The sequence below is a fragment of the Devosia enhydra genome (assembly GCF_900119845.1).
Classification (GTDB): domain Bacteria; phylum Pseudomonadota; class Alphaproteobacteria; order Rhizobiales; family Devosiaceae; genus FPKU01.
In genome coordinates this window covers 57,092-110,803 of sequence record NZ_FPKU01000003.1, presented here as the reverse complement: position 1 = coordinate 110,803, position 53,712 = coordinate 57,092, and the positions used below count along the sequence as shown (strand labels likewise).

Sequence of the window (53,712 nt, the reverse complement as noted above, 5' to 3'; positions counted from 1 at the left end):
CGGCCGCTATATCGTGGTCCGGGGCCGGCTCTGGCGCGCCTCCAATCCAGACCTTGGTGATGCCGAGCGGCAAGCGCTCGTGAACGATCTGATGGATGCGCGACGGCGCGTGGGCTCGACCTCCGGTGCGCTGCGGGCAGAGGCGCGGGCGGATGTCGATCGCGCCAAGCGCGCACTCGGCGAGCGGGGCCCGGTGTGGTGGACCGATGGCGCCCCCGATCTCAATCGGCACCTCGTGCGAAACACACTTTATGCCGACTGGTTCGCAGGGCTGAGCGCGAACGCGCTTTGACATGCGCGCGGTGATCGCAGCATGAGCGCGGCTCTATGAAATGAAACACCCGGCGCCGTGTGGCGTCGGGTGCTTCTTTGTCGAGATGTCGTCGCGAGATCAGTTCACGCAGGCCGGGAAGATGGGCGAACCGGGCCGGCAGGGAAGATCCGGGCGGCCGGGACCATCACCGGGGCGGCCGGGACCATCACCGGGGCGGCCGGGGCCATCGCCGGGGCGACCGGGACCATCGCCGGGGCGACCGGGACCATCGCCGGGGCGACCGGGACCATCGCCGGGACGACCGGGACCATCACCGGGGCGGCCGGGGCCATCGCCGGGACGGCCGGGACCGTCACCGGGACCATCACCGGGCCGACCGGGACCATCACCGGGACGGCCGGGGCCATCGCCGGGGCGACCGGGGCCGTCACCGGGACGGCCGGGGCCATCCCAGCCTGGACCACCCGGACGACCGGGACCATCCCAACCGGGGCGACCCGGGCCATCCCAGCCCGGACCGCCGGGACGACCGGGGCCACCCCAACCGGGACCCGGACGATCCGGACCATCCCAGCCGGGACGACCCGGACGCGGCGGGGGCGGCATGGGCGGGCGGCCGAAATTGAAGTTGAAATAGACGCGCGGACGTCCGCGCACCGCCGGCTCGGCCAGATAGCGGCCCGAGACCCAGCCATCGGGGCCCGGCTTGCTGATATAGCACCAGCCGGCGCGGCAGCCTTCGACATCGACCCGCTGGCCGGAGCGCAGGGAATCGACCACCGAGAATTGCGTGCCGGGGCCGGACCGCACATTGACCGTGCTGGTGGCAATCGCCGGCGCGGCCAGCGCCGCGACCGTCGTGCCCAGCATCGCCACGGCGAAGCCGCCGAGCGCAAGAGCGTGTTTGAATGACATTATCTTCTCCTTGCGGGAGACCGGCCGGGCTGTCAGCCTGGAGGTCGTCAGACCTCAAACCCGCGCCGCTCCCTTCGGTTCCTCAGATGGCGGAACATGCCCGCCGGGCGATGATCGCACTGGATCATCGGAGTTCGACGCTGCGCACACCCTGATCCTCACGGCATGAACCCGGCATGAATGGAATGCGGCGCCAACGTGGCGAGGGGGCCGGGCCCGAGGCCTACCCCACTGTCCCGCGACCATCCACAGGGCGGGCCGGCTTGTTCGATGCCCCGATCCGGCTATAAGGGCAGGGCCCCCGTGACCATGGAGCCCCTGATGCTGCTCGACGACGCGATTTTTCTGGGCGCGAGCACGCGGCCCGAATATCTGCTGCTGCGCTACGGCAACCGCCACGGGCTGGTGACCGGGGCGACCGGCACCGGCAAGACGGTGACCCTGCAGGTGCTCGCCGAGAGCTTTTCGCGCGCCGGGGTGCCGGTGTTCTGCGCCGATATCAAGGGCGACCTCTCGGGCATCGCCGCCACGGGCGAGATGAAGGATTTTCTCGCCAAGCGCGCCGAGGCGATCGGGTTCGACGATTACGGCTTTGCGGCGGCCCCGACGATCTTCTGGGACCTGTTCGGCCGGCAGGGCCACCCGGTGCGCACCACCATCTCGGAGATGGGGCCGCTGCTGCTTTCGCGCATGCTGGGGCTCAACGACACCCAGGAGGGCGTGCTCAACATCGCCTTCCGCGTCGCCGACGACGATGGGCTCTTGCTGCTCGATCTCAAGGATTTGCGGGCGCTGCTGGCCGAGATCAGCGGCCGGGCCCGCGAGCTTTCGGCGCGCTACGGCAATATCGCGCCGGCTTCGGTGGGCGCCATCCAGCGGGCGCTGCTGGTGCTCGAAGAGCAGGGCGGCAACCAGTTCTTCGGGGAACGGGCGCTGGCGCTGGCCGACCTGATGCGCACCACCACCGACGGGCGGGGCTATGTCTCGGTGCTGGCGGCGGACGAATTGATGCGCTCGCCCCGGCTCTACGCCATCTTCCTGCTCTGGCTGTTGTCGGAATTGTTCGAGGAGTTGCCCGAAGTCGGCGATCCGCCCAAGCCGCGGCTCGTGTTCTTTTTCGACGAGGCGCATCTCTTGTTCGACGATGCGCCCAAGGCGCTGATCGACAAGATCGAGCAGGTGGTGAAACTCGTGCGTTCGAAGGGCGTCGGGGTCTATTTCGTCACCCAGAACCCGATGGACGTGCCCGAGGCCGTGCTGGCGCAGCTTGGCAACCGCATCCAGCACGCGCTGCGCGCCTATACCCCGCGCGAACAGAAGGCGGTGCGGGTTGCGGCCGAAAGCTTCCGGCCCAACCCCGACTTTTCGACCGAGGCCGTGATCACCCAGATGGGGACGGGCGAGGCGCTGGTTTCGGTGCTCGAGGAGAAGGGCATTCCCTCGATGGTGGGGCGCACGCTCATTCGCCCGCCCTCTTCGCGCATCGGCCCGCTGAGCCCCGAGGAGCGCCGCGCGGTGATGGCATCGTCTCCCGTCGCCGGGCTTTATGACGAGGTCATCGACCGTGAGTCGGCCTATGAGGTGCTGAAGGCGGCGGCCGAGAGACGGGCGCGCGACGAGGACCTCGCCCGCGAGCGGGCGGAATGGGAAAAGCAGGAGACGGCGCGGCGCAAGGCCGAGGCGCCGCGCAAGACAGCGAGCCGCCCATCGAGCCGCCAGACCCCGATGGAAGCGGCGGTCAATTCCATGGCCCGCACCGTGGCCAACCGGCTGGGAGCGGCGCTCGTGCGCGGCATCCTGGGCAGCCTGTCGCGGAGGCGCTGAGCATGGCCCCTCCCGCCGGCACCCCCGCCATCGCCGTCTTCGCCTCGGACCGGGGGCCCGGCGATGCCGAGCGCGCCGCCCTGATGACGCAGGTGGGCAAGCACCTCGCCGATCATCGCGCCCACACGGTGTGCCTCGTGGAGGGCGTGGGTGCGCCGGTGCCGCTGATCACCAGCGCAAGACGGGCCGGGGGGCGGGTGTCGCTGGTGGCCGACGAGACGTTCCGCGCCCCCTCGGCCTTCGACGGCATGTCGGTGGAGCGCATCGCCGACCCCGAGGCGCGACTGGCGCGGCTGATCGAGCTGGCCGATGTGCTGGTGGCTTTGCCCGGCTCGCTCGCCTCGGCCTCGCAGCTCTACCTGGCCTGGGCGCGGGCGCGACGTACGCAGGCCGGCAAGCCGATCATCTTCTTTAATCGCCACGGGGCGTTCGAGGTGGTGCGCGGCTTTCTCGCCGATGTCGCATCCCACAGCATGCCTCATCTGGACCGGGCGGTGCAGTTCACCGATTCGCCCGAGGACATGTGGAACAAGATCAACTGGCTCCTGGCCGAGCGGGCCGCGCATCCGCCGGTGGCGAGCCCGCCACGGTCAGCCGAATAGCGGCACCACATTGTCGCCAAAGCGCGACCAGTCGACCGGCGCGAGGGCTGCCGGCTCGATCTCGGCGATGGCCGCGTCGCGCGCGAGGCGCGAGAGCCGCGCCCGCACCCGCTCCAGCAGGTAGCGCGGCGACATGGGCTTGAGCAGCACTTCATCGATGCCCGCAGCGCGCAGGGCGCGGATGCGCGCCGAGGTCATGCCCGAGCAGAGCCCCATCACCGCGCAGCCGGCCGCGATGCCGGCCTTGAGATCGACGAGGTCGGCCTCCGTCCAGTCGTCGAGATCGATGACGAGGATGTCGATGGGCGCGAGGCGCGCATAGGCGGCAAGCCCCACCGCCGCCTCGAAGCTGCGCACCTTGAGCATCGGGGCCGAAGCCAGCGTTGCCGAAAGGATCGAGCCCAGAGCGGGATTGTCGAGCAGCACTGCCACCGTGCTTTGCCGCATGCACCGGTCTCCGACATGGTTAACGGTGCCTTAGCATGTTCGTTCGGGCCTGCGAAGATGCTCGCGGGCCCGGCAGGGGCGGAAAAAGCAAAGGGCCCGCGACAGGCGTCGCGAGCCCTTCTAAAATCATCAGGCGCAGAGATTACTTGGCGGCGGCTTCGTAGAGCTCGGCCACATAGTCCCAGTTCACGAGGTTGTCGACGAACGCCTCGAGATATTTCGGGCGGGCATTGCGGTAGTCGATGTAGTAGGAGTGCTCCCACACATCGACGCCCAGCAGCGGGGTGCCGCCATGAACGAGCGGGTTCTCGCCATTGGGGGTCTTGGTGACCTCGAGCTTGCCGTTCTTGAGCGTGAGCCAGGCCCAGCCCGAGCCGAACTGGCCGGCGCCGGCGGCGAGGAACGCCTCGCGGAACTTGTCGTAGCCGCCGAGGTCGGCATCGATGGCCTTCTGCAGGGCGCCCGGCAGGGACTTGCCGCCGCCATTGGGCTTCATCCACTTCCAGAAATGGATGTGGTTGTAATGCTGGCCGGCATTGTTGAAGAGGCCGGCATTCTTGCCGTAGCTCTCCTTGACGATCTCTTCGAGGCTCTTGCCCTCGAGGCCCGAGCCTTCGAGCAGCTTGTTGCCATTGGTCACGTAAGCCTGGTGATGCTTGTCGTGATGGTATTCCAGAGTCTCCTTGGACATGTAGGGTCCAAGCGCATCATAGGCATAGGGCAGGGGGGGCAGTTCAAAAGCCATTCTCGTAGCCTCCGTGTTGAGTTCGTCGGGCATGCCGGCGGCCCCTTGGGGCTGCCGAAGGAAGGGTTGGCCTCCATATAGGCGCTTTGTGCGACAGCGCCAATGACCCAAGGGGCTGTTTGGTTACGCCTTTCCGGCACAGACGACCGCGAAGGCGTAGGACAGCGCCGTCTCCTTGATGCGATCGAACCGCCCCGAGGCGCCGCCATGGCCGGCCCCCATATGGGTCTTGAGATACAAGGGATTATCGTTAGTGCGGGTTGCACGCAGCCGGGCCACCCATTTGGCCGGCTCCCAATAGGTAACGCGCGGATCGGTGAGGCCCGCCAGCACCAGCATGGGGGGATAGGCCTTGGCCTCGACATTTTCGTAAGGGGCATAGGCGGCGATGCGGCGATAATCCTCGACCGAGGCGATGGGGTTGCCCCATTCGGGCCATTCGGGCGGGGTCAGCGGCAGGGTATCGTCGAGCATGGTGTTAAGCACATCCACGAACGGCACCTCGGCGATGAGCCCGCCCCAGAGATCGGGCCGCATGTTGGCGACGGCCCCGATGAGCAGCCCGCCGGCCGAGCCGCCCTGCGCCACGATGCTGCCCTTGCCGGTATAGCCCGACGCGATCAGGGTTTCGGCCGCCGCGATGAAATCGGTGAAGGTGTTGGTCTTGTGGGCCTGCCGGCCCATCCGGTACCAGCGATAGCCCTTGTCCATGCCGCCGCGCACATGGGCCACGGCATGCACGAAGCCCCGATCGATGAGCGAGAGGTTCGAGACCGAGAAGGCGGCCGGCATCGCCATGCCATAGGCGCCATAGCCATAGAGCAGGCAGGGGGCGCTGCCATCGAGGGTAAGGCCCTTGCGGAAGGTCAGCGTCACCGGCACGGTCTCGCCATCGGCCGCCGTCGCCAAGATGCGGCGGGTCTCGTAGGCGGAGGGATCGTGGCCGGAGGGAACCTCCTGCTCCTTGAGGAGCGTGCGCGCCCCGGTCTCGAGATCGAGATCGTAGATGCGCGAGGGCGTGGTGGGGGAGGCGTAGGTGAAGCGGATGGTTGCGGTGTCGAACTCGTAGCCCGAGGCCATGCCGAGCGCATACGCCTCCTCGGCAAAGCCGATGGTCTCCTCCTTGCCGGTGCGCAGGTCTCGGGACACGATGCGCGGCAGCCCCTCATGCCGCTCGAGCCGCAGCATGTGGTTGGCGATGACGAAGACGTCGAGCACCAGCACGCCCTCGCGATGGGGCACGAGATCGACCCAGTTCTCGGCCGCCGGCGTGTCGGCTGAAACCGTCACGATCTTGAAATCCTCGGCGCCCCCGGCATTGGTGCGGATAAAGAGCGTGCCGCGGCGCTCATCGATATCGTATTCGCGGTTCTCGACCCGCTCGGCGACGCAGCGCGGCGGCCCGCCCTCAAGGGCGTCGATCAGCCAGACTTCGGAGGTCTGGTGGTCATGGGCATCGATGACGATGAAGCGGCCCGAGAGCGTCTTGTCGACCGAGACGAAAAAGCCCGGGTCGTTTTCCTCATAGACGATGGCGTCGGCCGATTGCGGGGTGCCCAGATCGTGCCGGCGCACGCGGAAGGGGCGGTGGTTGTCATCGAGTTCGGTGTAGTAGATGGCCCTGCCATCGGCCGACCAGGTGCTGTCGCCCGCCGTGCGCTCGATGGTTTCGCCGGTATCCCGGCCGGTGGCGATATCGCGGATAATGATGGAATAGTATTCCGAGCCCTGCCGATCGACCGACCAGGCGAGGAGCCGGTGGGTGGGGTCGTGATCGGCCCCCGCAAATCCGAAATAGCCCTCGCCGGCCTCGGCATTGCAATCGAGCAGGATGGTTTCGGGGCCGCCCTCGCGCGGGGTGCGCACGATGAGGGGATATTGCTGGCCTTCGAGCATGCGCGAATTATAGGCGAAGGGACCATCGGGGGAGGGGACCCCGGAATCGTCTTCCTTGATGCGGCCGCGGATCTCGCGATAGATCGCATCGACCAGCGCCGCCTGCGGCTCCTCAAGCCCGGCCTTGGTGTAGGCATTTTCGGCCTCGAGATAGGCGCGGATATCGGCGGGCAGGGTTTCGGGCTCTTCCATCACCTCCTGCCAGTTTTCGGCCCGCAGCCAGTCGTAGGGATCGCTGCGCGTCACCCCGTGATGGGTGCTGGTGTGATCGCGTCTGTCGGCGACTGGCGGCGTGAGGGGCATGGGCTTGGCATCCGGGTCTGTGGCGAGGCGGGCTTTGAGGCGGCGGCGGGTTCAGGGCGAGAATCGCCCCGGAGACCGGCTGTCGCGGGGAAGGCGGGCGGCGCGAAGACCGCTCATCGCTATGTAATTGCTCGCAACCGCCGCTTCCACCCCCACTAAACTGTGGCAAACCCGCCTGCGACCATCGGTTGCGCCGATAAGTCTTGCTCAGGGGGTAACCCTTGTTAATGTGCCGCTGCAACTGCCGGGTGCCGGGGACGAACGACCACAGGGCCGGTGCCAGAAACTAGCGAGGACCCTTGGACCTGTCGCTCGACATTGCCATTGCCATGGTCGCCATCGTGCCGTTTCTCGCGGCCGCCGTGGCGCCATTCATCCACAGAGTGGCGGGTGCAGCGACCGGCTGGGTCCTCGCCATCGTGCCGGCGACGATCTTCGTGTTCCTCTGGGGCTTTGTCGGGCCGGTTTCCGAAGGCCGGTTCGTGTCGGCCGGCATCGACTGGGTGCCCAGCTACGGGCTGACGCTGAGCTTTTTCGTGGATGGGCTGGCGCTGATGTTCGCGCTCGCCATTTCGGGCATCGGCACCTTCATCCTCATCTATTCAGGAAGCTATCTCAAAGGGCACCCCCATCAGGGGCGGTTCCTCGCCTTCATCACCGCCTTCATGGGCGCGATGCTCGGTCTCGTGCTGTCCGACAACGTGCTCGGGCTCTTCCTCTTCTGGGAGCTGACCTCGGTCACCTCGTTCCTCTTGATCGGCTTCGACCACGGGCGGGAAAAGGCGCGGCGCGCCGCCATCCAGGCCATCGTGGTGACAGGGGCGGGCGGGCTGGCGCTGCTGCTGGCAGCGCTGCTGCTCAACCGGCTCTTCGGGGTGTGGGACATTTCGGCCATGATCGGCTCGGGTCTCGACCTGCGCGGACATGGGGCCTATGGGCTGGTGCTGGGGCTGGTGCTGCTTGCCGCCTTCACCAAATCGGCCCAGTTTCCCTTCCATTTCTGGCTGCCCAACGCCATGGAGGCGCCGACCCCGGTCTCGGCCTTCCTCCATTCGGCCACCATGGTGCAGGGCGGGGTGTATCTGCTCGCGCGCACCACCCCGCTGCTCGGGGGCACCGATGCGTGGTTCGTCATTCTCGTCACCTTCGGCGGCTTCACGCTGATCTGGGGGGCGCTCGCCGCCATCCGCCAGACCGACATGAAGCAGATGCTGGCCCAGACGACGCTGGCCTCCCTCGGGCTTTTGGTGCTGCTCATCGGGCTCGGCACCGAGGCTGCGTTCCTCGCCATGGCGCTCTATTTCATCGCCCATGCGCTCTACAAGGCCGGGCTGTTCCTCACCGTCGGCATCATCGACCACGGCACCGGCACCAAGGACATTACCCGGCTCGGCGGCCTGCGCGACCCGATGACGGCGACCTTCATGGCCGCCATCCTCGGAGGGCTGGGGATGATCGGGCTGCCGCCGCTCGTGAGCTATATCGCCAAGGAAGAGATGTATCTGGCGCTCGCCAGCGGCGACCCGCTGAGCCTTGCCATTCTCCTTGTGCTGGTGGTGGGCAATGGATTGCTGGCTGCGGTCGGCCTTGCCATCATGATCCGCCCCTTCATGGGCCCGTTGCGGGAAACCCCGCATCCGCCCCATGAGGGCGATGTCGCCAGCCTCTCCGGCCCGCTCGTTTTCGGCACCATCGGCGTTCTGGGCGGCATCGCGGCGGTGTGGCTGGGCGAAAGCCTCGTCGCGCCGGCTGCTTCGTCCATCGCCAATGTCGCCTATGAAAGCCACATCAAGCTCATCGTCGACCCCCGCTCGGTGCTGTTCTGGCTCTCGATCCTGACCTGGGCGGTGGCGGGGCTGGCCTATTGGCGCCTCGATGCCCTGCGCGCGGGCCTGCAACGGCTTGCCGCCGCGCCGCGCTGGAGCTTCGACCAGGGCTTCGATGCGGTGATGTTCGGCCTCGTGCGCGGCGCGGCAGCGCTGACGCGGCTGCTGCATCATGGCCGGCTCGAGCTCTATCTCGTCGTCTTCTTCATCGCGCTGGCGGTGGCGCTGCTCGCCCCGCTCTACCTGCTCGACGGCCTGCCGGCGCTGCCGCCCATGCCCGATCTCACCTTCTACGAATGGGGTGTGATGGCCGTGGCCGTGGCGGGCGTGGTGACCGTGGTGGTGGCGCGCCGGCGGCTCTTTGCCATCCTCGCGCTCGGCATCCAGGGACTGGCGATCGCGCTGCTCTTCATGCTGTTCGGCGCGCCCGATCTCGCCTTCACCCAGTTCATGGTCGAAATCCTGTCGGTGGTGATCCTCACCCTGGTGATGACGCGGCTGCGGCTCGACCATGAGGATCCGCGCCCGCTCGAGGATTTCGCGCGCGACGGCATGATCGCACTGCTCTGCGGGGTGGGTGTGACGCTGCTGATGCTGCGGGTGGTGAGCCTGCCGTTCGAGGATCGGCTCAGCGCCTTTTTCGCCACCTACAGCGCCGAGATCGCGCATGGGCGCAATATCGTGAATGTCATCCTCGTGGACTTCCGCGGGCTCGATACTCTGGGCGAGATCTCGGTGGTGATGGCCGCCGGCATCGCCATTCTGGCGCTGATCCGCAGCCAGAAGCGGCCGGCGCCGCCGGAGCAACCCCTCGTCGCGCCCTCGGGCGATGCCAGCCGGAGCGCGCCATGAACACGCTCATCTTCCGCACGATCGGGCCGTTCCTCGTCGCCATCATGCTGGTATTCTCGGTGTTCGTGACGCTGCGCGGGCACAACGAGCCGGGCGGCGGGTTCATCGGCGGTCTGATCGCGGCCTCCGCCATCGCGATCTACGGCATGTCATCCGGCGTTGCGACGGTGCGGCGGGCCCTGCGCGTCAACCCCATCGCCATCGCGGGAGCCGGTGCAGCGCTGTCTGGGATCGCGGGCTTTGCCTCGCTGGCCTTCGAGGCGCCGTTCATGACCGGGCTCTGGGCCATCGCCGAGATCGGCGGCTATGAGATCAATGTCTCGAGCCCGATGGTTTTCGACATCGGCGTCTATCTCGTCGTGCTGGGCACGATTTCGGCGGTGGCGCTGGCGCTCGAGGATGATGGGGGAGAAGACTGATGGAAGTTGCTGTTGTTCTCCTCATCGGGCTTTTCACGACGGTTGCGGTCTATCTGCTGCTGTCGCGCTCGGTGATCCGCATGCTGCTGGGCCTCACGCTTCTGGGCAATGCGGTGAACCTTCTGATCTTCGTGGGTGGACGGCTGACGCGCGCCGTGCCGCCGCTGGTGCCCGCCAACGTCTATGTGCCCGAGCCGCCCTTCGCCAATCCGCTGCCGCAGGCGCTGATCCTCACGGCCATCGTCATCGGCTTTTCGATGTTCGCCTTCCTGCTGGTCCTGGGCTATCGCGCCTATCAGTCGCTCGATGCCGACGATACCGACAGGATGCGGCTGGCCGAACCCGAAGGCGGCCCCAACCCGCCTTTGAGCTATTGAAATGGGCCAGCCGATGATCACCACACCCACGCCCTGGAGCGACTGGGTCGTCATACTGCCGGTTGTGCTGCCGCTGCTGGCCGCGGCGGTGCTGTTGGCGCTGCGCGGCATGCGCGCCCTGCAGGCGCCCGTGGCGGGGCTCGTGACCTTCGCGGTGCTGCTGTGCGGCCTCGAACTGCTGACGCGCACCAGCGATACCGGCCCCGTCTCGATGACCATGGGCAAGTGGCTGCCGCCCTTCGGCATCAGCTTCACCGCCGATGTGATGAGCGCGATCTTCGTGCTGGTTTCGGCGCTGGTGACGCTGGTGGTGATCGCCTATCTGCAGATGGAGCGATCAGAAAGCGATGGCCGCTCGGGGCTTTATCCGCTGGTGCTGCTGCTTTTGGCGGGCGTCTGCGGGTCGTTCCTTACGGGGGACCTATTCAACCTCTATGTCTGGTTCGAGGTGATGCTGATCGCCTCCTTCGGGCTTTTCGTTCTGGGCGGGCGCAATATCCAGCTCGATGCGACGCTGAAATACGGCTTCCTCAACTTTCTGGCGACGACCATCTTCCTTGCCTCGCTCGGCGTGATCTACGGGACGCTCGGCACGCTCAACATGGCCGACATCACGCTGGTCGCGCCCGATGCCGACCCGGCGGTGATGACCACCATTGCCGCCCTGCTGCTGCTTGCCTTCGGCATGAAGGCGGCGGCCTTTCCGCTCAACCAGTGGCTGCCGGCCTCCTATCACGCACCATCGGCGGCGCTTTCGGCGCTGATGGCGGGGCTTTTGACCAAGGTTGGCGTCTATGCGCTGCTGCGCTCGCTCGTGGTGCTGATGCCGGCGGGAAGGGACCTGCTCGAGCCGGTGATCGCGACGGTGGCCATCTTGACCCTCGTCGTCGCGCCGCTCGGGGCCATCGCCGAGACCAATCTGCGCCGGGCCATCGGCTTTCTCGTCATCGGCGGCATCGGCTCGGTGATGGTGGGGCTGGCGCTGCCCGACATGCATGGGCTGGCGGGATCGACGCTCTATATCGTGCATTCCATGCTGACGATGACGGCGCTCTATTGCGTCGCGGGGCTGGTGGAAAAGCTGACCGGGCGCACTGACACGCGCGAGATGGGCGGGCTCTACGCGGCCTCGTCTCCGGTCTCCATCCTCTTCATCCTGCTGGTGTTTTCGGCTGCCGGCCTGCCGCCTTTCCTTGGCTTCTGGCCCAAGCTGCTGCTGCTTGAGGCCGGGATCAGCGGCGCCGAGATCGCCAACTGGCAGATCGACTGGCTGGCGATGGCGATGATCGGCGCGCTGCTGGTCAATGCCTGGCTGACGCTGATCGCCGGGACGCGGCTCTGGGCGCATGTGTTCTGGCGCAACGGTCCGGCCGGCGCGCCCGACGGTGCAGCAGGGCCGGTGGCTCATCCGCTGACCGCAGCGCAGCAGCGCTTTGGAACGGGCGCCAGCATCGTCCTGGTCGGGCTGATCCTTGCGGCCGGGCTCTGGCCCAACCTGCTGATCGAGACGGCGCGGCTGGCGGCCGTGGAGATGATCGACCCGCAGCGCTATATCGCCGCCTTCGGACTGGGGACGATCGCGCCATGATGCTCAGAGCCCTGAAGATTTTCGTCATCCGCCTGCCTGCCATACTGGCGCTGGCCTGGCTGTTCGTGCGCGAACTGGTGATCAGCGCCGCCAAGGTGGCCTGGTTGGTGATGCAGCCGGACCTGATGAACAGGATCAGGCCGGCCTTCGTCGCCATTCCGCTGTCGCCGCAATCGGATGCCTCGATCACCATGCTGGCCAATCTGATCACGCTGACCCCCGGCACGCTGTCGGTGGATGTCTCGGAGGATCGCAGCCTGCTGTTCATCCATGTGATGACCATGGGCAACAAGGAGGATCTCGTCGCCGAAATCGCATCCGGCTTCGAGGCGCGGGTCAAGGCGGTGTTCCAATGAGCGCCATGGAGCTGCTGTATCACGCCACCACCTTCGGGATGGTGATGCTGCTGCTGGCGCTGTTTTTCGGGCTCGTACGGCTGTGGCGCGGCCCCAGCCTCGCCGACCGGATCCTCGCGCTCGATACGCTCAGCCTCGTGGGGCTGGCACTGATCGCGGTGTTTGCCCTGCGCACCTTGCAGATGGCCTATCTCGATATCGCCATCTCGCTCGGGCTCGTGGGCTTTCTCGCCACCGTGGCGCTGTCGCGCTACCTGATGCATCGCGAGACCCCCGCCCAGCAACCGGAGCAGGAACGATGAGTATCGCCGAACTCTTCGCGCTCATCGCGGCACTGTTCGTGGTCATCGGCTCGGTCTTCGTGCTGCTCGCGACGATCGGGCTCTTGCGCTTGCCCGATCTCTATACCCGCATGCATGCGGCATCCAAGGCCGGGGCCATCGGCTCGGGCCTGCTGCTCATCGCCATCGCGCTGGTCGCCCAGGATGGCGCCGTGACGATCCGGGCGCTGTTCGGGCTCGTATTCATCGTCCTGACCACGCCCGTCTCGGCCCACCTTCTGGCGCGGGCCGCCTATCGCGTGGGCCTGCGGCCACACTCTACTACCCGCCTCGACGAGTTGGCAGACTATACGCCGCCCCGATCATAGTATTGCCACGTTGGTAACTTTTTCTGGCCGGGCTCTTGCACGTTGCATTTGCTCTGGAACAGCATTAAAGAGGCAGCGGCCAGGCTGAATGCCCCCGCCCCCCGACCCGAAAAGAGAAGGACCACCAATGAGCGAAATGAACGGCGCGATGCCTGAAAGTGATAACGATCTCATCGACCTGAGCGCCGATATCGTTTGTGCCTATGTCAGTCACAATGCCCTGAGCGTTACCGATCTGCCGCGGCTGATTGCCGATGTGCATGGCGCCCTCAAGGGGTTGCGCGGCGCCGTTGCGCCCGAGCCCGTCGAGGAGCTGAAGCCGGCCGTGCCGGTGCGCAAGTCTGTCGCGCCCGACTACATCATCTGTCTCGAAGACGGCAAGAAGTTCAAGTCGCTGAAGCGCCACCTGCGCACGCACTATAACCTGTCGCCCGAAGAATACCGCGAGAAGTGGGGCCTGCCGGCCGATTACCCGATGGTTGCGCCCAACTATTCCGCGACCCGGTCTCGCCTTGCCAAGGACAACGGCCTCGGCCGCAAGGCCGGCTGATCACTATCGATGTCGGGGGCGAATAGAGCTGCATCCCCGTCCCGGGGGTGCAGTTTTTCATTGAAGCCTGCGCTGCTGCTGACCGCGCTCGTGCTGGTCGTTACCATCGCCGCAGGCCTGCCGGCGCGTGCGGCAACCCTGTGCACGCTCGTCGCCGATGCGCGCAGCGGCGTTATCCGGCATCAAAGCGGCACGTGCGACGAACCGGTGACGCCGGCTTCGACATTCAAGATCGCCCTGGCCGTTCTGGGGTTCGAAGCCGGAATCCTCACCGCCGACGATGCTCCGGTGATGACGATCAGGCCCGGCGAGCCCGATTGGGGCGGGCCGGCCTGGCACCGCCCGGTGGACCCGCGGGCCTGGATGACCCATTCGGTCGTCTGGTATTCCCAGCGCATCGCCGCCAGCCTCGGTGCGCAGAGGCTCGAGGCCGGAGCGCGTCGGCTGGGTTATGGCAATGCCGATTTTGCCGGCGACCCCGGCAAGGATAATGGCCTACAACGGGCGTGGATTTCATCGTCGCTGCTGATTTCGCCGCGCGAGCAGGTGGCGTTTCTCGCCGCGCTTGCCACCGATGCGCTGCCCGTCGATCGCGCCAGCATGGCCCTTGCCCGCAGCATCGTCGAAACCAACGCAGCGGGCGGCTGGACCCTCCATGGCAAGACCGGCAGCGCCTATCCCCGCCGCGCCGATGGCAGCCTCGACCGCGCGCGCGGCTGGGGCTGGTATGTGGGCTGGGCCGAACGCGACGGGCAGCTGCTGACGTTCGCGCGGCTCGCCCAGGACGAACGGCGCGAAAGCGTGTCGGGTGGGCTCAGGGCGCGAGAGAGCCTGATCGTGGATTGGGTCGGGCTGGTGCGGTAAGGGCATCTTTCCGCGACGCGTGATTTTGCCGCCACCACTATACCGCTGTTGAAGTCTTGATGCCGGCGCCATAACTGGCGCCGACAACTTATCCCCGCCACCTCTTGCCCAACGTATAGGAATAATGTCCTATAACGGAGGTAAAGATGGCTGAGGGGTGGGCCGGCGGCGTGGATGGGCCAAGTGTGTGCGGCAGGCAGGGGGTGCGGCGCCTGCGCAGCCTGGATGCGGCGTGGCGCAGCGACAGCCTTGCCGGGCGGCTGGTTGGGATTGTCGCTTCCGAACGGGACATGAGCCTCACCGTGCTGTTGCAGGGCTCGCGCGGAACCGCCCCGGTGGCGGAGGCGCGGCAGCTGGCGATGTATCTTGTGCATGTGATCCTGGGCCGCAGCTACACCGAAATCGGTCGGCTTTTCGGTCGCGATCGCACCACGGTGGCCCATGCCTGCGCCATCATCGAGGACCGCCGCGACGAGCCCGAATTCGAGCGCCGGATCGCGGCCCTGGAGGCGCGGCTCGAAGCGGCGGTGGAGGCCGCCGATGACGAGGGTGAGGCTAGCCCGATGCTGCGGAGTGGCACACATGGCTGAGCGCAAGGCATCATCTGTCCGCGACGACCGCCCGACCCGCATCCGCTTCGTGCGGATGATGGTGGCGGGGGCCACGACACATGAGGATGGCGGGGCGGTGACGGCGGCGCTGGCAGCCCGGCGCGTGCACCTGCCGGTTTCGGCGGTCCGCGATCTCGCGGGCCAGGGGGTGCTGATGCGGGAGGCTGGGGCGTGGCGCGCCGGAGAGGGGGCACGGAGCTGGCTGCGCCGGGCGCTTTCGGAAAGCGACACGCCCCATGCCGACCAGCATCGAACCATCGCGATGGCGGCGGGTGTTGCCACCAATCTCGCTGAAAGCCCGTTGGCGCGTCTGGCGACGGGGGCGGAGGCGTTCCTCATGCCGCATCAGGTGGAAGCGGGGGAAAGGCTGCGCCGGCTGGTGGAGCGGGCGCATCTGCAACCCCGGCTCACCATGCGCTATTCGGCGACCCATACGGCGAGCGGCGGTGGCAATGGGGCAGCCGACATCTCGGACATGGCGGCGGAGGCACGCCGGCAACTCGGGCGGCTTCACGGGGCCTTGCCGGCCGATTGCGCCGGTGTGGTGATGGATGTCTGCGGGTTCTCCAAGGGCCTGCAACAGGTGGAGACCGAACGCGGCTGGCCCCGGCGCAGCGCCAAGCTCGTGCTGCGCATCGGGCTCGAGCAACTGGCCCAGCAGTTCGGACTGTCGCCCCGGGCGCAGGGGCGCGAGCGGGTGGCGAGCCGGGGCTGGATGGCTGAGGGCGGGCGGCCGGGAATCTGGGAGTGATGACGGCGCAGAAGAGCGTGTTTTCCCTTCTCCTGAGGGGAGAAGCGACTGTCTTGGATTTCAAGTGTGTTGCCACGGTCTTTGATCCCTGATGATTGCGTTGAGGATGGTGAGGAGTTTTCGCGCGACTGCGATACTGGCGACCAGTTTTGGTTTGCCATTGGCAATGAGGCGGTCTCGGAACGTCTTGAGTGTTGGGTTGTGACGCGCTGCAACCAGAGCGCCCATGAACAGGGCAGCGCGCACGGCAGGTCTGCCACCCCCGATCATGCTGCGCCCGCGCCATGAGCCCGATTGCCTTGTATAAGGGGCGAGCCCGGCCAGCGCCGCGATCTGACGGGGACTGAGCGTTCCCAGTTCAGGCAGCTGGGCCGTCAAGTTGCGCGCTATGGTTTTGCCAATGCCGGGAACGGAGGACAGAAGATCTTCCTTGTCCCGCCATACCGGCGTTCCGCGCACCGCCTTGTCGATATGGGCATCCAGTTCGCGCAGATTGTCCTCAAGCATGGTGAGGCTGCGCGCAATGGAGGTTCTGACCCGTCCTGGCGCGGCCTGCTGGCGGCGCATGCGCTCTGGAACCAGCATGATGACGATCTGCCTGCGGCGCGTCATCAACGCCTCGAGCTCGCGTGTGGCGTCATCGGGGATTGGCCTTGGCTCGGGATGCACCGCCGCGATGAACAGGGCAATCAACCTGGCATCGATGGGATCGGTCTTTGCCCGCAACCCGATGGCCTGCCCATAATGGCGAACCTGCGCGGGGTTCAGAACCACAACCGGCAGCCCTGCGGCGGCCAGTTCTGCCACAGCCAGACGCTCGTAGCGTCCTGAGGCCTCAAGGCCGATGCAGTCGATGCCTTCAAGGCGGTGCAGTCGCTCCACCAGGGACGCGACCCCGACCTCGTCATTGTCGACTGCAAGGCACTCACCCTTTGGATGCACATACACATCCAACCGGCTCTTGCTCACATCGATACCTACGGTGATATCCATCTCTTCCCCTCCTTGCCTAAACGGGCTCGCGCGTTTGCGGCCCTGGCGACTGTTCGGGATCAATGGATCGATGCGGAGCGCTCCGGACTTCTCCCCGGGCTCTATTGACCGTGGTGGCATCGAGCTGCCCCGCATCACCGCACCTGATGATCGGTCAGATAACGGCAACGTCAAGTTACAAGGCGGCCCGCAGGGCCGGATGAGGGGTTCAGATCATGGGCGTAGCCGAGAGGCTGAACCCCTCACCCCGACCCTCTCCCCTCAGGGGAGAGGGGGACGAGAGATCCGCGAATAGGGCTATAGATGAGATGGCGCGAAGGCCGCGTCCTTTTCCTTCTCCCCTTGAGGGGAGAAGGGGCAAGAGATCGGCGCGAGACTGCTTCTTCCTATCTTCTCTGAGGGGAAGACGGGAGGTTTCAGGCGATGGCGCGGGCTTCGGAGCGGATGCGGTTGACCATGGCGACGAGACCGTTGGAGCGCTGGGTGGTCAGGTGTTCGCGCAGGCCCAGTTCGTCGAAGATGGCGATGGCGTCGGTTTCGGCGATGTCGGGGGCGGTGCGGCCCGAATAGAGCGCGATGAGCACGGCCACGAGGCCCTTGACGATCAGCGCATCGGAATCGCCGCGAAAGCGCAGGAGATCGCCGTCGCGCTCGCTGACCAGCCAGACCTGCGAGACGCAGCCATGCACCTTGTAGTGCGGCGCATGCTCTTCGACCGAGAGCGACGGCAGCGCCTTGCCCAGCTCGATGAGGTAGCTGTAGCGATCCTCCCAGTCATCGAGGAAGGAGAGGTTCTCGGCGATTTCGGTGAAGGGCTGCGGATGGGTCATGGCCCTTAGATACGCCAAGAGCATGCCGGAACCTAGGGCGGGAACGCTGCCCGCACGAGGAAAATGGCAAGGAATAATGCCGCAGGCACGGGGCAGCGTGCCTGCGGCGGTCGACCCGGGACGGGCCTCGGGGAAGTGAGGCCGGCCGGGATGGGGTCGTGGTCGCGTCTCCGGACGGCGAACCGGTATCGACTGCGCCTTAAGCGGTTCTAGCTGCGCCAGCGGGGGCGCGGCTGGGGGAAGGGCGCGAAGGGATCGGGCGGCGGATCGCTGGCCGCAGCCAGAACCGGCACGGCCTGCGGAGGATCGGGCAGCACCGCAAGTGCGGAGGCGGGCGGCGGAGGCAGGGCGGGGCGGGCCTGCGTGCCGGTCATCGCCAGGGCGTTGGCCGTAATGGCATTGGTAACAAGGTCGGGCAGGGCGCAGGCAGAACCGCCGCAGGCCCTGTCGATGGCCGCCTCGACCACGATGCGCGTGCCGGCCTCGATGGCGTCGCCGGCGGCAGCGCCGGCGCGCGCCTCGATCTCGGCGACCCCGCCATGGGGCACCATCACGAGATAAGCGAGCGACAGCCAGAAGGCGGAACGCAGGATAAACATGGCTCTTTTCTCCCTTGCGGGAATGGTCGGCTGCGGCCGGAACGACATGCCCCGGGCCATCAGGGAAGCATCGCGCGGCTTAAGGCATCGCGGCCCGAATGGGTTGCATTTGAACAAAATGCAGGGTTTCCGAAGCCTTTCGCCCGGCAAGGAACTGTTTACGCTAGCGACAGAAACCACCGCCGAATCAGGCCTATAGACGGCGCCTGCGGGCTCCGGAGGGGCCGGCTTAAGGCCCTCTTAGCTCTTGGCGTGGAGGGTGGCGGCACCAAGAGACCCAACCAGATCCGGGACCCGTCCGCCTCCATGCCCAGCATCGTCACACGCCTGTTCGGGCGCGCCGGGCAGGATCCGGCACCGGCACGGCAGGCCCCCATGGGCCTTGTCGGATCCGGGCTGCTCGCCGGGCTGTCGATGCCGATGCGGCTGGTGCTGCTGGCCGGGGTGGCGGGGCTGCCCTTTGGCGCCTATGGGCTGAGCCAGGGCACGCCGGCGGGCCTGCTCGCGGCCGCATTCTCGCTGGCACTGGGGCTGGCCGTGCCCGTGGCGCTGCATGTGGCCCGCCGTCGTGAGGGCGCGACGGCGACGCGCCCGGCCGCGGGGCTGGGCCAGGCCGACATGCGCGACCTGCTCGAAAAGCTGCGCGACGGAGTGATGCGGCTTGGCGAGGATGGCGGGGTGCGCTTTGCCTCGGGCTCGGCCGCAACGCTGCTGGGCTGCCCGCGCTATGGCCTTTTGGGGCAGGGGTTGTTCGAGCGCGTGCATGTGCTCGACCGGCCGGCCTGGCTGACGGCGCTCGACACGGTGCGGCGCACCGGCGCCGGGCGCATCGTGGAACTGCGGCTGCGCCAGGACGATGCCGAGGGCCTGACGCGGGCGCCGCGCTTCATTCTGGCTTCGGCCGAACTCAGCCGCTCGGCCGATGGCCGCGAGGTGCTGGTGATTCTCGAGGAGATCGGCATCGGCATGCCCGCCGAAGGCGCCGCACGGCAGGCGACAGAGGGTGGGGATGCGCTGCCCCATGGCGCGCAGCTGTTGGCCACCATCGGCCACGAACTCAAGACCCCGCTCAACGCCATCGTGGGCTTTGCCGACATGCTGGGCGACGGGCTGGCCGGCCAGCTCAACGCCACCCAGAAGGATTATGCCGGGCTGATCGGCAAGAGCGGACGGCACCTGGTGGGGGTCGTCGATGCGCTGCTCGATTATTCGCGCATCGAGGCGGGGCGATTCGCGCTCGAGCCGCAGCTCTTCGACCCCGCAGCGATCGTGGCCCCGAGCCTCGCCATGGTGGGAGCGATGGCGCAGAGCCATGGCGTGACGTTGAAAACCGAGCTGCCCGCCGCCCTGCCGGCCGTGATGGCGGACGAGCGCGCCTGCCGGCAGATTCTCATCAACCTGCTGACCAACGCCATCAAATTCAGCCAGAAGGGCGCGACGGTCAGCGTATCGCTGCGCCGGCAGGGGCGGCATCTCTGCCTGCAGGTAAGCGATTCGGGCATCGGCATGGACACCGATTCGCTGGCCCGGCTCGGCGAGCCCTTCTTCCAGGCCCAGCAGGGCCTTGACCGCCGCTATGAGGGCACCGGGCTCGGGCTTTCGATCGTCAAGGGGCTCGTGGGCCTGCATGGCGGGCGCATGGTGGCCCAGTCGAGCCCGGGCGAGGGCACGGTGATGAGCGTTCTTCTGCCCATAAACGGTCCGGCAACCAAGTTGGAGGACACTGGCCAGGTCGTATCCCTCGACAGGGACCCGTCCAACCAGCCCATGCCCCAACCCATGACCACATGGCCCGACGCAAGAAGAAGAGCAAGATGACAGCGACCACGCTCACCCACCTGCCGCTGGCGGCGGGTGGTGCCATCGCCCATTCCGCCAAGCGCGCCGCCCTCTGGGGCATTGCCAGTTACATGCGGGCGCCGCTCGCCAATACGGCGATCACGGCGCTTGTGAGCTTTTCCGTGCTCGCCGGAAGCAACGCGCTCTATCTGCAAAAGGGCGAGCATCCCGCCCCGCTTTTCGGGGTGAACCGGGAGGCGCCCGCCCCTGTCGCGCCCCCGGCCGAGACCGCCCCTGCCGTGCCGGTGCTGCGCGAGACGGCGCGCGTGCCGGCCATGGCCACGCCGCAGCGCGAGACGACGGGCAGCGTCGCCGCGCCGCGCACCGCGCCCGAGGGCGCCATCGGCAACAAGGACGTGTTCGAGGTGCAGCGCAAGCTCCAGGCGATGGGGCTGTTCACCGACCGTGTCGACGGGTTCTACGGACCCAAGACGGCCAGTGCCATCCGCGCCTTCGAGCAGCGCCAGGGGCTGACCCCGCGCGGTGAATTGAGCCGCGAGATCGTGCAGAAGATCCTCGCCACATCGATCGCGAGCCCGGCTCCGGCCGCGGTGCAGCGGGCGACCCCCGAGCCGGTGGCTGCCCCGCAACAGGCGAGCGTGCCGCGCGCCGAGCCCCTGCCGCTGGTGGCGCCGGCGGTTGCGCCGGTTTCGGGTCCGGTCAATGCGGTGAACGCGCTGATCGCGCCGCCCCCCGCGCCATCGGCCCAGATTCCGGCCGCGACCACTCCGGCAGCGGTGCCGCTTGCCGCAACCGTCACGCCCCTGACGCTGGGCGGCGCGGCAGCGATGGCCGCGCAGCAGCCGCGCGACGGCCTGCGCCGCGAACTGCCGGCCACCCCGCAGCAGGCGATGGACATCGCGGTCGAAACGGCCGGCGATGCCATCGAGACGATCATCCAGGGCGTGCAATCGGTGGCGATGACCAGCCCACCGGCCCAGGCGCAGCCCGCTCCGGCGCCGGCCCAGATCGCCGCGATCCAGCCCATGCCGGCCCTGCCGCAGCCGATGCCGACAGCACCGACGCCGACACCTCCGGCCCCAGTAACCGCGGCGGCGCTGCCGCAGGCGGTGCAGGCGAGCACGGCTGCGACGACCACCGCCTCGATCGGCGCGGCGGCGTTCTCGCCGCATGACCGCGAGGTGGTGGCGCGCATCCAGCGCGGGCTGGCGAGCCTGGGGTTCCTCCACGGCCCGGCCGATGGCGTGGCCGGGGAAGCGACGGCGCGGGCGATCCGCAATTTCGAGGTCTATTACAACTACGACGTGACCGGCCGCGTGGCGCCCGAGCTTGTCGACCTGCTGCTCGACAAGGGCGCGGTGCTCTAGCAGCCATGCTGCGCAGCGATATCTGGGTCGGCGCCTTCGTGCGTCGCCACAATGACAAGGGCCATCTCTGCGTGCTCTCGCGCCGGGGCGATCCGATCGCGGGGCAGGTGTTCATCGAGATCGATCATCTCGACGGCACGATGAGCCTTTTCGCTCCCGCCCCGATGGCGCTGCGCAAGGACGACGGCACCGACCGCGTGTTCCAGCGCCGCTTTACCCGCGCGCCCGCGCTTGATGTGCGCGAAAGGCTGCGGCGCGAGGCCGATTTCGACCCCGATTTCTGGCTCGTGAGCCTCGATATGCGGGGGGATGATATCGGGGTGAGCGTGGTTTAGGGGGGGAGGGTCCCGAACCTCGTGCTTCGAGACGCGCCTTCGGCGCTCCTCAGCATGAGGTTCTCAGGGATTTTAGGGAAGGTATCTATTGCAACTGGCCCCTCGGGCCCTCATCCTGAGGTGCTTTGCGCAAGCAAAGCCTCGAAGGACGAGGGCGGTGCTGTGGACATAGTGGTCTATATCCTGCGCTGCGCTGACGGCTCCTATTATGTGGGTAACACCCGCAAGCCGATCGAGCAACGCGTTGCAGAGCATAATGGCGGTCTGATCGCTGGGTATACACAAAGTCGGCCGCCGGTGGAGCTGGCTTACTCAGAGGTCACCAATGTCCTCATTGTCGCCTTCGAGCGGGAGCGACAGCTCAAAGGCTGGAGCCGCGCCAAGAAGGAGGCGTTGATCGCGGGACAGTCGGAGGATTTGCCGCGATTGGCCAGCCGGAGAAAGCGGTAAGCGAAGAGCCCGAACCTCGTGCTTCGAGACGCCCCTGCGGCGAGCCATTCGCGCATAGCGCTCATGGCCTTCCTGCGCTTCGGTCGCTCCACAGGAGCGCCCGGACCCTGCGGGTCGCTTGGAAGCCTCAGCATGAGGTTCTGAGGGGTTTCAGAGAAAGTATCTACTGCACCTGCCTTTCGGCCCTCATCCTGAGGTGCTTTGCGTAAAGCAAAGCCTCGAAGGACGAGGGCGGCGCCTAGCTGGCGCGGCGGGTGCTGAGTTTGCCGAGGGCTTCGATGGCGGCTTCTACCCCCACAGTGCGGGTGGCGAGGCCGGTGCGGGTGCGGCGGACCGGTTCGGCGCGGAAGGGGGCGAATTCGGGTTTGCCGAGATCGAGCAGGTTCACCTCGCCGCGCCACGAGCTCATGAGATAGGCGCAGGCATCGGCGCTGACGCTGTCGAAAAGCTCCGAGAAGGTGGCGAGCGCGGCCGACCTATCGGTGTCGTGGGCGGTGGCGTGGATGAGCACCTTGAGCCCGTCGGCCGCCCGGCAGCCAAAGCCGCGCAGGATGACGAACAGTGCCGCGCCGCTCGAATCATGGGCGATCTGGCCGCAGCGCACCTCGTCGAGCCCGGTGATCTGGTGCAGGAGGCGTGTGACCTCGGGACGGCGGTTTTCGGAGAAGAGTTTCATCAGCGCGCGGGTCAGCTCGTCGATGGCGACGGTGAGCTGTTCGAGCGTGCGCCTGATCGGCGCCTCGGGCGTCGGGCGGCGGGCAAAGGCGGAAATGACCTTGAGCCGGTCGGCTTCGTTGAGGTCAAAGAAGGCCGGCGCGAGCAGCGCGGCATCGAAATCATCGCGCGCCGCCAGCGACCAGGCGACCTGATGATCCATCTGCGCGGCGCGGGCCAATGCCCCGAGATAGGCGCCCGAGGGCCGGATGGCGGTGTTGGTGGCGAGCGCGCGATAGACCTTGCGGCTGTTCATCTGGAAAAGCCGCGCAAGCACCGGATTGGTGAGATCGCTCCGCCGGGCGAGGGCGGCGCCGGCCAGCACGTCGCCGGTGGAGACCACGCCAAGCATGGTGGCTTCGCTGAGCCGGGTGGCGGCGACGAGGAAATCGGGCAGGTCGCTGCCGATATTGGCCACCACCAGCGCTTCGAGCTCGGGGGAAAGACTGTCGGATCGCCCGAGCGTCGCGGCGGCCTTGGAGCGGGCGGCGGGGCTGCCGGCGGCAAAGAGCCTGTCCACAAGCGCGAGGAACTGCTCGGTTTCGGCCGCGGTGGGCTTGCTGCGGCGCGCAAAGGCATCGCAGGCCGCCACGAGCAGCGTGTTGGTGCGATCAAGACCCCCGGTCTCGATCATCTGCTGGAAGGTATCGTAGGGCTGGAAGCCGGCCATCTTGTGTCCAGGAAGCCACGCGCGGCGGCGCGAATCGCGTTGACCTCCAATCTTCCAGTCAATCGTTAGCGAACTGTTAACCTTACCGAACCCCTAATGGCAGGCATCGGGGCGAATTCGAAGCCGGCTTGGGGAAGCCGGCCCGGGCGGCGAACCGGCCATTCCGGCCGGGCGATCCGTCGTCGATGGAGGCCGGATTGGGAAAGCTGTTGTCGTTTACTGCAAAGCCGGAAACGGACCGAAAACCGCCGCCGCCGGGGGCGATGCCGGGCAAGCTGCTGCTGTTCACCGGCATCCGCTACGAGCGGAGCGAAGCACCGCAGCCCGACAAACCCGACCAGCGCAGCGGCTCGCGGCGCCGGCGCGGATGAGGGCTTTGGCGCGTGTCGGCCTGGGGCTCGTGCTCGCGCTTGCGACGGCCAGCGGAGCGCTGGCGCAACCGCGTCCGCTGGGCGATTTCGGCCGCCCCAAGCCATCGGTGTGGCATGACGAGGTGCTGCCGGCGCTGGGCAGCGGGCGGGCACGGCTCTTCGGGGAGGGCGGCTCGGACCTCATCGTGACCGATGCCGAGCGCGAGATGGCCGACCGGCTCTGGCGCTACGAGATTTCGCCCCATGCCGCCGACTGGGTGTTCGATGCCTCGGCCGAATTGCGGCGGGTGCGCATCGCCTCATCGGCGCGGGCAAAGCTCGATCTGTCGCGCTATTTCAACTGGCTCAAGAGCACGGGCTATGCCTCCTCGGGCACGCGGTTTCGCACCGTGGCCGACCATGTGCGGGCCGATATCGATCTTTTGCCTCAGGCCTTCGCGGCGATCTGCGCGGTGATGGAGCTCGATGCGCAACGGGCTTATGCGGCGAGCCAGCTGGCGGTGGCCGATGCGCGGCTCACCCGGCAGGTGGCGCTGCGGGCGCAGGACAACGCCATCGCCATCACCCGCTTCGTGGCGCTGCTCGAATTCCGCCACGCCAGCTATCTCTACGCGCTCGACCGGCTTCTGGTGGAAAGCCCCGACCCTTCGGCGCGCGAGGCCGATGGGCGGATCGCCGATCTCGAGATCTGGGTGGGGGAGGCGCTGGCCGGCCGCTTCTGCCATGCGCCGGGTTTTCTGGCGGGCCGGGCCGGGCAGGAGGCGCTGCCGGGCCGCGTGCTGATGGGGCGGGGGGATGAGGACGCGGGGTTGCCGCGGAAGTAAGGGGCTTGGGGGCGCCTGCAAGCGAACGGAGATTCCCGCTTTCGCGGGAATGACCCGGTGCGTGGGGGTGGGTCGGGGGCTGCTAAGGATAGAGAGGACCTCACCCTGAGGAGCCCCGCAGGGGCGTCTCGAAGGGCGAGGTTCGCCCGCACCGTGCTGCCCGCCCTCGTGCTTCGAGACGCGCCTTTGGCGAGCCATTCGCGCATAGCGCTCATGGCCTTCCTGCGCTCCGGTCGCTCCACAGGAGCGCCCGGACCCTGCGGGTCGCTTGGAAGCCTCAGCATGAGGGCTCAAAGGCATGAGGGCTCGGGGGAGGCAGGGGAGAGGCCACAAACTCATTGCCCGCCACAAACTTATCCCCGCGTCACGGTGATGGGGTAGAGTTCTGCCATGGTCGCAGAACTGGGCGCTGAGCCCGGCGGCCTTCATAGTTTCAGGACAGCGATGACGGATGTGACCGAAGGCGAGGCGCCGGCGCCGGCGGCGGCGGTCGACTGGGCGGCGGTGCGGGCCGAATACGAGGCCGGTGAAGAGCTGGTGCGCGAGATCATCGTCCGCCACGGCATCACCCGGAGCCAGCTCGACTGGCGCTCGCGCCGCGAGGCCTGGGCGACACGCCAGCGCGGAGTTCGGGTCGATCGCGGTGCAATGGTCGGCCGGCTCTTTCGCCTGCTCGACCGCCAGACCCTGGCCATGGAGAAGATGATGTCCGATGAACCCGATCGCGAGATGGCGGCGCTGGGCAAGCTCGTCACCACGCTCGAAAAGCTGATCGAGATCGACGAGCGCACTGCCCGCAAGGCGCCGCGCCGCCAGAGCGTGGATGCCGAGGGGCTGCGGCGCAAGCTGGCCGAGCGCATCGACCGGCTGGTCAAGGACTGAGGCGTGGAGCGCTCGATCGGTGCCCGCGCCGTCGCGGGGCTGAGCGAAGCCGAGATCACGCAGCTCTGGTACGATTTTGCCCTGACAGCGCGGCCCCAGCAATTGCCGCCCCCCGGCGACTGGACGACCTGGCTGCTGATCGGCGGGCGGGGGTCGGGCAAGACCCGCGCCGGGGCCGAATGGATCCGCAGCCTTGCCACCGCGCCGGTGCCGGTCTCGCCCATCGCGCTGGTGGGGGAAACCATGGCCGAGGCGATCGCGGTGATGATCCGGGGCGAAAGCGGGCTTCTGGCGGTACATCCGCCGGCCGAGCGGCCGGTGCTCAAGGGCACGACGCTGACCTGGCCTTCGGGCGCTGTGGCGAGCGTGCTTTCGGCCTCGGACCCGGATCGGTTTCGCGGTCCGCAATTTGCCGCCGCCTGGTGCGACGAGGTGGCCAAATGGCCGGACCCCGAAGCGGCGTGGGACATGCTGCAATTCGGGCTGAGGCTGGGGCCCCGGCCCCGCCAGCTGGCGACCACGACGCCACGGCCCACCCCGCTGATCAAGCGGCTGCTGCACGACGGGCAGACGGTGGTGACGCGGATGAAGACCGCCGACAATCGCAGCCATCTGGCGCCGGCTTTTCTCGAGGTGGTGGTGGCGCGCTATCGCGATACGGTGCTGGGGCGACAGGAGCTCGATGGCGAGCTGATCGAGGACCGGCCCGATGCGTTGTGGCGGCGCGACCAGTTCCTGCGGCCCGAACCGGGCACCGAGGCGGGGCGCACCGTGGTGGCGGTGGACCCGCCGGTGACGGGCAAAAAGACATCGGATGCCTGCGGCATCGTCGTCGCCACCCGCAGCGAAGCGGGGGCGGTGGTGCTGGAGGATGCGACGCTGCATCCGGCGCCCCCGGTGATCTGGGCCGAGCGCGTGGTGCGCGCCTTTCATGCCCATGAGGCCAATCTGGTGGTGGCCGAAGTCAACCAGGGCGGCGAGCTGGTGCGCCAGATGATCGCCCAGATCGACCCCTCCGTACCGGTCAAATCCGTGCATGCGAGCCGGGGCAAGTGGCTGCGCGCCGAACCGGTGGCGGCGCTTTATGCCCGCGGGCTCATCCGCCACGCGGCCGGGCTGGGCGCGCTCGAAGACGAAATGTGCGCCTTCGGGGCCGACGGGCTGAGCGAGGGGCGCTCGCCCAACCGGGTCGATGCGCTGGTCTGGGCCCTGACCGAACTGATGCTGGGCGACCAGGGGCCGCGCGTGCGCAGGCTCTGAGCCGACCCATTTGATTGCAACAAGGAATGCGTTCATGCCGAACTGGCTCAGCCGCCTCACGGGCGGGCAGGGCGCGCGGCCGGCCGAGACCAAGGCCGCCCCCGTGCATCACCTCGTGCGGATCGACAGCCTCAGCCCCGCCGAATGGACCGCGGCCGGGCTAGGCGGGCTTGGGCAGGCCGGCTTTGCCCGCAACCCCGTGGTCTATCGCTGCGTGCGGATGGTGGCGGAGGCGGCCAATCGCGTGCCCTTCCGCATCGAGGAGGGTGGGCGGCGACTGGCCGAACACCCGGCGCTCGCGCTGCTGCGCCGGCCCAATGCGCGGCAATCGGGCAGCGAGATGCTCGAAATGGTCTATGCCCACCTGATGGTGGCGGGGAACGCCTATCTCGATGCCGCGATCATCGACGGTGCGGTCAAGGGCCTGCATGTGCTGCGACCCGACCGGGTGAAGGTGATTGCCGGCCCCGATGGCTGGATCACGGGATACGAACACACGGCTGGCGGGCGCACGACACGGCTGCGGCAGGACAGCCTGCCCATCGCGCGGGTTCTGCATATGAGCCTGATGAACCCGCTTGACGATCACTACGGGCTCTCCCCGCTCGATGCGGCGCGCCAGGCGATCGACCTGCACAATGCCTCGGCCAACTGGAACAAGGCGCTGCTCGACAATTCGGCCCGGCCTTCGGGCGCGCTGGTCTACACCACCGGCGGGCACCTGACGCAGGAGCAGTTCGAGCGGCTCAAGAGCGAGCTGGAGGACGGATTTTCCGGCTCCCGCAACGCCGGCCGACCGATGGTGCTCGAAGGCGGGCTCGAATGGCGGGCCATGGCGCTCAGCCCCCGCGACATGGATTTCATCGAGGCGCGCAACGGGGCGGCGCGCGACATCGCGCTCGCCTTCGGCGTGCCCCCGATGCTGCTCGGCATTCCGGGCGACAATACCTATGCCAACCTCGTGGAAGCGAGCCGGGGGCTCTGGCGGCAGACCATCATTCCCTTGGTGCGGCGGGTGGCCGACGATTTGTCATTCTGGCTCGCCCCCGCCTTTGGCGAGGGGATCGAGATCATCCCCGATTTCGACGCGGTCGAGGCGCTCGCCGAAGATCGCGCCCAGCTCTGGCGACGCGTGAGTGAGGCAGGCTTCCTCACCGATGCGGAAAAGCGCGCGATGCTTGGGGTCGGCGAATAGGGCTCAAGCAGCGCGGTTGCGGGCACCGCGGCCGGCGAGCAGCCCCTTGATCGATATGTCCTCATCGATCTGCGGCCAGTGAATTCCGACACCGCCGCCCAAAAGCCGCCAATCGGCGCGAGCTGTGGCTGTGGCGTCCCTGAGGCGCGGAAACCACTCGATCGGCACGGAAATCTGGCGGCCATCGCCTAGGACGACACGCAGAACATCGGCTTCGACAGTGACGTCGATTGCGACCGGCTCGGTATCAAGCACTAAAGAATTCATTCCACGCCTCAAGAAACTTTTGGCGGTTGCTCTGGATCACAAGCCTCAGGGTCGACAGCTCATGGGCCTTAAACCGCTGCGATGATGCCAGTTCCACGGGCTCAAGCCAATACTTGGCAAGCCCGTCGCCCGCCTCGACGTGAATATGGGGCGGCTCATCGCCTTCATTGGCGAAAAAGAAGAACCGGTAGCCGGCAAGACGCAACACCGTCGGCATGGCTCCCTCCATCCTTCACCACCACACGATACGGCAGATGGACACACTCACCAAGACCGTCGCCGAGCGCGGCGACCTGGCGCATCTGGCGCTGTTTCTCTGGGCTTCGGGAGCATCGACGCTTCTGGCCTGGAGCCTGCGCGAGCTCAGCACCGCCAACCGGCGCTTCAACGATTTCGTCAAGGAAATCGCGGCGCTCAACCAGCTTTTCCAGCGGAGAGACAAGTGACGAGATCCAACCGATCCCCCCGCGAAGCCGGCGCGGAACACGCCCAGGTGTTCCGCCAATTCGCCTGGAACATCGCCGGCGCCATCGCGCCCAATGGCGGACGGCAGGCCGGCACCCGCAACCCGGCACCGCCCCCGGCGCAGCCGGAGCGCAGCTGATGGCGCTCGCCTCCCGCCATATCGCCATCGACGAGGAGGGGCAGTTCGCCGGCTATGCCAGCGTATTCGGCCGCCCCGACGACACCGGCGACATCGTGATGAAGGGTGCCTTCGCCAAAAGCCTCGCAGCGCGCGGGCATGAGCAGGTGCGCCTGCTCTTCCAGCATGACCCGAAAGAGCCCGTCGGCATCTGGGAAAAGCTCGTCGAGGACGGCTTCGGCCTCTGGGCCGAGGGCCGGCTGGTGCCCGGCGTGCCGCGCGCCGATGCGCTGCGGCGGCTGATCGAAAAGGGCGCGCTCGACGGGCTGTCCATCGGCTTTCGCACACGGCGCGCCACGCGCGAGCCGGTGAGCGGGGGCCGCAGGCTCTGGCAGGTCGACCTGTGGGAAATCTCCATCGTCACCTTTCCCATGCTCGACGCCGCCCGCATCGCGCGCCACCGGCGCTTTTCCGCAATCCGCAACGAGGGATGAACCCGATGACCGATTTTTCAACCGATGCCTTCGAGACCAAGGCCGGCGCCGGGGCCCAGCCCGTGGCCGGCGGCGCCGAGGCGCTTCTGGGCGAGCTGATGCACGCCTTCGAGACCTTCAAGCAGACCAATGACGAGCGGCTCGACCGCATCGAGCGGCGCGGATCCTCCGATACGCTGATCGATGACAAGCTCGACCGCCTCAACCGCGCCATCGACGGGGCCAAGGCGGCGCTCGACCGGCAGGCGGTGGACCGGGCCCGGCCGCAGCTCGATGGCGGGAGCCCGGCCGCCGCCGACGAGTACAAGCAGGCCTTTGCCGCCTATGTGAAGCGCGGCGAGGAAAAGGCGCTCTCGATCGGCTCGAACCCCGATGGCGGCTATGTGGTGCCCCAAGAGACCGAGGCAGCCATCACCCGGCTGATGACGGCGCTGTCGCCCATCCGCGCCATAGCCGGGGTGCGGGTGATCTCCTCGGGCACCTATCGCAAGCCGGTCACCCTGACCGGGCCGGCGGCCGGCTGGGCCGGGGAGACGGCGGCGCGGCCGGAGACGGCATCGCCCACCCTCGATTCCCTCGCCTTTCCGGCCGCGGAACTCTACGCCATGCCGGCGGCGACCTCGGCCTTTCTCGATGATGCGGCGGTGGATGTGGGGGCCTGGCTGGCCGACGAGGTGAACGCGGCGTTCGCGGCGCAGGAGACCACGGCCTTCGTTTCGGGCAACGGCACCAACCGCCCGCGCGGCTTTCTCAACTACACCCAGGCGGCCGAGGACGATTGGGAGTGGGGCAAGATCGGGTATCTGCCGACCGGCGTTTCGGGCGACTGGCCGGCCGAGGACGAGAGCGACGTGCTGGTCGCCCTCGTCTACACCCTCAAGGCCGGCTATCGCCAGAATGCCAGCTGGGTGATGAACCGCAGGACGCAAGGGGCGATCCGCAAGTTCAAGGATGCCGATGGCAATTATCTCTGGCAGCCGGCGGCGGGCGCGGGCGGCCGCTCGACCCTGCTCGGCTTCCCGCTGGTTGAGGCCGAGGACATGCCCGATATCGGGGCTGCGGCCACCCCGATCGCCTTCGGCGACTTCCGGCGCGGCTATCTCGTGGTCGACCGGCAGGGGGTGAATGTGCTGCGCGATCCCTATTCGGCCAAGCCGCATGTGCTGTTCTACACCACCAAGCGTGTCGGCGGCGGCGTGCAGGATTTCGACGCCATCAAGCTGCTGAAGTTCGCCGCGAGCTGAGGCGACCGAACCTCATCCTGAGGCGCCCCGCATCAGCGGGGCCTCGAAGGACGAGGTTCGGGCTAATCGTTTCTCCCCCTCTACCGGGTCGTTCCTGCGGAAGCAGGAACCTCTGTTGGCCCGTCCGCATCGCAAACGGAGGTCCCTGCTTTCGCAGGGACGACCCAGGGGTGGGGGCGGGATGGGGTGCCCGGCTCTCGTCCTTCGAGACGCCTCTGTCGAGGCTCCTCAGGATGAGGGCCTCCGAGGTCTCCGGTGGCGATGGAGCCTCCGGGGGGACTGAGTGCCAGGCTGCCACGGTCCGTCCGGGCGCAGGCCCTCTCGCCATTCATAACCAAGGACATTGCCATGACTTCCTATCTCCTGGCGGGGCCCGCTGTGGAGCCTGTGAGCCTTGCCGAGGCGCGGGCGCATCTGCGGCTCGATGGCGAGGGCGAGGATGGGCTGGTTGCAACGCTCGTCACCGCCGCGCGCATCCATGTCGAGGCGGTGACGGGGCGGGCGCTGATCGCCCAGAGCTGGCGGCTGGTGCGCGATGCGTTTCCCGCCAACCGGATCGTGCCGCTGCCGATCGGCCCGCTGATTAGCCTCGAGGCCATTACCGCCTATGACGGCGACGGGGTGGCGCAGGCGGTGCCGCTGGCCGGCATTATGCCCGAAAGCGGATCGCATCCGCCCCGCTTGTTTCTGCCGCGCCTGCTGGCGCAGCCGCCCCTGCGGGAGCGGCAGGGGCTCGAGATCGACTTCATCGCCGGCTTCGGCGAGGCGCCGGAGGATGTGCCCGAGGGGCTGCGGCTGGCGCTGCTGCGGCTCGTTGCGCACTGGTTCGAGAACCGCGACGCGGTGATCCTCGCCGGATCGGGCAGCATCGTGCCCATGGGCATCGATACGCTGCTGACCCCCTGGCGGAGGGTGCGGCTGTGAGCGAGACGCTGCCCGCGATCGGCCTCTTGCGTGACCGGATCGGTTTTGCCCGCAAGGAGATGACGGCGGAACCCGAGGGTGGGCATGGCGTGGTCTACATGCCCGTTGCGACCCTCTGGGGGCGGGTGCGGGCGCTCTCGAGCCGCAGGCAGGCCGAGGCCGACGGGCGCGGCGTGACCATCACCCATATGGTGACGCTGCGCTACCGGGGCGACGTGAAGCCGGGGGATCGGCTGACGGCGCGGGGCCGGCATCTCTTTGTCGAGCGAGCCGAGGATATCGATGGGCGACGCGCCTTCATCGCCTGCGCCTGCAGCGAAACCCTGACGACGGGATAGCGCCATGACCCACCCCATTCTGGCGCTGCAGGGAGCACTGCGCGCAGCTTTTGCCGATGACGCTGTACTGGTGGCGCTGATCGGGGCCGATGGCGTGTTCGATGCGCCGCCGCGCGGACGCGAGCCGCCCTATGTCACCATTTTTCGCCACGACATCGCCCCGCGCGATGGTGACCTCGCGCCCGGACACACGCACCGGCTGGTTTTGCAGGCCTGGGCGGCGGGGCCGAGCCGCAAGGAGGCGCTGGCGATCGTCGACCGGCTGGTCGCGGTGGCGCTCGATGCGCCGCTTGCTCCCGATGGGCTGGCAGTGACGCTGAGGCGCCACGAGCGCACCGAAACGGCGATCGATGCCCGCACCGGCCGGGCCCGCGCCACGCTGACGCTGGGACTTTTCACCGAACCCTCGGCCTGACCCGCCTTTCACCCCAACAAGGATCATCAGCCATGGCAGCCCAGAGCGGCAAGGACATGCTCGTGAAGCTCGACCGCACCGGATCGGGCGATTATCTGACCGTCGCCGGCTTGCGCACGCGCAGCCTCGCCTTCAACGCCGCGCCGGTGGACGTGACCGACGCCGAAAGCGCCGGGCGCTGGCGCGAACTGCTCGAAGGCGGCGGCGTGCGGCGCGCCGCGATCTCGGGTTCGGGTGTATTCAAGGACCAGGCGTCGGACGAAGAGGTGCGGGCGCTGTTCTTTGCCGGCACCATCCGCACCTGGCAGCTGCTGCTGCCCGGCTTCGGCACGGTTTCCGGCCCGTTCCAGATCGTGGCGCTGGAATTTTCCGCCGACCATGCCGGTGAGGTGACCTTCGAGCTGGCGCTCGAAAGTGCCGGGGCGGTGGGGTTCGCGGCGCTTTAGCGCGCTGCGTCGGTGTGTGGGGCGCACCCCCTCCCGGCCTCCCCCGTGAAGGGGGAGGAGGGGGCTCCGTGGGTGGGGCGACTGCCGCCCCGTCCGCTGTCGTCCCTGCGAAGCAGGGACCTCCGTTGCTGCGCTTGCCTCTCAAACAGAGGTCCCTGCTTTCGCAGGGACGACCGGGTGAGGGGCAAGCTGCAGAGCAAGAGCCTCGCGATGATCGCGTTCGGCGGCGGCTGGCGAACGAATGATTTCAACCATCAAGAGACAGGCAATGGCCAATTCTCATCGCGGCGAGATTGCCGCATCGATCGGGGGCGAGGTGCGGACGCTGTGCCTGACGCTGGGGGCGCTGGCCGAGCTCGAAGAGCGGCTGGGGGCGGGGGACCTCGCGGGGCTGGCCGAGCGCTTCGGAGCGGGGAAGGTGAGCGCACGGGACCTGACGGCCATCATCGGGGCCGGGCTGCGCGGCGGTGGCAATAATGTGACCGATGACGAGTTGGCGCAGATGAGCGTCGAGGGCGGCTTGCGCGGGGCCGCCGAGATCGCGGCGCGGCTGCTGCGCGCCACCTTCGGGGAGGTGGGGTGATGGCGCCGTTTCCCTGGGCCGAGGCGATGCGCTTTGGGCTCGGCGTGCTGAAGCTTTCGCCCAAAGCCTTCTGGGCCATGACGCCCTTGGAACTGGCGCGCGCCCATGAGGGGGTGTTCGGCCAGCGCGGGGCAGCGCTGGGGCGCGCCGGACTCGAGGCGCTGATGGCGCAATTTCCAGACAGGGAGGCAAGGGATGGCTGACGGCTTTTCATCGACCCGGCTGGGCGAGGAACTGGGCGATGTGTCGCTCGAACTCGACCGCATCGACGATCTCGCCGAAGGGGTGTCGCGGACGCTCTCGCGCGCCTTTCGCGGCGCGGTTCTGGATGGGCGCTCGCTCAACGGCGTGCTGGGCGAGATCGCCCGCAGCTTTTCCGACATCGCGCTCAAGGCGGCGTTCAAGCCCTTGGGCACGCTGGTGGAAGGGGCGATCACGACGCTGTTTGCCGGCACCAACCCGGCGCTATCGGGTGTGACCCCCTTCGCCAAGGGCGGGGTGATCGCGACGCCAACCTATTTTCCGCTCGGGCGTGGTACGGGGCTTGCGGGCGAAGCGGGACCCGAGGCGATCCTTCCGCTGCGACGCGGCAGCGACGGCCGGCTGGGGGTGGCGATGCCGGGCGGCGGGGGCGGGGTGTCGCTCTCGGTCACCATCAATGCCAGCGACGCGCGCTCGGTGATCGCGAGCGAGGCCGAAATCGGCGCGATGCTTTTGCGCGCCGTGCGGCGCGGATCGCGGGGGAGCTGAGCCATGGCATTCCATGCGATCCGCTTTCCGCTCGACATTGCGCTGGGCGCGCGCGGCGGGCCGGAGCGGGCGACCGATATCGTGACGCTCGCCAGCGGTCGCGAGGCGCGCAACAGCCGCTGGGCGCAGTCGCGCCGCCGCTATAATGCCGGCTATGGCATCAAGAGCCGCGCCGACATGCAGGCGGTACTGGGGTTTTTCGAGGAGCGGCGCGGGCGGTTCCACGCGTTCCTGTGGCGTGACGGGCTCGACCATTCCTCGGCGCCTTCGGGCGGGGCGCCGACGCCGCTCGACCAGCCGCTGGGGCTGGGGGATGGGGAGACCGCGACGTTCCAGCTGGTCAAGCGCTATGGCGCGAGCTTCGATCCCTATCTGCGGCCGATCACCAAGCCCGTCGCCGGCACGGTGCGGGTGGCGGTGGATGGGGTGGAGCTTTCGGAGGGGGTCTCGGTCGATGCGCTGACCGGGCTCGTGGCGTTTGCGTCCCCGCCCGCCGAGGGCACGGCGCTGACGGCTGGCTTTGTCTTCGACGTGCCGGTGCGCTTCGATACCGACCGGCTCGATATCGAGCTTTCGGGCTTCGATGCCGCCGACGCACCCGTGATTCCGCTGATCGAGGTGCTCGAATGAGAGTGTTCGCCGACACGTTTGCGGACCATATCGCCTCCGGCGCGACGACGCTGGCGACGTGCTGGCGCATCGCGCGCAGCGATGGGGTGGTGCTGGGGTTTACCGATCATGACCGGCCGCTGGCGTTCGAGGGTACCGATTTTCTGCCCACAAGCGGGCTCGAGGGCGGGGAGGTGGCGCGCAAGCTCGGGGCGCAGATCGATACCGGCGAGGTGGCGGGCGTCATCGCTTCCGACGCGATCGCGGAAGCCGACATCCTGCTCGGGCGCTATGACGGGGCGCGGGTCGAGACCTATCGCGTCAACTGGCGGGCGCCTGAGACCCGGGCGCTGATGGCGGTGGCGACCATCGGCGAGATCGTGCGCGAGGATGGCGCCTTTCGCGCCGAACTGCGCTCTGGCCAGGCGGCGCTGGGGCGGGTTTCGGGGCGCATCTGCCAGCCGCTCTGCGATGCCGAGCTGGGCGATGCCCGTTGTGGAGTGGATGTTTCGGCCCCGGCGCTGCGGGCCGAGCTCGAAGTGCTGGCGGTGCTCGACCGGTATCGGTTGCAGGTGGCGGGGCTTTCAGGCTTTGCGCCCGGCTGGTTCACGCTGGGACGGGCCCAATGGACGAGCGGCGGGCGGAGCGGGATTGTCGACCGGATCATCAGCCAGTCGCGGCAGGGTGAGGCCGACGTGCTAGGCTTTGCCGAGCCGGTGGGCGAGCGCGTCGTCGCGGGCGACCTGCTGGTGGTCATTGCCGGCTGCGACCGGCGTTTTGCCACCTGCCGCGAGAAATTCGCCAATGCCGTGAACTTCCGCGGCTTCCCCCATGTGCCCGGCAGCGATCTGCTGCTGCGCTATCCTAGGAGCGGGGACGTGCTCGACGGGCGGCCGTTGGTGTCATGAACGCGGACACGGACGCAATCATCACCACCGCGCGGAGCTGGCTCGGCACGCCCTATCGGCATCGCGCCGCAACGCTCGGGGCCGGGTGCGATTGCCTCGGGCTTTTGCGCGGGGTGTGGCGGAGCCTTTATGGCACAGAGCCGATGGCGGTGCCCGCCTATGGCGCGAGCCTGCGCGACCCGCGCCACAAGGGGGCGCTGATGGCGGCGGCTGAAAAGCTGCTGCAGCCGGCCGGGCCGATGCCCGAGGCGGGGCAGGTGGTGCTGTTCCGGCTGTCGGGCCAGCCCGAGCCGCGCCACTGCGCCATTCTCGTAACGCCCAATCGTTTCATCCACGCGCAGGAGCGGCTGGGGGTGGTGGAGGCCGACCTCACCGACCCCTGGGCCCGGCGCATTGCCGGGCTCTATCGCTTTCCACCCCTCACCGACACCTGCAAGGGCTGACCAGCAATGGCAACACTCGCATTATCGCTCGCCGGGCAGTTTGCCGGCGGGCTCGTGGGCGGCCCCGTCGGGGCGACCATCGGCCGGGCGCTCGGCGCGCTGGCCGGCTCGGCCATCGATGGTGCGCTCTTTGGCGAGCGCCCGCGCGAACCAGCGCGCGCCGATATCCGCCTCACCGGTTCGACCGAGGGCGCCGCGATTCCGAGGCTTTATGGCTGGGGGCGGCTCGAGGGCAACATCATCTGGGCGACCGAGCTCGAACGGCTCGCCGAGGAGGGGGCCGGCGCCAAGGGTGGCGGGCGGGAGGAGGAGTCCGAAACCATCGCCGCGAGCTTTGCTGTGGCGTTTTGCGAGGGCGCGGTGCAGCGGCTGGGCAGGGTGTGGGCCGATGGCCAGCTGCTCGACCCCGAAACCGTGACGATGCGGTTTTATGGCGGCACCGAGACACAGGGCGTCGACAGCCTGATCGCGGCGCGGCAGGGAGACGGGCAGGCGCCGGCCTATCGCGGGCTCTGCTACATCGTCTTCGAGCGCCTGCCGCTCACCGGTTTCGGCAATCGCATTCCCAATATTTCGGCCGAGCTCTGCCGGGTGGTCGGCGACCTCGAGCCGCAGATCCGGGCGGTGACGGTGATCCCCGGGGCGACCGAGTTTGGATACGACCCGAGCCCGCGCGTGCGGCTTTTGGGGCCGGGCGCGACGGGCAACGAGAATACGCACCAGAGCGCCTCGCTCTCGGACTGGACGCTATCTCTCGACGAATTGCAGGCGCTCTGCCCCAATCTCGAACGGGTGGCGCTGGTGGTGGCCTGGTTCGGCAGCGACCTCCGGGCAGGGCACTGCACGATCAGCCCGAAGGTGGAAGCATCGGACCGGACCGTGACCGGGCTGGGCTGGTCGGTGGCCGGGCTGACGCGGGGGACGGCGCCGGTGGTCTCGCAGTTCGCGGGCGGGCCGGCCTATGGCGGCACGCCATCGGACCAGAGCGTGCGGGCGGCGATCGCCGATTTGAGGGCGCGCGGGCTTTCGGTGACGCTCTACCCCATCGTGCTGATGGATATTGCCGCCGGCAACACGCTGCCCAACCCCTATACGGGGGAGGCGGGGCAGCCGGCGCATCCCTGGCGCGGCCGCATCACCTGCGATCCGGCACCGGGGCGGGCGGGATCGCCGGAGGGTTCGGGGGCGGTCGAGACGCAGATCGCGCAACTGGTGGGCGGGACCGGGGACTGGGGCCTGCGGCGCATAGTGCGCCATTATGCAAGCCTCGCCGGAGAGGCGGGCGCCGATGCGCTGGTGATCGGCTCGGAGCTTGTGGGGCTGACGACCCTGCGCGGGGACGGCGGGAGCTATCCTTTCGTCGCGGAGCTGATGGGGCTTGCCGAAGAGGCACGGGCGCTGGCGGGGCCGGGTGTGAAGCTGACCTATGCGGCCGACTGGAGCGAGTACTTCGGGCACCAGCCGCAGGATGGATCGGGGGATCGGCGCTTTCATCTCGATCCGCTCTGGGCCTCCGACGCCATCGATGCGGTGGGGATCGACGCCTATATGCCCATCGCCGACTGGCGCGATGGAGATCGGCATGCGGATGCCGAGGCCTGGGAGAGCCCGTATGATCTCGGTTACCTGCGTTCCGGTATTGCCGGTGGCGAGGGGTTCGACTGGTATTATGCCGACCCTGCCGACCGCATCGCCGGGCTCAGGACGCCGATCACCGATGCGGTGCATGGCGAGCCGTGGGTGTGGCGGTTCAAGGATATTGTGAGCTGGTGGCGCGAGCCCCATCACGAGCGCATCGGCGGGGTACGGAGCCCCGAGCCGACCGCCTGGGTGCCTCAGAGCAAGCCCATCTGGTTCACCGAGCTGGGTTGCGCTGCGGTGGATCGGGGTGCCAACCAGCCTAATGTGTTCGGCGACGCCAAGAGCGCCGAGGACGGGCGGCCGTATTTTTCGGCCGGTACGCCCGACCCGCTGATGCAGCGGCAGGTGCTGCGTGCCCATCTCGGGCATTGGGCGGATGGCACGGCCAACCCGGTCTCGAGTGTCTATGGCGGGCCGATGGTCGATCTGGGCCATATCCATCTCTGGACCTGGGATGCGCGGCCTTTTCCGGCTTTTCCGCGCGACCGTGAGAACTGGGCGGACGGGGTAAATCACGTTACGGGCCACTGGCTGACCGGACGGCTCGGCGGGCTGGCGGCCGATGAACTGGTGGCGGCGATTGCCGCCGATTTCGGGGTGACGGTCAACGCGGAGGCGGCGCGACCGCCCTTCATTCATGGCTATCGGGTGACCGGGCCGACCAATTGCCGCGCCGCGCTCGAACCGGTGCTGGAGGCCACGAGCCTCTTGCTGCGCGATGGGCCGGCGGGGCTGGCCAGCGTGGCTCCGTCGCGGCGGGTGGTCGCGACGATCGAGCGCGAGGATCTCGTCGCCGGCGAGGGCGCGATCCTGTCGCGGCGGCGGCCCGACCCCGGTGAGGCGGTCCGCCAGTTCGCGCTGGGCTATGGCGACCGGGAACGGGATTATCTGGCCGGCACGGTGACGGCGAGCCGGTTCGGCGGCGGGGCTCTGGCGGGCGAGGATTTCGCCCTGGTGCTCGATGCGTCGGGTGCGCGCTTCGCCGCCGAACGGCTGCTGCTGGCGCGGGCGATGAGCGGGGAAACGCTGCGCTTTGCGCTGCCCGAGGCCGAGACGCGACTCGAACCGGGCGACGTGGTTGCACTGTCTGGCGAAGGCGAGGGGCCCTTCGAGATCACCGAGTTGCGCGATGCTGGCACGCGGCAGGTGGTGGCGCGGGCGCGCGTGCCGCTCGTCGATGTGGCGGTGACGGCCGAGCGGGCCTTGCCCGTCGCGCCGGGACCGGCGCCACGGGCATTGCCGCAGGTGGTAGCGGCGCATCTGCCGGCAAGCCCGGCCAATCCCGGCCAGTCGCGGCTGTTGCTGGCGGCTAGCGCGCGGCCCTGGCCGGGGGCGGTGACGGTGGTCGATGTCGCAACGGGCGAGCGGCTGTCGCGGCTGACGCGATCGGCGAGCATCGGGACGCTGCTGGAGCCGGCACCCGCCGGCCCGCTGGCGGTTTGGGACGCCTTCGGCAGCCTGCTGATTCGGTTTGGCAGCGGGCATCCGACATCGGCCGAGGATGGTCCGGTGCTGGCGGGCGCCAACCGGCTGCTGCTACAGACTGAATTGGGCTGGGAGGTGGTCGGCTATGCCGGGGCCGAGCTCGTGGCGCCGGCGACCTATCGGCTGACGCGGCTGTTGCGCGGGCTCGACGGCACCGATGCCGGAATGGCGCCGGCTGCCAGCGGCGCGCTGGCGCTGGTGCTCGACGACAAGGTGGCGCTGCTGCCGATGCCCATTGGGTGGCTGGGTGGCAGTGCCGATCTCCTCGCTTTCGCGGGACCGGGCGATCTCGATGGCACGGCGCTGGACCTCAATGCCGGGCTGGGGCCGGCCTTGCCGCTGGCGCCGGTGCATCTCTCAGCCATCCGCGATCCAGCAAGCGGGGACGTAACGCTGGGCTGGATCGGCCGCAGCCGCGCCGATCCGGGCAACTGGGCACTTGCGGAGGTGCCGGCCGATGGGGTTCCGGACGACTGGCGCATCACCATCAGTGCCGAGGGCGAGACGGCGCGGGTTCTCGGCGTGACGGGTCGCTCGGCGCTCTATTCGGCGGCCGACCAGATCGCCGATTTCGGGGCGCTGCCGGCGGCATTCGACTTCGCTGTGCAGCAGGTGAGCCCGGTGCTGGGACCGGGGCATGCGGGACAGGGGGTGTTTCATGACTGACGACGGTGACGCACGCGCGCGCTTTGCCCATTGCCTCACCCATGTGCTCGCCCATGAAGGCGGCTATGCCGACCATCCGGCCGACCCGGGCGGGGCGACCAATATGGGGATCACCCGCAAGACGCTGGCCCGCTGGCGGGGGATTTCGCCCTATTGGAGCCTGCCCAAGGCCGAGGTGCGCGGGCTCGATCGCGCCGAAGCCGCGACGATCTACGAGGCGCTCTTCTGGCGCAGGAGCGGGGGCGCCGATCTGCCGGCCGGGCTCGACCTGGCGCTCTTCGATTTTGCCGTCAATTCGGGACCGGACCGTGCCATCAGGACCCTGCAGGGGATCGTGGGAGCGAAGGCCGATGGATTTGTCGGCCCGATCACGCTGGCCGCCATCAGGCGCAGCATCGGGCTAGTGGGACTGGCGGGTCTTATCAAGGCGCTGTGCGACCGGCGCCTGAGCTTTCTCGACCGGCTTGCGACCTACGCAACCTTCGGACGCGGCTGGAACCGGCGGGTGGCCGCCATCCGCGCTGCAGCGCTCGCCATGGCGGGCGACCGAACTTCAGCCGGGGGATTAGCCCCGGCGCAACCCTGGAGCGAAATGATGACTTTTCTTTCCGGCTACAAGACCTACATTGTCGCCCTGGCCATGGCGATCGCCGGGCTGGCACAAGTGATGGGCGTCGACCTGCCGAGCTTCGAGGGGCAGTCGGCGGGCCATCTGATGATGGAGGCTCTCGCCATCGTGTTCCTGCGGCAGGGCATCAAGACAGCGGTGGAAAACGCCTGAGCGTGTATCATTCATACCCTGTTCAGCCGCTCGCCCTTAAAGACTGAGGCATGAAAAAGGCACTTCTTCCAGTTCTGGGCATTGCGGCCATGCTGGCCATCGGCGGGACGATATCTCCCGCCATGGCGCAGGGCGGGGCCTGCCTCTCGCCCAATGCCATCCAGCAGGCCATTCAGTCCGGCGAAATCCAGAGCTGGGCGGCGGTCAAGCGCATGGCCGGCATCCCGCCCAATTTCTCGGAGGTCTCGGCAGTCGAGGTCTGCCAGCGGGGCGGGCAGCTTTATTATTCGGTCAGCCTCGTCAGTCCCTCGGGGGAAGTGCAAAGGGTTGCCTTGAACGCAGTCGACGGCTCGCGGTAAGCTGAGGCGCGAGCGGCAGAGGGGGGCCACCCATGCGCATTCTCGTTGTTGAAGACGATACCAATCTCAATCGCCAGATCAAGGACGCCCTGAGCGAAGCCGGCTATGCCGTCGACGTCGCCTTCGATGGCGAGGAGGGGCATTTTCTCGGCGATACCGAACCCTATGACGCGGTGGTGCTCGATATCGGCCTGCCGCAGATGGATGGGCTGTCGGTGCTCGAGGAATGGCGCCGCGCCGGCCGTACGATGCCGGTGCTTCTGCTGACGGCACGCGATCGCTGGAGTGACAAAGTCCAGGGCATCGATGCCGGGGCGGACGACTACGTCGCCAAGCCCTTCCATATGGAAGAGGTGCTGGCTCGCCTGCGGGCGCTGGTGCGCCGGGCGGCGGGGCATGCCTCAAACGAGATCGTCGCCGGGTCGGTGCGACTCGACGTCAAGGCCGGGCGCGTCACGGTCGATGGCCAGGCGATCAAGCTCACAAGCCATGAATTGCGGCTGCTGAGCTATCTGATGCACCACAAGGGCAAGGTGATCTCGCGCACCGAGCTGACCGAGCATCTTTACGATCAGGATTTCGACCGCGACAGCAACACCATCGAGGTGTTCGTGGGCCGCCTGCGCAAGAAGCTGCCCGATGACTGCATCCAGACGGTGCGCGGGCTCGGCTACCAGATCGCCGACGCGTGAGCCCGACCGTGCCGAGCGGCACCGACAGCACCCGACCCTCCAATGTGCAGCCGAACGCGGGCGAAGAGGCTGCAATCGACACCGCCGGCCCAAAGACCAGCCGCCGGGGCTCGATCGCGGTTTCGCTGTTCTGGCTTTCGGCCGCCTGGCTAATCGTGGCGCTTGTGGGGACCTCGTTCCTCCTCACCGAGCTTTATTCGCGTGCGCTCGACAACAGCCTGACCGACACGCTGAAATTCCACATCGATTCGCTGGCCGGCCGTTCCCTTGAGCCGGAGGCGCAGGTGGACGAATTGCGCATCCAGGATCCGCGCTTCGGCCGGGCCGCCACCGGCTGGTACTGGGTGATCCGCGATGGCGAGGGCAATATCGTCAATCTCTCGCGCTCTGCGGTGGGGATGCGGCTGCCCGCGATCATTGGGCCGTTCGACCCCGACGGCTATCGCAGCGGGGTGATGACCGACGACAATGGCGTGCGTATCCGCGCGGTGGAGCGGGCCATCATCAGCGAGGGACGGCCCCTGCAGGTGATGGTCACCGGCAGCCTCGACGAGATCCTGGCGCTGGTGGGCGAATTTCGGGGCCAGACCCTGATGGTGCTGGGCGCGGTGGGGATCGCGCTCGCCATCATGAGCGGCATCGGCGCGCGGCTCGCGCTGCGGCCCATCGGCCGGCTCGAGGCCGCCATCGAGAAAGTGCGCGAGGGCGAGGCGCAGGCGATCACCGGGGCCTATCCCCGCGAGATTGCGCCTCTGGCCGAGGAGGTCAACGAACTCCTGCGCTCCAACACCCAGATCATCGAACGTGCCCGCAACCAGGTCGGCAATCTGGCCCATGGGCTGAAGACGCCGCTCGCGGTGCTGCGCAACGAGGCACATCTGCACAAGGGGAGCCCGCTCGCCAAAGTGGTGGTTTCGGAATCGGACAAGATGACGAGTCTGGTTTCAACCTATCTCGACCGGGCCCGGATTGCCTCGCGCACCGCCATCGTCGGCAAGCGCGCCGATGCGACGCTGGTGATGCTGCGGCTGGTGCGGGTGATGGAAAAACTCAATTCAGGCACCACCATCGCCTTCGTGCGGCCCGATGCCTCGCTGCCCTGGTTCCGGGGCGACGAGGGCGACCTCGAAGAAATGGCGGGCAATCTGCTCGACAATGCCTGCAAGTGGAGCCGTGGCAAGATCGCCGTCTCGATGGTGGCCGAACGCGCCCAGAGCGGGCCGATGCTGCTGATCAAGGTCGAGGATGACGGGCCCGGGCTTACGCCTGAGGAGGCCGAAAAGGTGCTCCGCCGCGGCGTGCGGCTCGATGAAAAGACGCCCGGCAGCGGGCTGGGGCTCGACATCGTCAAGGAACTGGTGGACGTTTATGGCGGTTCGCTGGCGCTCAAGCGCTCGGTTCTCGGCGGCGTTCTGGCGGAGTTGCGGCTGCCAGGCGCGCGGCTGGGCGGGCCGCGGCTGGGGTGACCCACTTTCGCCGCATTGCGACGTGATGTAGACAGCCGCAAGACTAGGGTTTTCCATGCTTTCATTCGCCCGACTTCCGCTGCTGCTTCCGATTCTCTTCCTTGGCGCCTGCGCCATGGGGCCATCCGCCGAGCTTGCGCAGGGCCCTGCCTACGTCGGCAGCACGGTCGGACAATCGAGCCTGCCCGCCCTTCAGGGGCAGGGGTCGGTACCCATGCAGACGGCCGCGCTGCCCCAGAGCGCTGCGGTGGCGACGGCATCGGCTGCCGCTTCGACCGATGTGGCCAGCTTCATCGACCCGGCGGCATTGCCGCTGATGAGCAGCTCGGCGCAGGCCAATGCCCGGAACGCCCAGTATAATGCGCTGCAGTTCGGTCGGCCGGGTGCACCGCGCAGCTGGACCGCCGATGGCGGGGTGTCCGGGCAGGTGAGCGTCGGCCCGTTCGTGCGGGTGAACGCCATCGATTGCCGCGATTTCACCCATGTGGTGAAGTCTACGAGCTCCGAATATACCCGCCGCGGCACCGCCTGCCGTGAGGCCGACGGCACCTGGAGCGTGACCAGCCCCAGCTGATGCGGGAAGGGCCGGGCGCGACCGATTTGTTTACCTGATCTGACTAGTCTGGGGCCGGATGATCCGTGCCCGTCCAGCCATGTCCCCGACCGGTTTTACCCGTGAGCCTGCTGAACCCGCCGCCACGATGGCGAGGGGGCATCGCTCGCCTGTCCGTGCCCAGACCCGGGCCGAGCCCGCTTTCGCCGGGCTCATCGACGGCGTGCTGGTGCGCGCGCCACAACCCTTTGTCTTTGCAGGCGCCATAGACGACACAACAGCCCAGTCCGTATGGACGTGGATGAAACGCGACCTGGCGCCGGACCTGGTTGCGGCCCTTGCCGGGGCCCCGCCGGCCGAGCAGGCCGAGTCGCTAGACGGGCTCATGGGCACTCTGCTGACGCGTGCGCGCGATGCCATCGCCGCCGCCTCCACGAGCGAAGATGCCGAGCGACGCATGCGCGTGCAACTGGGCGGCGAGGATGTGGTTTCGCGCCTGCCTGCCGTGCTCACCGCCCTCAGATGCCGGGCGGTGATCGGCAAGGCCCGCGATTTCGGCCGCGCCACCAACGCCATGACCGATGAGGCGGCGCTGGCCGGGGCGCTGCAATCGATGCCCCTGCAGGACCAGACCGTCGCGGGTTTGCTGATGCATGCGGCCATGGGCGAAGTGCAGCAGCCGGCGCGCATCATGAGCGCGCTGATCCGGTTGGTGGGCAGCGGCAGCGAGGCAGCCATCGGCCGCGCCGGCTACGCCCCGCTGGTCGAGGCGCTGCTCGCGCATGCCCAGAACCAGCTCGGTGCGATGGAGGGGCAGGGGCCGTTCCGCGATATCGACCGGGCATGCGCTGCGCTCGAACGATTCCACAGGCTGAGCCGCGCCGTGACGGGCTATGTCGAATTCGCGCCGCTCGGACGCTGGACCGGCGTGGTCTCGGGACTGACGCGCCACGCCTCGGACCGGGTCGCGCTGCATCTGCGCGACATGGTGCCCACGCTGAGCCGAGCCCTGCGCGGAGATAGCGCCAGTGACGAGCATGAAAGCGGGCTCGAGGCGTTCAACGCGATGTACATGCTGGCGACCGCCCGGGACTGCCGCGATTCCCTGGCGCTCAACACGCTCATCGATCCGCTGTGGCAACAGGTGGGGCAGGTGATCGAGCATCACTCGGAGCGGCAGCGCGAAGCTCTGCGAACCCACGAGCCGACGGCCGTGCGGCTGGCGCGCTACGACCGCGCCGTGCGGCTGGTGGAACTGCGTTTCGGCGCCGAGCACGCCGAAATCCTGCGGCGCGCACGCGAGGCTGCGACGCGACGGCTGTGAGCCCGATCAGGGTTTGGGCGCGGTCTTTTGTGCCTTGTCGGCGGGTCTCGACTCGGCAGCGGTCAGCGTACCCGTCCTCAGACTGTCGGTACGGAACCGCTCGATAAGGCGCACGGGGACGGCGCCGTTTTCGTCGCGGATAGAGAACCGCTCGCCGGGGGCGGCGTCGGGCTTGCCGAGCAGCAGCAGGCCGCCGCTGCGCCGGCCTGGCGCTGGCGCCACGATCACCCCGAGCGCCTTGCCCGGATCAGTCTCGGCGGCATCCGCGAAAGCCAGGCACCCGACCTCGAAAAAGCGGGAATCATCGGACAGCACCGTCCACAGCATCGGCGCCGGCCCGAAGCGGCCAGCCAGATAAGGCGGCAACCCCGTTAACTGCGGCGGAGGGGGCAGCGGAGACGGGCCGGTGGCGATGCTGGCAGGGGCAAGGCAGCGTTCGGCAGCCAGACTGCCCGCGCCGCCGCGCGGGATCACGCCCAGATGGACCGCCGCGACGAGGTCGCACAGTCCCAATGCGCTGCCTTGCACAAGCGGATCCCACTGCGGTGGGCGGCGGCGCAGAAGCCGATCGACCAGCCGGGGGCGACGCGTCACGGGACGGGTCAGCAGCGTGTCTCCGACATCGAGAAAGGCCGGGATCGCCTGCTCGCCTGAGGGCGGAGCGAGCGGATTGGTGTCGTCGGCGGTTTCGAACACCGTCTCGATCTGCGTATCGTCGATGAGGGGAAGTTTGTGGCCCAGATAGGCTGCGGCCACGGCAGCCCCTGCGGCAAGGCAGGCCGAGGTGTTGCGAAGGCCCGCTGCACTGCCGGCCATCATGAGCCCGGCGCGTTCCCCGCGCCCTTCGAGCCGGCCAGCGCGCGCGTTCCATACCGCGCCACCGCCGGCCCGGCACCAGAGCGTGATGTCGGGCTGCGTGCTGCCGGCAATGACCAGCCCCTCGCAGTCGAACGGGCCACTGGCCTGCACCGCCTCCTCGCCCTGCATGGCAAAGCCGACCGAAAGGCCTCTGCCGCCGGAGCGCGGGACGGCGTAGCGCGGCATCTGTCCGCCGGCGAGCGTAAACCCCGACGCCTTGCAGAAATCGATAAAGCGGGACTGGGCGTTGACGCGGCTGTCGACGATGCGTGCGATCTCGACCCCGGCATTGCCGGCCATCAGCGCAAGGCGATAGCCGGCATTGCTCTGGGTTGCCAGAATGGTGGGCGAACCCGACCAGAGGCCGAACTGGGCCGCGCGCTGATATGCCGTGACGGCGCCGCTGACTCCGGGCAGCCGATTGCCGGAAAATACCGGCAGGCGCTCGAGCGTGCCGGTGGCAAGAACCACGAGGCGGGCCTGCGCCTCGGCCATCACGCCACGCGGCCCATGCGTGTCCGGGCGGCAGAGATGCACGCGAACCGCGCCATCGGTAACCGCAACGACTTCGGCGCAGAGATGGATGCTGAGCCCGGGCAAGGCGGCGGCCTCGTTCGCCATCCGCGCCACCAGCTGGTCGGGAGGCTCCTCATCCTCGACGGCGCCATAAAACCCCGCGTCTCCTCCAACGACCGAGCGGCGTTCAAAGAGCGCCACGCTCACCCCGTTGCGGGCGAGCTGCAAAGCCGCAGTGAGGCCGGTGACGCCGCCACCCACGATGATCACATCGGCGCGCAGCGTCTCGCGCACCTCGCCGTCGCGCCATGGCTCGACGAAATCGCCCGGCGCATCGAGGCGGAAATTGAGGCTGCGGGCGGCAGAGAACCGCTGTCTCAACTGCCCCAGTCCGGCAGTGGCGCTATCGGGGCGGGCCAGCGTCACGAGATCGGCGCCTTCGACCGCAGGCATGCGGGCGAGCGGCAGCGCCGATGCAACCTCTTCGCGATGGCGACGCGGCAAAGCCGAGGGGCTCAGCCGCTCATGCAGGGCCAGCGGATGGCCCTTATAGGTGCCGATGCTGTCAATGCCATGGGCTAGAACAGCCGAGAGCACGGTGTCGCCCGGCAACGCCGCGATGACCTGGCCATCAAGACGAAAGGTGAACGATCGCTCTCGCGTGATGGTCCGTCCCGCAAGCGGGCCGGCGCCAGCATCGAGCCTGCGCGAGGCGGCGGAGAGGCTCATGAGAAGCCTGCAAGGCAGCGCGGCACGCTGAAATCGGCAACCGCTGGTCTGGGCGTTCCGCGCTGCGACGCGAAGGCCGCCAGAATGCTTGCCTCCGCCGGTTCTGCCGCGCCGACCATCCAGCGCGCCAGCAGCGGCGCGAGGAAGGCTGCCCAGGGTCCGAGGCCGGCAACGATGCGGGCGCGGGATCCCCGCACGGTTCCCACCAGCGGCGCGCCATCGCCGCAGTCCGAAACAAGGAATGAGGCTTCGGCCGAGCGACGCAGCAGGCCCTGGGCAGGGAGGCAGGCGCCAAGGCGCGCGGCGGCCGAATCGGGATCGCCCCGCAGCAAGGCGGTGATGCTGCCATCCGAAGCTTGTGTGAGCGTTGCGCCGCGGTCGAGATAGATCATCGCGCCAGAGGAAAGGGGGCGGGCCGGCTCGGTGAGGATCGCGCGTGCCGGATCAAGGTTGAGGATGGGATCGCGTGCCGAGGCCGGCAGATGCGCGCCGATCGCTTCGGCATCGAGAAACACGGCCTCGCCAGCCAGCAGCATGCGGTCTTCGACGGGCAGCCGCACCGAGCCGTCGCGGCGCAGGGTAACCGGGCCGGAGATCGGACCCGAGAGGTGCACGCCCAAGGTTTCGAGCCAAGCGAGGAGCGTCGGGATCAGTCGCGCGCGATCCAGTTGGAAGTCCCCGCTGAACCGGTAGCCGACCGCGCCTTCACCGATATCGACATCCGCCACCCGCGTGATCCGCGCGCCCGATCCGCTGGCGACGTGCCGCATGTGCTGCAAGGCTTCGAGCGTTGCCGGATGGCTGCCGATCAGCATCGGTTCGCTGGGCAAAATGGCGGCGCCGGCCCCGATCCGCTCCAGCAGGGCGCGGGTTTCGGGCACGACGCGGAGAGCCAGCTGCCAGAGTGCGGGCCGCGTGGCGGGTGCCACGCTGAGGTCGACGCCGCGGGGCAGCTGACCCTGGGCAAACGGCCGCGACACGAGGCATACCCGACGCCCATGCTGCTCGGCCAGGATGCCGGCGCAAAGCAGCGACAGCGGATCGCTGCCCAGAACGGCGATGTCGAAACCCGTGGCCTCCATCAGCGATGGATAGTGGAGGCTGCGTCAATGCGCCCGTCGCACCCTTGCGTGTTCGGATGCACATTTCGCCAAAATCCGCCTATAGATGCGTGGCGCCGAACGGCTTCCGAACGCGATCCCCGAGACCCTATGGTATTCTGGACCCTCGCCATTGCCATGACAGTCTGTGCCTCCGCCGCGCTCTATTATGCGTCCGCGCGGCGAACGGTCAACGCATCGTCGGCGGCTTCGGCTGCACCGGCGATGACCGCGCATCTGCGCCTCCAGCTCGCCGAGATCGAGGCCGACCTCAAGGCCGGACGGCTTGACGAGGCTCAGGCCGTTGCCGCCCGGGCCGAACTGGCCCGCGAGGTGCTGCGCGTAGAGGCCGAATCGGCGCCGGCCGTCTCGCTCAAGGGTGGGCGGAGTGTGGTGGCCCTGTCCTCGCTGGGGGCCGCCGTGCTCGCCTTTGCGGTCTATGCCGGTGTCGGCCAGCCCAACCTGCCGGCCCAGCCCCTGGCGCAGCGACCAACCCTGCCCGCCCAGATGACCATGGACGAGGCGGTGGCGCGCATCGAGGCCGAGCTCGAGCGCAATCCGCAGGATGTCCGCGGCTGGCGGGCCGTTGCGCCCGCCTATATGCAGATGGGACGAGCGCCCGACGCCGCACGCGCCTTCCGCCGCATTCTTGAGCTTGCGCCGGTCACCGCCGATGCGGAGATCGATCTGGCCGAGGCGCTGATGGTGGCCCAGAACGGCTCCTTTGCCGGCGAGCCCTTGGAGCTCCTGACAAGCGCCGCGACCCGCGACCCCACAAATACCCGCGCGCTTTATTATCTGGCCGGTGAGGCAACCACGGCCGGGCGTTTCGCGGAAGCCGCCGAGCGCTGGCAGACGCTGATCGATAGTGCCCAAGGGTCGGAAAACTGGCTGCCCGCGGCGCGGCAGGGTCTCGAAGCGGCGATAACGGCGCGTGACGGCATGGGTGCCGATGCCGGCGCCGTGCAGCAGCGCGTTGCCGATCTCGCCGCCCGCCTCGAGACGTCCGGCGGCACGGTGGCCGAATGGGCCCAGCTCGTGCGATCCTATCTCGTGCTCAACGACCGGTCGGCCGCCATCACCGCCTACCAGCAGGCGATGCTGGATCATCCGGACGCGGGCGAGCGCATAGAACTCGACAGGCTGGCGGCCGATAGTGGCCTTCTTTCCGCGGAGACTCGTCCATGACGGTGCAGGGGCAGGCTGGCGGCACCGCCCGTCGCATGACGCGCAAGCAGAAGCGGCTGATGATCATCGGCGCGCTGGCGCTGGTGCTGGGCCTGGCGCTGGCCCTAGTGCTCGTGGCGCTGCGCGACCAGATCGTGTTCTTTTATTCCCCGACCGAAGCCATCGCCCGCGCGGTAGAGCCCGGCACGCCGATCAGGCTGGGTGGCCTCGTCAAGGACGGTTCGTGGACGCGCGAGGGCGAGACCAACCGGTTCGTCGTCACCGATGGCGAAACCGAAATGGCCGCTTCGTTCGTCGGCATCCTGCCTGATCTCTTCCGCGAAGGGCAGGGCGTGGTTGCCGAGGGGCGGCTGACCACCGATGGGCGCTTCGAGGCGAGCAACGTGCTGGCCAAGCACGACGAGAACTACATGCCCCGCGAAGTGGTGGATTCGCTCAAGGCGCGCGGCGAATGGCAGCGCGAGCCTGCCGAGGGAGGCGCGTCATGATCATCGAACTCGGGCATTTCGCCCTCGTCCTCGCCTTCGCGCTTTCCGTGGTGTCGGCGATCGTCGGCTTCACCTTCAGGGGCAGTTCCGCGCAGGTCACGCTGTTCCTGCGCCATGCCGCGCTGCTGCAATTCCTCTTGGTGGGAGCGGCCTTCGCGGCGCTGGTACAGGCGTTTGTCGTATCGGATTTTTCGCTGGCGCTGGCCTATCAGCATTCTCATTCGCTGCAGCCGCTGCTCTACAAGGTCACGAGCGTCTGGGGCAATCACGAAGGCTCGATGCTGCTCTGGGTGCTGATCCTGGTGCTGTTCGGGGCCGCCGTCGCGGCGTTCGGGCGACCGCTGCCGTTCGATCTCCTGGCGCTGGTTCTCGCCATGCAGGGGCTGATGGTCGCGGCCTTCGCCGGCTTCACGCTGTTCACGTCCAACCCCTTCATGCGGATGGTTCCTGCCCCCTTCGAGGGCGAGGACCTCAATCCGGTGCTGCAGGATATCGGTCTCGCCATCCACCCGCCGCTCCTCTACATGGGCTATGTCGGGTTCTCGATCTGCTTTTCCTTCGCCATCGCTGCGCTGATCTCGGGGCGGATCGATGCGGCGTGGGCGCGTTGGGTGCGGCCCTGGACGCTGATCTCCTGGACGTTCCTGACCCTGGGCATCGCCATGGGCTCCTACTGGGCCTATTACGAACTGGGCTGGGGCGGCTGGTGGTTCTGGGATCCGGTGGAAAATGCCAGCTTCATGCCCTGGCTGGCCGGCACTGCGCTGCTGCATTCGGCCATCGTGATGGAAAAGCGCAATGCGCTGAAGATCTGGACGGTCTTTCTTGCGATCATCACCTTCTCGCTCTCGCTGCTGGGCACCTTCCTCGTGCGCTCGGGCATTCTGACTTCGGTGCACACCTTCGCCTCTGATCCGACGCGCGGCATGGTGATCCTGACCATGCTCGGACTGTTCATCGGTGGCGCCTTCACGCTTTTTGCCATGCGCGCCAATGCGCTCCGGGCCGGCGGACTTTTCCATCCGCTCAGCCGCGAGGGTGCCCTGGTGCTCAACAATCTCTTCCTCGCCACCGCGACCGGAGCGGTGCTGGTTGGTACGCTCTATCCGCTGGTGCTCGATGCCTTGACGGGGCAGGCGATCTCGGTGGGCGCGCCGTTCTTTGATCTCACCTTCAGCGCGCTGATGGTGCCGCTGCTCATCCTGCTGCCCTTCGGGCCGTTCCTGGCGTGGAAGCGGGGCGATCTGGTCGGTATCGTCCAGCGCCTTGCCGGCGCCGCCGCACTGGCCTTGTTCTGTGCCATCCTGGTCGCGGCGCTCTCGGGCGCCTCGATTTCCCTCGCGCCGTTGGGGCTCTTGCTCGGCTTCTGGGTGATGTTTGGGGCAATCGCCGAACTGGTTGAAAAGGCGCGTTTCGGCCGCCTGCCCATAGGGCAGTCGTTCCGCCGGCTGTTCGGCCTGCCGCGCACGGCCTATTCGACGACGCTGGCCCATTTCGGCATGGGGGTGACGGTCATCGGCATCGTTGCCGCCAGTGCCTGGGAAATGGAGCGTGTGGTGGCGATGAACCCGGGCGATACCCAGACGCTTGCCGGGTACACCATCGGCTTTGAGGGTCTCACCGAGGAGCCGGGGCCGAATTTTGCCGCAGAGCACGGCACGTTTGCGATCACCGCGCCAGGGGGCGGCACGCGTCAGGCTATCGCCGAACGCCGCGTTTATGTCGCCAGCGGCCAGCCCACCACCGAGGCGGCGATCGAAACCTACGGCTTCTCGCAGGTCTATATCCAACTCGGTGAAGTCGCCGCCAATGGCAGCCATGTGGTGCGGCTCTGGTACAAGCCTTACGTCACGCTCATCTGGCTGGGCTGCGTGCTGATGGCATTGGCGGGCTTCATCTCGCTGTCGTATCGGCGCATGCGGGTCGCCGCACCCACTCCCTCGCGCCGCAAGACGGTGCCGGCAGAATGAGGGCACTGCTGCTCGCCATCATCCTCTCTCTGGCCGTGCTCTCTCCGGCCCATGCGATGCTGCCCGACGAGGTGCTTCCCAACCCGGCGCTCGAAGCGCGGGCCCGGGCGATCTCGGCCGAGCTGCGGTGTCTGGTGTGCCAGAACCAGTCGATCGACGACAGTGATGCACCGCTGGCGCGTGACCTGCGGATCATCGTGCGCGAGCGCCTGCTGGCCGGCGACACCGATACGCAGGTGCGCGATTTCGTCGTTGCCCGCTATGGCGAGTTCGTACTGCTCCGGCCGGTGCTTGCGGCGCACACCATCGTATTGTGGATCGCGGCGCCTCTGGTTCTCATCCTGGGCATGGCCGGCGTGGTGCTGGCTGCCCGTCGCCGCTCGGCGGTGCTGGCGACCACAACAATCCCCTCGGCCCTGACGCCCGAGGAGGAAGCCGCCCTCGCCCGATTGCAGGAGAGGGACCGCTGAGCGCTTGCATGGCGGGGTGAGGGTCGGTAACGAGGGCCTGCCCCCGCAAGAGTGAGCCCCTTGCCCCTCGATCTCGCCTTCCTGCTGCCGCCCGGTCTTGATCCGCTCGTTGCGCTCGGCCTTCTCGCGCTCAGCTTCGTCGCTTCGCTGATCACCGCCACCTTCACCCTTGGGGGCGGGGTGCTGATGCTCGCCGTGCTGGCGCTGGTGTTCCCCCCCGCGATCGTGGTGCCGCTCCACGGAGCGGTGCAGGTGGGCTCGAATGCCGGCCGTGCCTTCATGCTGCGCCGCTTCATCGCCTGGAAGAATGTGCGCTGGCTAGCGCTGGGGGCGCTGCTCGGCACGATCGTCGGGGCGCCTGTTGCCGCATTCCTGCCGGCAGAGATCTTCCAGATCGTCATCGCGCTCTTCATCATCGTCACCACCTGGCTGCCCAATCCGAAGGTCACCGATCACAGCCCCATGGCTCAGGTGATCGGGGGCACGATCATCTCGGCCCTCGGCATGCTGGTTGGCGCGACCGGCCCGCTCGTGGCGCTGTTCCTGCGCGGCATCAAGGACCGGCAGGTGCTGGTGGGTACGCATGCCGCCATCATGACTATCCAGAACACCTTCAAGATCGGCGGCTTCGTCGTGCTCGGCTTTGCCTTTGCAGCCTATCTGCCGCTGGTCATCGGCATGGTGCTGTGCGGCTTCGCGGGAACGGCCGTCGGGGGCGGGTTTCTGACCAAGATTTCCGAGCGCGCCTTCCGGCTCGGGTTCCGCATCATGCTGACGGTGATGGCGCTCTATCTGCTCGTGGAGGCCCTGGGGCTTTTCTGACGAACGACGGGCAACAACTTACCAAACTGTAATCTTGAGGTCACATCGCGGAAAGGCGGGGTCGCTCATAACAACGGCAAGCCTGCGGCCGATCTGTCCGCAGCGCATCTCGAACGAGCCGTTTGAAGGAGATTCATCCCATGCGCTCCAGTTTCGCTTCGCGTGCCCGCCGTTGGATCGGTGCCTCGACCCTCGCCATGGTGGTGGGCTTCGGCGGTGGCGCCGCCTTCATGGCTGCGACCAGCCCGATGGCTATCGCCCAGGGGCAGCCCGCACAGGTTCAGCCCGTCGCGCAGATCGTTGCGCCCGAAGCTGCGATGCCGACCGGATTTGCCGACCTCGTCGAGGCGGTCAAGCCTGCGGTGGTTTCGATCATCGTGGAATCCGAAGCACGCGGCCCCCGCTCCACCGGTCGCGGTGCCGAAGGCTTCAACTTCAATTTCCCCGACCTGCCCGACGAT

The 53,712-nt window shown here is 68.0% G+C and carries 62 protein-coding genes (2 of these 62 only partly in view); 50 read left to right on the top strand and 12 right to left on the bottom strand.

What is annotated here, in order from left to right; genetic code table 11:
• Positions 1 to 292, top strand: the 3' portion of a protein-coding gene (locus tag BT183_RS15245) for a hypothetical protein (protein ID WP_072345114.1). The gene continues 23 nt to the left of window position 1, outside the view; only the last 292 of its 315 coding nucleotides appear in the window; its start codon lies off the left edge, out of view; it ends in the stop codon at positions 290 to 292.
• A gap of 99 nt (positions 293 to 391) precedes the next feature.
• Here BT183_RS15245 and BT183_RS15240 read toward each other — a convergent pair whose 3' ends face one another.
• Positions 392 to 1,189 (bottom strand): SH3 domain-containing protein, encoded by a 798-nt coding sequence (locus BT183_RS15240; protein WP_072345112.1) that lies wholly within the window; start codon positions 1,187 to 1,189, stop codon positions 392 to 394.
• Positions 1,190 to 1,510: 321 nt separating this feature from the next.
• On the opposite strand from BT183_RS15240, the gene BT183_RS15235 reads away from it, so the two are divergent.
• Both BT183_RS15235 and BT183_RS15230 read left to right on the top strand, forming a co-directional pair.
• Positions 1,511 to 3,013, top strand: a complete 1,503-nt coding sequence (locus tag BT183_RS15235; RefSeq protein WP_072346247.1) for a helicase HerA-like domain-containing protein — start codon at positions 1,511 to 1,513, stop codon at positions 3,011 to 3,013.
• Positions 3,014 to 3,015: 2 nt separating this feature from the next.
• Positions 3,016 to 3,615, top strand: coding sequence for a hypothetical protein (locus BT183_RS15230; protein WP_072345110.1), 600 nt, complete (start codon positions 3,016 to 3,018; stop codon positions 3,613 to 3,615).
• On the opposite strand, the gene BT183_RS15225 is transcribed toward BT183_RS15230, so the two are convergent.
• The 3 genes from BT183_RS15225 to BT183_RS15215 form a co-directional block, all read right to left on the bottom strand.
• Positions 3,604 to 4,062 (bottom strand): ANTAR domain-containing protein, encoded by a 459-nt coding sequence (locus BT183_RS15225; RefSeq protein WP_072345108.1) that lies wholly within the window; start codon positions 4,060 to 4,062, stop codon positions 3,604 to 3,606. The genes BT183_RS15230 and BT183_RS15225 overlap by 12 nt on opposite strands.
• A gap of 142 nt (positions 4,063 to 4,204) precedes the next feature.
• Positions 4,205 to 4,807, bottom strand: a complete 603-nt coding sequence (locus tag BT183_RS15220; RefSeq protein ID WP_072345106.1) for a superoxide dismutase — start codon at positions 4,805 to 4,807, stop codon at positions 4,205 to 4,207.
• Positions 4,808 to 4,930: 123 nt separating this feature from the next.
• Positions 4,931 to 7,006, bottom strand: a complete 2,076-nt coding sequence (locus tag BT183_RS15215) for a S9 family peptidase (protein ID WP_072345104.1) — start codon at positions 7,004 to 7,006, stop codon at positions 4,931 to 4,933.
• A 329-nt stretch (positions 7,007 to 7,335) separates the two neighbouring features.
• On the opposite strand from BT183_RS15215, the gene BT183_RS15210 reads away from it, so the two are divergent.
• The 11 genes from BT183_RS15210 to BT183_RS15160 all read left to right on the top strand — a co-directional run bounded on the left by BT183_RS15210 (position 7,336) and on the right by BT183_RS15160 (position 15,849).
• Positions 7,336 to 9,684 (top strand): putative monovalent cation/H+ antiporter subunit A, encoded by a 2,349-nt coding sequence (locus BT183_RS15210; protein ID WP_143145886.1) that lies wholly within the window; start codon positions 7,336 to 7,338, stop codon positions 9,682 to 9,684.
• On the top strand, positions 9,681 to 10,103 hold the full coding sequence (locus BT183_RS15205; protein ID WP_072345102.1) for an MnhB domain-containing protein: 423 nt from the start codon (positions 9,681 to 9,683) through the stop codon (positions 10,101 to 10,103). Before BT183_RS15210 ends, BT183_RS15205 begins: the two co-directional genes overlap by 4 nt.
• The gene (locus tag BT183_RS15200; protein WP_072345099.1) at positions 10,103 to 10,480 is read left to right on the top strand and encodes a Na+/H+ antiporter subunit C; all 378 of its coding nucleotides are present in this window, start codon (positions 10,103 to 10,105) and stop codon (positions 10,478 to 10,480) included. The genes BT183_RS15205 and BT183_RS15200 overlap by 1 nt, the downstream gene beginning before the upstream one ends.
• Positions 10,481 to 10,493: 13 nt before the next feature.
• A complete protein-coding gene (locus BT183_RS15195) occupies positions 10,494 to 12,068 on the top strand; it encodes a proton-conducting transporter transmembrane domain-containing protein (protein WP_072346243.1) in 1,575 nt (524 codons plus the stop codon).
• Positions 12,065 to 12,424 (top strand): Na+/H+ antiporter subunit E, encoded by a 360-nt coding sequence (locus BT183_RS15190; RefSeq protein WP_072345097.1) that lies wholly within the window; start codon positions 12,065 to 12,067, stop codon positions 12,422 to 12,424. Before BT183_RS15195 ends, BT183_RS15190 begins: the two co-directional genes overlap by 4 nt.
• Positions 12,421 to 12,726, top strand: coding sequence for an MrpF/PhaF family protein (locus BT183_RS15185; RefSeq protein ID WP_072345095.1), 306 nt, complete (start codon positions 12,421 to 12,423; stop codon positions 12,724 to 12,726). The genes BT183_RS15190 and BT183_RS15185 overlap by 4 nt, the downstream gene beginning before the upstream one ends.
• Entirely contained in the window at positions 12,723 to 13,073 is a 351-nt protein-coding gene (gene mnhG / locus BT183_RS15180) for a monovalent cation/H(+) antiporter subunit G (RefSeq protein WP_072345093.1), read from the top strand. The genes BT183_RS15185 and mnhG overlap by 4 nt, the downstream gene beginning before the upstream one ends.
• Positions 13,074 to 13,200: 127 nt before the next feature.
• Positions 13,201 to 13,623 (top strand): Ros/MucR family transcriptional regulator, encoded by a 423-nt coding sequence (locus BT183_RS15175; protein WP_210185492.1) that lies wholly within the window; start codon positions 13,201 to 13,203, stop codon positions 13,621 to 13,623.
• A 60-nt stretch (positions 13,624 to 13,683) separates the two neighbouring features.
• Positions 13,684 to 14,487 (top strand): class D beta-lactamase, encoded by an 804-nt coding sequence (gene blaOXA, locus BT183_RS15170; RefSeq protein ID WP_244545355.1) that lies wholly within the window; start codon positions 13,684 to 13,686, stop codon positions 14,485 to 14,487.
• A gap of 146 nt (positions 14,488 to 14,633) precedes the next feature.
• On the top strand, positions 14,634 to 15,077 hold the full coding sequence (locus tag BT183_RS15165; RefSeq protein WP_072345089.1) for a helix-turn-helix domain-containing protein: 444 nt from the start codon (positions 14,634 to 14,636) through the stop codon (positions 15,075 to 15,077).
• Positions 15,070 to 15,849: a DUF6456 domain-containing protein gene (locus BT183_RS15160; RefSeq protein ID WP_072345087.1), complete on the top strand. Its 780-nt coding sequence runs from the start codon at positions 15,070 to 15,072 to the stop codon at positions 15,847 to 15,849. Before BT183_RS15165 ends, BT183_RS15160 begins: the two co-directional genes overlap by 8 nt.
• Before the next feature lie 60 nt (positions 15,850 to 15,909).
• Here BT183_RS15160 and BT183_RS15155 read toward each other — a convergent pair whose 3' ends face one another.
• From BT183_RS15155 to BT183_RS15145, 3 genes are all read right to left on the bottom strand, one after another.
• Positions 15,910 to 16,842: an IS110 family RNA-guided transposase gene (locus BT183_RS15155; RefSeq protein WP_072345086.1), complete on the bottom strand. Its 933-nt coding sequence runs from the start codon at positions 16,840 to 16,842 to the stop codon at positions 15,910 to 15,912.
• Positions 16,843 to 17,258: 416 nt separating this feature from the next.
• On the bottom strand, positions 17,259 to 17,672 hold the full coding sequence (locus tag BT183_RS15150; RefSeq protein WP_072345083.1) for a SufE family protein: 414 nt from the start codon (positions 17,670 to 17,672) through the stop codon (positions 17,259 to 17,261).
• Between the two features lie 209 nt (positions 17,673 to 17,881).
• Positions 17,882 to 18,271 carry a hypothetical protein gene (locus tag BT183_RS15145; protein ID WP_072345080.1) on the bottom strand — a complete coding sequence of 130 codons (390 nt, stop codon included), beginning with the start codon at positions 18,269 to 18,271 and terminating at the stop codon, positions 17,882 to 17,884.
• Between the two features lie 306 nt (positions 18,272 to 18,577).
• Between BT183_RS15145 and BT183_RS15140 the strand changes: the two genes are divergently transcribed.
• From BT183_RS15140 to BT183_RS15125, 4 genes are all read left to right on the top strand, one after another.
• Positions 18,578 to 20,089, top strand: coding sequence for a PAS domain-containing sensor histidine kinase (locus BT183_RS15140; RefSeq protein WP_072345079.1), 1,512 nt, complete (start codon positions 18,578 to 18,580; stop codon positions 20,087 to 20,089).
• Positions 20,086 to 21,438, top strand: a complete 1,353-nt coding sequence (locus BT183_RS15135; RefSeq protein WP_143145837.1) for a peptidoglycan-binding domain-containing protein — start codon at positions 20,086 to 20,088, stop codon at positions 21,436 to 21,438. The genes BT183_RS15140 and BT183_RS15135 overlap by 4 nt, the downstream gene beginning before the upstream one ends.
• 5 nt (positions 21,439 to 21,443) lie before the next feature.
• On the top strand, positions 21,444 to 21,773 hold the full coding sequence (locus BT183_RS15130) for a DUF1491 family protein (RefSeq protein WP_072345073.1): 330 nt from the start codon (positions 21,444 to 21,446) through the stop codon (positions 21,771 to 21,773).
• A 162-nt stretch (positions 21,774 to 21,935) separates the two neighbouring features.
• Positions 21,936 to 22,223, top strand: coding sequence for a GIY-YIG nuclease family protein (locus tag BT183_RS15125; RefSeq protein ID WP_072346239.1), 288 nt, complete (start codon positions 21,936 to 21,938; stop codon positions 22,221 to 22,223).
• A 238-nt stretch (positions 22,224 to 22,461) separates the two neighbouring features.
• On the opposite strand, the gene BT183_RS15120 is transcribed toward BT183_RS15125, so the two are convergent.
• The gene (locus BT183_RS15120) at positions 22,462 to 23,607 is read right to left on the bottom strand and encodes a DUF2336 domain-containing protein (RefSeq protein ID WP_072345071.1); all 1,146 of its coding nucleotides are present in this window, start codon (positions 23,605 to 23,607) and stop codon (positions 22,462 to 22,464) included.
• A gap of 197 nt (positions 23,608 to 23,804) precedes the next feature.
• Between BT183_RS15120 and BT183_RS20810 the strand changes: the two genes are divergently transcribed.
• The 5 genes from BT183_RS20810 (at position 23,805) to BT183_RS15100 (ending at position 28,139) form a co-directional block, all read left to right on the top strand.
• Positions 23,805 to 23,978 (top strand): hypothetical protein, encoded by a 174-nt coding sequence (locus tag BT183_RS20810; RefSeq protein ID WP_177282578.1) that lies wholly within the window; start codon positions 23,805 to 23,807, stop codon positions 23,976 to 23,978.
• Positions 23,979 to 23,983: 5 nt separating this feature from the next.
• On the top strand, positions 23,984 to 24,802 hold the full coding sequence (locus BT183_RS15115) for a hypothetical protein (RefSeq protein ID WP_072345068.1): 819 nt from the start codon (positions 23,984 to 23,986) through the stop codon (positions 24,800 to 24,802).
• A 444-nt stretch (positions 24,803 to 25,246) separates the two neighbouring features.
• Positions 25,247 to 25,684, top strand: a complete 438-nt coding sequence (locus BT183_RS15110) for a hypothetical protein (protein WP_072345065.1) — start codon at positions 25,247 to 25,249, stop codon at positions 25,682 to 25,684.
• Between the two features lie 3 nt (positions 25,685 to 25,687).
• A complete protein-coding gene (locus BT183_RS15105) occupies positions 25,688 to 26,944 on the top strand; it encodes a DNA-packaging protein (RefSeq protein WP_342078964.1) in 1,257 nt (418 codons plus the stop codon).
• A gap of 34 nt (positions 26,945 to 26,978) precedes the next feature.
• Complete coding sequence (locus BT183_RS15100; protein WP_072345062.1) at positions 26,979 to 28,139, top strand: phage portal protein; 1,161 nt, start codon at positions 26,979 to 26,981, stop codon at positions 28,137 to 28,139.
• Between the two features lie 3 nt (positions 28,140 to 28,142).
• Here BT183_RS15100 and BT183_RS15095 read toward each other — a convergent pair whose 3' ends face one another.
• Both BT183_RS15095 and BT183_RS15090 read right to left on the bottom strand, forming a co-directional pair.
• On the bottom strand, positions 28,143 to 28,406 hold the full coding sequence (locus tag BT183_RS15095) for a DUF2442 domain-containing protein (RefSeq protein ID WP_072345059.1): 264 nt from the start codon (positions 28,404 to 28,406) through the stop codon (positions 28,143 to 28,145).
• The gene (locus BT183_RS15090) at positions 28,387 to 28,623 is read right to left on the bottom strand and encodes a DUF4160 domain-containing protein (protein ID WP_072346235.1); all 237 of its coding nucleotides are present in this window, start codon (positions 28,621 to 28,623) and stop codon (positions 28,387 to 28,389) included. The genes BT183_RS15095 and BT183_RS15090 overlap by 20 nt, the downstream gene beginning before the upstream one ends.
• Before the next feature lie 37 nt (positions 28,624 to 28,660).
• On the opposite strand from BT183_RS15090, the gene BT183_RS15085 reads away from it, so the two are divergent.
• The 21 genes from BT183_RS15085 to BT183_RS14990 all read left to right on the top strand — a co-directional run bounded on the left by BT183_RS15085 (position 28,661) and on the right by BT183_RS14990 (position 45,110).
• Positions 28,661 to 28,852 carry a hypothetical protein gene (locus tag BT183_RS15085; RefSeq protein ID WP_072345058.1) on the top strand — a complete coding sequence of 64 codons (192 nt, stop codon included), beginning with the start codon at positions 28,661 to 28,663 and terminating at the stop codon, positions 28,850 to 28,852.
• On the top strand, positions 28,849 to 29,010 hold the full coding sequence (locus BT183_RS20805) for a hypothetical protein (RefSeq protein WP_177282576.1): 162 nt from the start codon (positions 28,849 to 28,851) through the stop codon (positions 29,008 to 29,010). The genes BT183_RS15085 and BT183_RS20805 overlap by 4 nt, the downstream gene beginning before the upstream one ends.
• A complete protein-coding gene (locus BT183_RS15080) occupies positions 29,010 to 29,483 on the top strand; it encodes an HK97 family phage prohead protease (protein WP_072345057.1) in 474 nt (157 codons plus the stop codon). Before BT183_RS20805 ends, BT183_RS15080 begins: the two co-directional genes overlap by 1 nt.
• A gap of 5 nt (positions 29,484 to 29,488) precedes the next feature.
• Positions 29,489 to 30,727: a phage major capsid protein gene (locus tag BT183_RS15075; RefSeq protein ID WP_072346233.1), complete on the top strand. Its 1,239-nt coding sequence runs from the start codon at positions 29,489 to 29,491 to the stop codon at positions 30,725 to 30,727.
• Between the two features lie 348 nt (positions 30,728 to 31,075).
• On the top strand, positions 31,076 to 31,651 hold the full coding sequence (locus BT183_RS15070) for a head-tail connector protein (RefSeq protein ID WP_072345056.1): 576 nt from the start codon (positions 31,076 to 31,078) through the stop codon (positions 31,649 to 31,651).
• Positions 31,648 to 31,989 (top strand): phage head closure protein, encoded by a 342-nt coding sequence (locus tag BT183_RS15065; protein WP_072345055.1) that lies wholly within the window; start codon positions 31,648 to 31,650, stop codon positions 31,987 to 31,989. Before BT183_RS15070 ends, BT183_RS15065 begins: the two co-directional genes overlap by 4 nt.
• Positions 31,990 to 31,993: 4 nt before the next feature.
• Positions 31,994 to 32,404 (top strand): DUF3168 domain-containing protein, encoded by a 411-nt coding sequence (locus tag BT183_RS15060; protein ID WP_072345054.1) that lies wholly within the window; start codon positions 31,994 to 31,996, stop codon positions 32,402 to 32,404.
• A 32-nt stretch (positions 32,405 to 32,436) separates the two neighbouring features.
• Positions 32,437 to 32,850 (top strand): phage major tail protein, TP901-1 family, encoded by a 414-nt coding sequence (locus tag BT183_RS15055; protein ID WP_072345053.1) that lies wholly within the window; start codon positions 32,437 to 32,439, stop codon positions 32,848 to 32,850.
• 268 nt (positions 32,851 to 33,118) lie between these two features.
• The gene (locus BT183_RS15050; protein ID WP_072346231.1) at positions 33,119 to 33,433 is read left to right on the top strand and encodes a gene transfer agent family protein; all 315 of its coding nucleotides are present in this window, start codon (positions 33,119 to 33,121) and stop codon (positions 33,431 to 33,433) included.
• Complete coding sequence (locus BT183_RS15045; protein ID WP_072345052.1) at positions 33,433 to 33,636, top strand: rcc01693 family protein; 204 nt, start codon at positions 33,433 to 33,435, stop codon at positions 33,634 to 33,636. The genes BT183_RS15050 and BT183_RS15045 overlap by 1 nt, the downstream gene beginning before the upstream one ends.
• On the top strand, positions 33,629 to 34,183 hold the full coding sequence (locus BT183_RS15040; RefSeq protein ID WP_072345051.1) for a phage tail tape measure protein: 555 nt from the start codon (positions 33,629 to 33,631) through the stop codon (positions 34,181 to 34,183). Before BT183_RS15045 ends, BT183_RS15040 begins: the two co-directional genes overlap by 8 nt.
• Positions 34,184 to 34,186: 3 nt before the next feature.
• Positions 34,187 to 34,813 carry a DUF2460 domain-containing protein gene (locus BT183_RS15035; protein WP_072345050.1) on the top strand — a complete coding sequence of 209 codons (627 nt, stop codon included), beginning with the start codon at positions 34,187 to 34,189 and terminating at the stop codon, positions 34,811 to 34,813.
• Positions 34,810 to 35,700 (top strand): DUF2163 domain-containing protein, encoded by an 891-nt coding sequence (locus BT183_RS15030; RefSeq protein WP_072345049.1) that lies wholly within the window; start codon positions 34,810 to 34,812, stop codon positions 35,698 to 35,700. The genes BT183_RS15035 and BT183_RS15030 overlap by 4 nt, the downstream gene beginning before the upstream one ends.
• The gene (locus BT183_RS15025; RefSeq protein ID WP_072345048.1) at positions 35,697 to 36,143 is read left to right on the top strand and encodes an NlpC/P60 family protein; all 447 of its coding nucleotides are present in this window, start codon (positions 35,697 to 35,699) and stop codon (positions 36,141 to 36,143) included. Before BT183_RS15030 ends, BT183_RS15025 begins: the two co-directional genes overlap by 4 nt.
• Positions 36,144 to 36,149: 6 nt before the next feature.
• The gene (locus BT183_RS15020) at positions 36,150 to 39,935 is read left to right on the top strand and encodes a baseplate multidomain protein megatron (protein ID WP_072345047.1); all 3,786 of its coding nucleotides are present in this window, start codon (positions 36,150 to 36,152) and stop codon (positions 39,933 to 39,935) included.
• Positions 39,928 to 40,716, top strand: coding sequence for a glycoside hydrolase family 108 protein (locus tag BT183_RS15015; protein ID WP_072345046.1), 789 nt, complete (start codon positions 39,928 to 39,930; stop codon positions 40,714 to 40,716). The genes BT183_RS15020 and BT183_RS15015 overlap by 8 nt, the downstream gene beginning before the upstream one ends.
• A gap of 50 nt (positions 40,717 to 40,766) precedes the next feature.
• Entirely contained in the window at positions 40,767 to 41,075 is a 309-nt protein-coding gene (locus BT183_RS15010; protein WP_072345045.1) for a hypothetical protein, read from the top strand.
• Between the two features lie 32 nt (positions 41,076 to 41,107).
• The gene (locus BT183_RS15005) at positions 41,108 to 41,767 is read left to right on the top strand and encodes a response regulator transcription factor (protein ID WP_072345044.1); all 660 of its coding nucleotides are present in this window, start codon (positions 41,108 to 41,110) and stop codon (positions 41,765 to 41,767) included.
• Positions 41,764 to 43,233 carry a sensor histidine kinase gene (locus BT183_RS15000; protein WP_072345043.1) on the top strand — a complete coding sequence of 490 codons (1,470 nt, stop codon included), beginning with the start codon at positions 41,764 to 41,766 and terminating at the stop codon, positions 43,231 to 43,233. Before BT183_RS15005 ends, BT183_RS15000 begins: the two co-directional genes overlap by 4 nt.
• Positions 43,234 to 43,288: 55 nt before the next feature.
• Positions 43,289 to 43,807: an RT0821/Lpp0805 family surface protein gene (locus BT183_RS14995; RefSeq protein ID WP_072345042.1), complete on the top strand. Its 519-nt coding sequence runs from the start codon at positions 43,289 to 43,291 to the stop codon at positions 43,805 to 43,807.
• Between the two features lie 280 nt (positions 43,808 to 44,087).
• Entirely contained in the window at positions 44,088 to 45,110 is a 1,023-nt protein-coding gene (locus tag BT183_RS14990; protein WP_072345041.1) for a hypothetical protein, read from the top strand.
• Between the two features lie 6 nt (positions 45,111 to 45,116).
• Here BT183_RS14990 and BT183_RS14985 read toward each other — a convergent pair whose 3' ends face one another.
• Together BT183_RS14985 and BT183_RS20800 are read right to left on the bottom strand one after the other, a co-directional pair.
• Positions 45,117 to 47,213, bottom strand: coding sequence for an FAD-dependent oxidoreductase (locus BT183_RS14985; protein ID WP_072345040.1), 2,097 nt, complete (start codon positions 47,211 to 47,213; stop codon positions 45,117 to 45,119).
• Positions 47,210 to 48,295, bottom strand: a complete 1,086-nt coding sequence (locus BT183_RS20800) for a hypothetical protein (RefSeq protein WP_072345039.1) — start codon at positions 48,293 to 48,295, stop codon at positions 47,210 to 47,212. Before BT183_RS20800 ends, BT183_RS14985 begins: the two co-directional genes overlap by 4 nt.
• 129 nt (positions 48,296 to 48,424) lie before the next feature.
• Here BT183_RS20800 and ccmI point away from each other — a divergent pair, with 129 nt between their 5' ends.
• From ccmI to BT183_RS14950, 6 genes are all read left to right on the top strand, one after another.
• Positions 48,425 to 49,501 (top strand): c-type cytochrome biogenesis protein CcmI, encoded by a 1,077-nt coding sequence (gene ccmI, locus BT183_RS20795; protein WP_072345037.1) that lies wholly within the window; start codon positions 48,425 to 48,427, stop codon positions 49,499 to 49,501.
• A gap of 35 nt (positions 49,502 to 49,536) precedes the next feature.
• A complete protein-coding gene (gene ccmE, locus BT183_RS14970) occupies positions 49,537 to 49,989 on the top strand; it encodes a cytochrome c maturation protein CcmE (protein ID WP_072346229.1) in 453 nt (150 codons plus the stop codon).
• Complete coding sequence (locus tag BT183_RS14965) at positions 49,986 to 51,959, top strand: heme lyase CcmF/NrfE family subunit (protein ID WP_072345035.1); 1,974 nt, start codon at positions 49,986 to 49,988, stop codon at positions 51,957 to 51,959. The genes ccmE and BT183_RS14965 overlap by 4 nt, the downstream gene beginning before the upstream one ends.
• Positions 51,956 to 52,429: a cytochrome c-type biogenesis protein gene (locus BT183_RS14960; protein ID WP_072345032.1), complete on the top strand. Its 474-nt coding sequence runs from the start codon at positions 51,956 to 51,958 to the stop codon at positions 52,427 to 52,429. The genes BT183_RS14965 and BT183_RS14960 overlap by 4 nt, the downstream gene beginning before the upstream one ends.
• 60 nt (positions 52,430 to 52,489) lie before the next feature.
• Positions 52,490 to 53,251, top strand: coding sequence for a sulfite exporter TauE/SafE family protein (locus BT183_RS14955; RefSeq protein WP_072345029.1), 762 nt, complete (start codon positions 52,490 to 52,492; stop codon positions 53,249 to 53,251).
• A 140-nt stretch (positions 53,252 to 53,391) separates the two neighbouring features.
• Positions 53,392 to 53,712, top strand: the 5' end (the start) of a protein-coding gene (locus tag BT183_RS14950; RefSeq protein WP_072345026.1) for a Do family serine endopeptidase. 1,239 nt of this gene lie beyond the right edge of the window; 321 of the gene's 1,560 nt are visible here — the first part of the coding sequence; it begins with the start codon at positions 53,392 to 53,394; its stop codon lies off the right edge, out of view.

Coding starts and splice junctions, on each gene's coding strand:
- BT183_RS15050 (WP_072346231.1), top strand. CDS start 33,119: ATGGCCAATTCTCATCGCGGCGAGATTGCCGCATCGATCGGGGGCGAG.
- BT183_RS15215 (WP_072345104.1), bottom strand. CDS start 7,006: ATGCCCCTCACGCCGCCAGTCGCCGACAGACGCGATCACACCAGCACC.
- BT183_RS15100 (WP_072345062.1), top strand. CDS start 26,979: ATGCCGAACTGGCTCAGCCGCCTCACGGGCGGGCAGGGCGCGCGGCCG.
- BT183_RS15090 (WP_072346235.1), bottom strand. CDS start 28,623: ATGCCGACGGTGTTGCGTCTTGCCGGCTACCGGTTCTTCTTTTTCGCC.
- BT183_RS15085 (WP_072345058.1), top strand. CDS start 28,661: ATGGACACACTCACCAAGACCGTCGCCGAGCGCGGCGACCTGGCGCAT.
- BT183_RS15035 (WP_072345050.1), top strand. CDS start 34,187: ATGGCATTCCATGCGATCCGCTTTCCGCTCGACATTGCGCTGGGCGCG.
- BT183_RS14990 (WP_072345041.1), top strand. CDS start 44,088: ATGAAACGCGACCTGGCGCCGGACCTGGTTGCGGCCCTTGCCGGGGCC.
- BT183_RS15025 (WP_072345048.1), top strand. CDS start 35,697: ATGAACGCGGACACGGACGCAATCATCACCACCGCGCGGAGCTGGCTC.
- mnhG (WP_072345093.1), top strand. CDS start 12,723: ATGAGTATCGCCGAACTCTTCGCGCTCATCGCGGCACTGTTCGTGGTC.
- BT183_RS15165 (WP_072345089.1), top strand. CDS start 14,634: ATGGCTGAGGGGTGGGCCGGCGGCGTGGATGGGCCAAGTGTGTGCGGC.
- ccmI (WP_072345037.1), top strand. CDS start 48,425: ATGGTATTCTGGACCCTCGCCATTGCCATGACAGTCTGTGCCTCCGCC.
- BT183_RS15200 (WP_072345099.1), top strand. CDS start 10,103: ATGGAAGTTGCTGTTGTTCTCCTCATCGGGCTTTTCACGACGGTTGCG.
- BT183_RS14965 (WP_072345035.1), top strand. CDS start 49,986: ATGATCATCGAACTCGGGCATTTCGCCCTCGTCCTCGCCTTCGCGCTT.
- BT183_RS15135 (WP_143145837.1), top strand. CDS start 20,086: ATGACAGCGACCACGCTCACCCACCTGCCGCTGGCGGCGGGTGGTGCC.
- BT183_RS15210 (WP_143145886.1), top strand. CDS start 7,336: ATGGTCGCCATCGTGCCGTTTCTCGCGGCCGCCGTGGCGCCATTCATC.
- BT183_RS15040 (WP_072345051.1), top strand. CDS start 33,629: ATGGCTGACGGCTTTTCATCGACCCGGCTGGGCGAGGAACTGGGCGAT.
- BT183_RS15120 (WP_072345071.1), bottom strand. CDS start 23,607: ATGGCCGGCTTCCAGCCCTACGATACCTTCCAGCAGATGATCGAGACC.
- BT183_RS15195 (WP_072346243.1), top strand. CDS start 10,494: ATGATCACCACACCCACGCCCTGGAGCGACTGGGTCGTCATACTGCCG.
- BT183_RS15185 (WP_072345095.1), top strand. CDS start 12,421: ATGAGCGCCATGGAGCTGCTGTATCACGCCACCACCTTCGGGATGGTG.
- BT183_RS15030 (WP_072345049.1), top strand. CDS start 34,810: ATGAGAGTGTTCGCCGACACGTTTGCGGACCATATCGCCTCCGGCGCG.
- BT183_RS15235 (WP_072346247.1), top strand. CDS start 1,511: ATGCTGCTCGACGACGCGATTTTTCTGGGCGCGAGCACGCGGCCCGAA.
- BT183_RS15070 (WP_072345056.1), top strand. CDS start 31,076: ATGACTTCCTATCTCCTGGCGGGGCCCGCTGTGGAGCCTGTGAGCCTT.
- BT183_RS14960 (WP_072345032.1), top strand. CDS start 51,956: ATGAGGGCACTGCTGCTCGCCATCATCCTCTCTCTGGCCGTGCTCTCT.
- BT183_RS15010 (WP_072345045.1), top strand. CDS start 40,767: ATGAAAAAGGCACTTCTTCCAGTTCTGGGCATTGCGGCCATGCTGGCC.
- BT183_RS15080 (WP_072345057.1), top strand. CDS start 29,010: ATGGCGCTCGCCTCCCGCCATATCGCCATCGACGAGGAGGGGCAGTTC.
- BT183_RS15175 (WP_210185492.1), top strand. CDS start 13,201: ATGAGCGAAATGAACGGCGCGATGCCTGAAAGTGATAACGATCTCATC.
- BT183_RS15095 (WP_072345059.1), bottom strand. CDS start 28,406: ATGAATTCTTTAGTGCTTGATACCGAGCCGGTCGCAATCGACGTCACT.
- BT183_RS15160 (WP_072345087.1), top strand. CDS start 15,070: ATGGCTGAGCGCAAGGCATCATCTGTCCGCGACGACCGCCCGACCCGC.
- BT183_RS15240 (WP_072345112.1), bottom strand. CDS start 1,189: ATGTCATTCAAACACGCTCTTGCGCTCGGCGGCTTCGCCGTGGCGATG.
- BT183_RS15075 (WP_072346233.1), top strand. CDS start 29,489: ATGACCGATTTTTCAACCGATGCCTTCGAGACCAAGGCCGGCGCCGGG.
- BT183_RS20800 (WP_072345039.1), bottom strand. CDS start 48,295: ATGGAGGCCACGGGTTTCGACATCGCCGTTCTGGGCAGCGATCCGCTG.
- ccmE (WP_072346229.1), top strand. CDS start 49,537: ATGACGCGCAAGCAGAAGCGGCTGATGATCATCGGCGCGCTGGCGCTG.
- BT183_RS15145 (WP_072345080.1), bottom strand. CDS start 18,271: ATGTTTATCCTGCGTTCCGCCTTCTGGCTGTCGCTCGCTTATCTCGTG.
- BT183_RS15005 (WP_072345044.1), top strand. CDS start 41,108: ATGCGCATTCTCGTTGTTGAAGACGATACCAATCTCAATCGCCAGATC.
- BT183_RS15140 (WP_072345079.1), top strand. CDS start 18,578: ATGCCCAGCATCGTCACACGCCTGTTCGGGCGCGCCGGGCAGGATCCG.
- BT183_RS15220 (WP_072345106.1), bottom strand. CDS start 4,807: ATGGCTTTTGAACTGCCCCCCCTGCCCTATGCCTATGATGCGCTTGGA.
- BT183_RS15055 (WP_072345053.1), top strand. CDS start 32,437: ATGGCAGCCCAGAGCGGCAAGGACATGCTCGTGAAGCTCGACCGCACC.
- BT183_RS15150 (WP_072345083.1), bottom strand. CDS start 17,672: ATGACCCATCCGCAGCCCTTCACCGAAATCGCCGAGAACCTCTCCTTC.
- BT183_RS15130 (WP_072345073.1), top strand. CDS start 21,444: ATGCTGCGCAGCGATATCTGGGTCGGCGCCTTCGTGCGTCGCCACAAT.
- BT183_RS15205 (WP_072345102.1), top strand. CDS start 9,681: ATGAACACGCTCATCTTCCGCACGATCGGGCCGTTCCTCGTCGCCATC.
- BT183_RS15225 (WP_072345108.1), bottom strand. CDS start 4,062: ATGCGGCAAAGCACGGTGGCAGTGCTGCTCGACAATCCCGCTCTGGGC.
- BT183_RS14985 (WP_072345040.1), bottom strand. CDS start 47,213: ATGAGCCTCTCCGCCGCCTCGCGCAGGCTCGATGCTGGCGCCGGCCCG.
- BT183_RS15190 (WP_072345097.1), top strand. CDS start 12,065: ATGATGCTCAGAGCCCTGAAGATTTTCGTCATCCGCCTGCCTGCCATA.
- BT183_RS14995 (WP_072345042.1), top strand. CDS start 43,289: ATGCTTTCATTCGCCCGACTTCCGCTGCTGCTTCCGATTCTCTTCCTT.
- BT183_RS15230 (WP_072345110.1), top strand. CDS start 3,016: ATGGCCCCTCCCGCCGGCACCCCCGCCATCGCCGTCTTCGCCTCGGAC.
- BT183_RS15045 (WP_072345052.1), top strand. CDS start 33,433: ATGGCGCCGTTTCCCTGGGCCGAGGCGATGCGCTTTGGGCTCGGCGTG.
- BT183_RS15155 (WP_072345086.1), bottom strand. CDS start 16,842: ATGGATATCACCGTAGGTATCGATGTGAGCAAGAGCCGGTTGGATGTG.
- BT183_RS15060 (WP_072345054.1), top strand. CDS start 31,994: ATGACCCACCCCATTCTGGCGCTGCAGGGAGCACTGCGCGCAGCTTTT.
- BT183_RS15110 (WP_072345065.1), top strand. CDS start 25,247: ATGACGGATGTGACCGAAGGCGAGGCGCCGGCGCCGGCGGCGGCGGTC.
- BT183_RS15020 (WP_072345047.1), top strand. CDS start 36,150: ATGGCAACACTCGCATTATCGCTCGCCGGGCAGTTTGCCGGCGGGCTC.
- BT183_RS15015 (WP_072345046.1), top strand. CDS start 39,928: ATGACTGACGACGGTGACGCACGCGCGCGCTTTGCCCATTGCCTCACC.